48 protein-coding genes and 1 riboswitch are annotated in these 53,449 nt (G+C 59.7%); of the genes, 23 read left to right on the forward strand and 25 right to left on the reverse strand.

Features of this window, described 5'->3' with window-relative positions; genetic code table 11:
• The 6 genes from D8U61_RS16640 to D8U61_RS16665 all read left to right on the forward strand — a co-directional run.
• Positions 1-1,787 (forward strand): DUF637 domain-containing protein (locus D8U61_RS16640; RefSeq protein ID WP_177433341.1); only part of this gene is annotated, 1,787 nt, incomplete at its 5' end.
• Between the two features lie 9 nt (positions 1,788-1,796).
• Entirely contained in the window at positions 1,797-2,423 is a 627-nt protein-coding gene (locus D8U61_RS16645; RefSeq protein ID WP_016775043.1) for a hypothetical protein, read from the forward strand.
• Between the two features lie 876 nt (positions 2,424-3,299).
• Positions 3,300-3,884, forward strand: a complete 585-nt coding sequence (locus D8U61_RS16650) for a hypothetical protein (RefSeq protein ID WP_130927325.1) — start codon at positions 3,300-3,302, stop codon at positions 3,882-3,884.
• Positions 3,885-4,041: 157 nt separating this feature from the next.
• Entirely contained in the window at positions 4,042-4,497 is a 456-nt protein-coding gene (locus D8U61_RS16655; RefSeq protein ID WP_130927326.1) for an Imm42 family immunity protein, read from the forward strand.
• Between the two features lie 146 nt (positions 4,498-4,643).
• Positions 4,644-5,186 carry a hypothetical protein gene (locus D8U61_RS16660; RefSeq protein WP_130927344.1) on the forward strand — a complete coding sequence of 181 codons (543 nt, stop codon included), beginning with the start codon at positions 4,644-4,646 and terminating at the stop codon, positions 5,184-5,186.
• A gap of 5 nt (positions 5,187-5,191) precedes the next feature.
• Positions 5,192-5,554 carry a hypothetical protein gene (locus tag D8U61_RS16665; RefSeq protein WP_024013210.1) on the forward strand — a complete coding sequence of 121 codons (363 nt, stop codon included), beginning with the start codon at positions 5,192-5,194 and terminating at the stop codon, positions 5,552-5,554.
• Between the two features lie 61 nt (positions 5,555-5,615).
• Here the strand turns inward: D8U61_RS16665 and D8U61_RS16670 are convergent, their stop codons facing one another.
• Positions 5,616-6,659 (reverse strand): LLM class flavin-dependent oxidoreductase, encoded by a 1,044-nt coding sequence (locus D8U61_RS16670; protein WP_122746050.1) that lies wholly within the window; start codon positions 6,657-6,659, stop codon positions 5,616-5,618.
• Positions 6,660-6,862: 203 nt separating this feature from the next.
• On the opposite strand from D8U61_RS16670, the gene D8U61_RS16675 reads away from it, so the two are divergent.
• Complete coding sequence (locus tag D8U61_RS16675) at positions 6,863-8,809, forward strand: methyl-accepting chemotaxis protein (protein WP_122602395.1); 1,947 nt, start codon at positions 6,863-6,865, stop codon at positions 8,807-8,809.
• Between the two features lie 140 nt (positions 8,810-8,949).
• Here D8U61_RS16675 and D8U61_RS16680 read toward each other — a convergent pair whose 3' ends face one another.
• Positions 8,950-9,435, reverse strand: coding sequence for a flavin reductase family protein (locus D8U61_RS16680; protein WP_123442263.1), 486 nt, complete (start codon positions 9,433-9,435; stop codon positions 8,950-8,952).
• Between the two features lie 323 nt (positions 9,436-9,758).
• Between D8U61_RS16680 and D8U61_RS16685 the strand changes: the two genes are divergently transcribed.
• Entirely contained in the window at positions 9,759-11,165 is a 1,407-nt protein-coding gene (locus tag D8U61_RS16685) for a cytosine permease (RefSeq protein WP_130927327.1), read from the forward strand.
• A 249-nt stretch (positions 11,166-11,414) separates the two neighbouring features.
• Positions 11,415-12,515 (forward strand): polyamine ABC transporter substrate-binding protein, encoded by a 1,101-nt coding sequence (locus D8U61_RS16690; RefSeq protein ID WP_041480044.1) that lies wholly within the window; start codon positions 11,415-11,417, stop codon positions 12,513-12,515.
• A 123-nt stretch (positions 12,516-12,638) separates the two neighbouring features.
• On the opposite strand, the gene D8U61_RS16695 is transcribed toward D8U61_RS16690, so the two are convergent.
• Both D8U61_RS16695 and D8U61_RS16700 read right to left on the reverse strand, forming a co-directional pair.
• Entirely contained in the window at positions 12,639-13,613 is a 975-nt protein-coding gene (locus tag D8U61_RS16695) for a TerC family protein (protein WP_123442265.1), read from the reverse strand.
• A 239-nt stretch (positions 13,614-13,852) separates the two neighbouring features.
• Positions 13,853-14,641, reverse strand: coding sequence for a helix-turn-helix transcriptional regulator (locus tag D8U61_RS16700; RefSeq protein WP_071172719.1), 789 nt, complete (start codon positions 14,639-14,641; stop codon positions 13,853-13,855).
• Between the two features lie 82 nt (positions 14,642-14,723).
• On the opposite strand from D8U61_RS16700, the gene D8U61_RS16705 reads away from it, so the two are divergent.
• Positions 14,724-15,722, forward strand: a complete 999-nt coding sequence (locus D8U61_RS16705; protein WP_130927328.1) for a bile acid:sodium symporter family protein — start codon at positions 14,724-14,726, stop codon at positions 15,720-15,722.
• Between the two features lie 7 nt (positions 15,723-15,729).
• Here D8U61_RS16705 and D8U61_RS16710 read toward each other — a convergent pair whose 3' ends face one another.
• A complete protein-coding gene (locus tag D8U61_RS16710) occupies positions 15,730-16,332 on the reverse strand; it encodes a response regulator transcription factor (protein ID WP_130927329.1) in 603 nt (200 codons plus the stop codon).
• 113 nt (positions 16,333-16,445) lie between these two features.
• Here D8U61_RS16710 and D8U61_RS16715 point away from each other — a divergent pair, with 113 nt between their 5' ends.
• A complete protein-coding gene (locus tag D8U61_RS16715; protein ID WP_130927330.1) occupies positions 16,446-18,074 on the forward strand; it encodes a HAMP domain-containing sensor histidine kinase in 1,629 nt (542 codons plus the stop codon).
• Between the two features lie 91 nt (positions 18,075-18,165).
• Here the strand turns inward: D8U61_RS16715 and D8U61_RS27830 are convergent, their stop codons facing one another.
• The 3 genes from D8U61_RS27830 to D8U61_RS16730 form a co-directional block, all read right to left on the reverse strand.
• Entirely contained in the window at positions 18,166-18,675 is a 510-nt protein-coding gene (locus D8U61_RS27830) for a hypothetical protein (protein ID WP_177433342.1), read from the reverse strand.
• A gap of 352 nt (positions 18,676-19,027) precedes the next feature.
• Entirely contained in the window at positions 19,028-20,200 is a 1,173-nt protein-coding gene (locus D8U61_RS16725) for a cystathionine gamma-synthase (RefSeq protein WP_125927334.1), read from the reverse strand.
• The gene (locus D8U61_RS16730; RefSeq protein ID WP_125927335.1) at positions 20,197-21,573 is read right to left on the reverse strand and encodes a pyridoxal-phosphate dependent enzyme; all 1,377 of its coding nucleotides are present in this window, start codon (positions 21,571-21,573) and stop codon (positions 20,197-20,199) included. The genes D8U61_RS16725 and D8U61_RS16730 overlap by 4 nt, the downstream gene beginning before the upstream one ends.
• Before the next feature lie 364 nt (positions 21,574-21,937).
• Between D8U61_RS16730 and metE the strand changes: the two genes are divergently transcribed.
• Positions 21,938-24,226, forward strand: coding sequence for a 5-methyltetrahydropteroyltriglutamate--homocysteine S-methyltransferase (gene metE, locus D8U61_RS16735; RefSeq protein WP_125927336.1), 2,289 nt, complete (start codon positions 21,938-21,940; stop codon positions 24,224-24,226).
• Positions 24,227-24,434: 208 nt separating this feature from the next.
• Here metE and D8U61_RS16740 read toward each other — a convergent pair whose 3' ends face one another.
• Genes D8U61_RS16740 through D8U61_RS16750 form a run of 3 tightly spaced genes read right to left on the reverse strand, consistent with a single transcriptional unit; the run spans position 24,435 to position 27,222 of the window.
• The gene (locus D8U61_RS16740; RefSeq protein ID WP_125927337.1) at positions 24,435-25,199 is read right to left on the reverse strand and encodes an ABC transporter ATP-binding protein; all 765 of its coding nucleotides are present in this window, start codon (positions 25,197-25,199) and stop codon (positions 24,435-24,437) included.
• A complete protein-coding gene (locus D8U61_RS16745; protein WP_073471135.1) occupies positions 25,196-26,212 on the reverse strand; it encodes an iron ABC transporter permease in 1,017 nt (338 codons plus the stop codon). Before D8U61_RS16745 ends, D8U61_RS16740 begins: the two co-directional genes overlap by 4 nt.
• The gene (locus tag D8U61_RS16750; RefSeq protein ID WP_125927338.1) at positions 26,209-27,222 is read right to left on the reverse strand and encodes an ABC transporter substrate-binding protein; all 1,014 of its coding nucleotides are present in this window, start codon (positions 27,220-27,222) and stop codon (positions 26,209-26,211) included. The genes D8U61_RS16745 and D8U61_RS16750 overlap by 4 nt, the downstream gene beginning before the upstream one ends.
• 138 nt (positions 27,223-27,360) lie before the next feature.
• A riboswitch (cobalamin riboswitch) is annotated at positions 27,361-27,555 on the reverse strand.
• Between the two features lie 120 nt (positions 27,556-27,675).
• Between D8U61_RS16750 and D8U61_RS16755 the strand changes: the two genes are divergently transcribed.
• Together D8U61_RS16755 and map are read left to right on the forward strand one after the other, a co-directional pair.
• Positions 27,676-27,903: a ParD-like family protein gene (locus tag D8U61_RS16755; RefSeq protein WP_122698096.1), complete on the forward strand. Its 228-nt coding sequence runs from the start codon at positions 27,676-27,678 to the stop codon at positions 27,901-27,903.
• Complete coding sequence (map, locus tag D8U61_RS16760) at positions 27,900-28,691, forward strand: type I methionyl aminopeptidase (protein WP_130927331.1); 792 nt, start codon at positions 27,900-27,902, stop codon at positions 28,689-28,691. Before D8U61_RS16755 ends, map begins: the two co-directional genes overlap by 4 nt.
• Positions 28,692-28,892: 201 nt before the next feature.
• Here map and D8U61_RS16765 read toward each other — a convergent pair whose 3' ends face one another.
• From D8U61_RS16765 to ribBA, 5 genes are all read right to left on the reverse strand, one after another.
• A complete protein-coding gene (locus D8U61_RS16765) occupies positions 28,893-30,047 on the reverse strand; it encodes an ABC transporter ATP-binding protein (RefSeq protein ID WP_130927332.1) in 1,155 nt (384 codons plus the stop codon).
• Between the two features lie 17 nt (positions 30,048-30,064).
• Positions 30,065-30,874 carry an ABC transporter permease gene (locus tag D8U61_RS16770; RefSeq protein WP_007918021.1) on the reverse strand — a complete coding sequence of 270 codons (810 nt, stop codon included), beginning with the start codon at positions 30,872-30,874 and terminating at the stop codon, positions 30,065-30,067.
• Positions 30,875-30,880: 6 nt separating this feature from the next.
• Positions 30,881-31,789, reverse strand: coding sequence for an ABC transporter permease (locus D8U61_RS16775; protein WP_130927333.1), 909 nt, complete (start codon positions 31,787-31,789; stop codon positions 30,881-30,883).
• The gene (locus D8U61_RS16780) at positions 31,786-32,811 is read right to left on the reverse strand and encodes an ABC transporter substrate-binding protein (protein WP_130927334.1); all 1,026 of its coding nucleotides are present in this window, start codon (positions 32,809-32,811) and stop codon (positions 31,786-31,788) included. Before D8U61_RS16780 ends, D8U61_RS16775 begins: the two co-directional genes overlap by 4 nt.
• A gap of 428 nt (positions 32,812-33,239) precedes the next feature.
• Complete coding sequence (ribBA, locus tag D8U61_RS16785; protein ID WP_130927335.1) at positions 33,240-34,349, reverse strand: bifunctional 3,4-dihydroxy-2-butanone-4-phosphate synthase/GTP cyclohydrolase II; 1,110 nt, start codon at positions 34,347-34,349, stop codon at positions 33,240-33,242.
• 68 nt (positions 34,350-34,417) lie between these two features.
• Between ribBA and D8U61_RS16790 the strand changes: the two genes are divergently transcribed.
• Positions 34,418-34,714 (forward strand): DUF1330 domain-containing protein, encoded by a 297-nt coding sequence (locus D8U61_RS16790; protein ID WP_016775016.1) that lies wholly within the window; start codon positions 34,418-34,420, stop codon positions 34,712-34,714.
• Positions 34,715-34,852: 138 nt separating this feature from the next.
• Here D8U61_RS16790 and D8U61_RS16795 read toward each other — a convergent pair whose 3' ends face one another.
• The 7 genes from D8U61_RS16795 to D8U61_RS16825 all read right to left on the reverse strand — a co-directional run bounded on the left by D8U61_RS16795 (position 34,853) and on the right by D8U61_RS16825 (position 40,189).
• Complete coding sequence (locus D8U61_RS16795) at positions 34,853-35,416, reverse strand: NUDIX hydrolase (protein WP_130927336.1); 564 nt, start codon at positions 35,414-35,416, stop codon at positions 34,853-34,855.
• Between the two features lies 1 nt (position 35,417).
• Complete coding sequence (locus tag D8U61_RS16800; RefSeq protein ID WP_016775014.1) at positions 35,418-36,182, reverse strand: GntR family transcriptional regulator; 765 nt, start codon at positions 36,180-36,182, stop codon at positions 35,418-35,420.
• Between the two features lie 57 nt (positions 36,183-36,239).
• Positions 36,240-36,629, reverse strand: a complete 390-nt coding sequence (locus D8U61_RS16805; protein WP_024013190.1) for a carboxymuconolactone decarboxylase family protein — start codon at positions 36,627-36,629, stop codon at positions 36,240-36,242.
• Between the two features lie 128 nt (positions 36,630-36,757).
• Complete coding sequence (locus tag D8U61_RS16810) at positions 36,758-37,243, reverse strand: flavin reductase family protein (RefSeq protein ID WP_130927337.1); 486 nt, start codon at positions 37,241-37,243, stop codon at positions 36,758-36,760.
• A 12-nt stretch (positions 37,244-37,255) separates the two neighbouring features.
• Positions 37,256-38,737, reverse strand: coding sequence for an aldehyde dehydrogenase (locus tag D8U61_RS16815; RefSeq protein ID WP_042606772.1), 1,482 nt, complete (start codon positions 38,735-38,737; stop codon positions 37,256-37,258).
• Entirely contained in the window at positions 38,734-39,567 is an 834-nt protein-coding gene (locus tag D8U61_RS16820; protein ID WP_130927338.1) for an alpha/beta fold hydrolase, read from the reverse strand. Before D8U61_RS16820 ends, D8U61_RS16815 begins: the two co-directional genes overlap by 4 nt.
• A gap of 31 nt (positions 39,568-39,598) precedes the next feature.
• Positions 39,599-40,189: an amino acid synthesis family protein gene (locus tag D8U61_RS16825; RefSeq protein ID WP_007968626.1), complete on the reverse strand. Its 591-nt coding sequence runs from the start codon at positions 40,187-40,189 to the stop codon at positions 39,599-39,601.
• 461 nt (positions 40,190-40,650) lie between these two features.
• Here D8U61_RS16825 and D8U61_RS16830 point away from each other — a divergent pair, with 461 nt between their 5' ends.
• Positions 40,651-41,694: a YCF48-related protein gene (locus tag D8U61_RS16830; RefSeq protein ID WP_122507913.1), complete on the forward strand. Its 1,044-nt coding sequence runs from the start codon at positions 40,651-40,653 to the stop codon at positions 41,692-41,694.
• Positions 41,691-44,075: an RND family transporter gene (locus tag D8U61_RS16835; protein ID WP_024013186.1), complete on the forward strand. Its 2,385-nt coding sequence runs from the start codon at positions 41,691-41,693 to the stop codon at positions 44,073-44,075. The genes D8U61_RS16830 and D8U61_RS16835 overlap by 4 nt, the downstream gene beginning before the upstream one ends.
• 307 nt (positions 44,076-44,382) lie before the next feature.
• Here the strand turns inward: D8U61_RS16835 and D8U61_RS16840 are convergent, their stop codons facing one another.
• Positions 44,383-45,102 (reverse strand): FadR/GntR family transcriptional regulator, encoded by a 720-nt coding sequence (locus D8U61_RS16840; protein ID WP_024013185.1) that lies wholly within the window; start codon positions 45,100-45,102, stop codon positions 44,383-44,385.
• A gap of 196 nt (positions 45,103-45,298) precedes the next feature.
• Entirely contained in the window at positions 45,299-47,035 is a 1,737-nt protein-coding gene (locus tag D8U61_RS16845; protein ID WP_024013184.1) for an IlvD/Edd family dehydratase, read from the reverse strand.
• A gap of 192 nt (positions 47,036-47,227) precedes the next feature.
• On the opposite strand from D8U61_RS16845, the gene D8U61_RS16850 reads away from it, so the two are divergent.
• From D8U61_RS16850 to D8U61_RS16880, 6 genes are all read left to right on the forward strand, one after another.
• Positions 47,228-48,550 carry an MFS transporter gene (locus D8U61_RS16850; protein WP_071172697.1) on the forward strand — a complete coding sequence of 441 codons (1,323 nt, stop codon included), beginning with the start codon at positions 47,228-47,230 and terminating at the stop codon, positions 48,548-48,550.
• A 146-nt stretch (positions 48,551-48,696) separates the two neighbouring features.
• Positions 48,697-49,689, forward strand: a complete 993-nt coding sequence (gene araD1, locus D8U61_RS16860) for an AraD1 family protein (RefSeq protein WP_130927339.1) — start codon at positions 48,697-48,699, stop codon at positions 49,687-49,689.
• 9 nt (positions 49,690-49,698) lie between these two features.
• A complete protein-coding gene (locus D8U61_RS16865) occupies positions 49,699-51,279 on the forward strand; it encodes an aldehyde dehydrogenase (NADP(+)) (RefSeq protein WP_130927340.1) in 1,581 nt (526 codons plus the stop codon).
• 247 nt (positions 51,280-51,526) lie between these two features.
• Entirely contained in the window at positions 51,527-51,838 is a 312-nt protein-coding gene (locus tag D8U61_RS16870) for a DUF5629 family protein (protein WP_130927341.1), read from the forward strand.
• Positions 51,825-53,000 carry a lactonase family protein gene (locus D8U61_RS16875; protein WP_130927342.1) on the forward strand — a complete coding sequence of 392 codons (1,176 nt, stop codon included), beginning with the start codon at positions 51,825-51,827 and terminating at the stop codon, positions 52,998-53,000. The genes D8U61_RS16870 and D8U61_RS16875 overlap by 14 nt, the downstream gene beginning before the upstream one ends.
• A 155-nt stretch (positions 53,001-53,155) precedes the next feature.
• Entirely contained in the window at positions 53,156-53,335 is a 180-nt protein-coding gene (locus D8U61_RS16880) for a hypothetical protein (RefSeq protein ID WP_130927343.1), read from the forward strand.
• The last annotated feature ends 114 nt before the right edge of the window (positions 53,336-53,449 follow it).

Raw genomic sequence — 53,449 nt, forward strand, 5'->3', positions numbered from 1 at the left:
GCGTGAAGGAGATTCACGAGTCGTTTAAATACAGCAACTCGGGGCTTGGCCCGGCGTCCCAAATGATCATTGCGATCGTGATGGCTGCGGTTGTTGGACCGGCAGCTTTGACGGCGATGAGTGGGATGGGCACGTTCTGGGCGGCATCTTATGCTGCTGTAGCTACCGGAGCAGCGACAAATGCCGCCACCAGTTTTATCAATAACGGTGGCAACCTTGGCGCTGTATTCAAAGATGTAACGTCTTCTGATGCGCTGGCTGGCTATGTTATTTCAGGAGTAACTGCTGGCCTGACGGCGGGCTACTTCGACAGCATTCTCAAGACCACAACAAATCCGATAACCGGCCAAGTCATGACTGACTTGAGCAGTCTGGAAGGCATTGGCCGTTTCGCCGGTAACCAGCTGCTGCAGAACATGACTTCCACTGTTTTGGGCGCGACTTTCGGTCAGTACGCGGATTTCGGTAATGCGTTGACGGGCGCTCTGTTGAGTACTCTGAACGCGGCGGCATTCAATGCTGTAGGCGATTTTGCTGCTAAACAGGGCTGGAAAGACGGCAGTCTCGAAAAAATCGCATTGCACGCGGTTGTTGGAGGGTTGCTGACTGAAGCTGCGGGTGGCGATTTCAAAACGGGTGCATTGGCGGCGGGTGCAAATGAGGCTCTGGTTACACAGTTGGCGACGCTGGTCAAGAACGACAGCAACCTGTTGTCGATGTCCTCCCAACTAGTGGGTATCGCTGCGGCAGCCGTAAGCGACGGTAACCTTCAAGAGGGCGCGACTATTGCGAAGGACGCTACTAACTACAACTACCTTATGCACCACGAAATCGTGGAAATGCTGGATGAGCAGGCAAAATGCGCATCCGAGACGTGCAAAGCAGAAGTGCGAGAGCGTTATGCCAATCTGGATGAGCAGCGAAATGCGGAGTTGGGTAGCCTCTGTCAGAAAAACTTGAGTGCCTGCAAGCAGCTTTCGGATCAGCTCCTAGCCGATCAGCCAAAAATTCGCGAACTGGCAGAGCAGCTGAGGCTCAGTGGGGATATATGTGCAGCTGCAAACGTAGGCTGGATCATTACGGAGAATAACCAAACTGCGCAAAACACGATCATCAGAGAGATTGTAGTTCAGCGTGATGGTGAAAGCGCCGCGTTTTGGGCAGATGCCGCAGGCGTAGCCGCAGATGTCGCGGGCGGTGGTAAACCGGGCGGTAGCAAAGGAACGACCAAAAACAGCGCTTCTCATTCACCAGATGTCGACGGTAATCTTGGTGGGTCTGGAGGCGTAAAGGGCGCGGGTGATATTGTTGTGCGCAGCGATGACGATTTCAGTGCCACCGTGAATGGAAACGGAAAACCGAAAGCGCATCTTAACGAAAATGGCGATTTAGTTCCGCCAAATATAGACGGGACCGGTAGCGTTCAATCACATGTACGCGGTGGTAACGCTGAAAACTCGCCGTATATTTCTGTTACCGACCCGAGCACAACGTCAAACCCAAAAGATTACGGTACGAACAAAATTGAGATTGACGTAAAAAGATTGCAACAGGACATTGATTCCGGTGTATTGCCAAACACTAAATTTTTGACAAATCAGGAAGTGACAACGGAGTTGCAGACGAAAGTCGATGCGGCGCGTGATAAATTTACGAACAATCCCACGCCAAAAAATCAAACCTCATTAGACAGAGCAGAGACAGATTTGGCAAGCGCTGCGAGGGATGGGGAATGTTTGATCAAAGGTTGTGTTCCGGCTGACTACATTAAACCGGTGAAAAAATAGGTGAAGGCGATGGATCCCAAAACATACGAACTGCTCAATGGTATTCCGGAACACGCCGATTACGCTGTGGAGGCGGGTGACCTTGACCGAGAAGACATTTCAGAAGAAAGAATGGCCGCAGTGAGGCAACTGCTCAACAGTGGGAATGAAATGGAGCGTTTTCAGGCTTCTAAACTTCTCACCAGCTGGGGCGTCCATAACGGCTTGATAGTGCTGGAAGAATATATGCGTCGCCCAGAGATTATTGAGGGTATTTATACCCATAGACTCCATGGGTACGATGATACATATCGGCATATATTGATGGCAGTGACGATGTATTTCGCAAATGCCGCTGAGGTCAGTGGAAAGGAATTAGCGAGGCGTCAGGTATATGATGTGCTTTCAAAAATAATCGCTCTGGCCAACGAGAGGCCTTTTGAAATATCGGAAATATATTCTTTCGTGCATCGTGAAAAGTATTCAGAGTACCTACCGCTGCTGAAGCAGCATTTGATCGCAATGGTTGAACATCCGGAACTTCATCGGTGGAAAATCAAGGATGCCATTGGTTTGATAATGGAATTTGACGCTGATTTTGTCAGAGCCTTATTGTCTGAGAAAAATAAAATTCTGGAAAATTTTGTGAAAAAATAAAAAATCAAATTTTCTGTGAAAAAGAATAGGTGGGGGTAGGTCACGTTTAGAAAACACTCTAAAAACTTGGTCTGTCCCCATTTCTCACTATTGAAGGCGGGTCTGACATTTATAATCATTTTTTTGGGGCGGTAGCCCGTCTAATTACAACCCGGTGAAGGACGCATTTTCCTACATTCCCGGAGGGTATGGCCCTGCAGTATATAGTGGCGGGGATCTTGTGTTTTCAGTTAGAGCAGGTTTTGTAAAAGTATCTTTGAAAGTCATCGCTGCGGATGGCCTCAGGTGAACTTCCTTGTTTGGTGTGACTGTGGTGCGAAATAAAAAATATTGTGCTTTAGCTGATTATGTACTTAAGTCTGGCAGGGTTCGTTTGGACTGTATTCATGACGATTACTTTAGTTATGGTTTTCTTGTTGATGGCTGTTATGTATTTGTTTTTTGAACCGGATTTTGAAATGGTGTTTAAATAGTTGTGCCTGCCGTTGTCTATTCTCATGTCTGTATATTGGGCTTCCAGCAAACTTTCAAAAATCAAAGATTATGTTGAAGGGGCGTAAAGGGGCGGAACACGAGGCTGATCGAGCATTGGTTAGCTCGCTCCCTGGTTACTTGTCTCGATGACTTACGTTAGATAAAATGATTGATGATTTTTCATGAGTGTCTTTAAGACTTAGAGTCAGAAGTGGTTGACCAGATTAGTGCCGCGACCAATGGAAGTAATGTTTTTGGCGGCCCAAAGTTTGCTGTTGAAGTCGAGGCAATGATCGGTCGTCGTGTGCAGCGAGGGAGCCCGGGACGGCCGAAAAAATCTACCATTTAGTAAAAGGTGGGCTGTCCCCCTTTTTCCCAAGAAGAATTTTTAGAGTTTAAGAAATGACCATTGATCAAGAAGTTTTTGATGACCTGTGGGACGGCAAAAAAAGTATCGGTTTTTTTGTTCAGTCAGCTCAGTGCTACTGGGTTGTTGATGAAAAACGTAATTTTACGCTTGACGTTGACAAGAGTCTTAGAGCGTCATTGAGTAACGGAACTATGACGCAAGAGCAATACGAACGATCCTGCCTGAAATTCAGGAATGGAATCTTGAAGATGACAGCTGAGAACTTTCCTTCGTATCTTCAAGGGCCGAGTGTGAAGATTTTGTTGTCTTCCGAATTGCAAGGCTTTATTGGGGCTGAGTCGGATGTTTTCGAAAGAATTGAAAACTACTATCTCACAGGCGAAGGTCTGGATTCGGAATTGTTCAAAAATGCAAATGTCATACGCTCGCGGCTTCCTCTGTTTTACGTGAATTTTGATCGAAAGATTTTCATGCATGTGGATGACGGTCGATTTCATGAGGAGTATGTGCATCCGGGTTGGATTGCTGAATCTGGCGATTTCAGCTACTTGATTCCGTCACGAGAAAAGTATTGGGTGGATGCAGGTAAAGATTTTTGGAAAGTCCGTTTTTTATAAACTAAATGCTGATATTTAATATATTGGAGGGTAAATTGGCGCAGGCCACCTTTGAATCACCTTTCAATTCGTGTCGAACGTAAAAAAAGCGAAAAAAAGGGGACCGTCCCCTTTTGTCACCGGCGGCGGTACAAAAGGCGCTAGGAGTAACATTGAAATGATTTACGGCGATCCGTTTATATTCTCAATTCAGTTTGATGTAGTGAGGGATTGGACTGATTCAAGTTGTTTCTGGGTAAACGGCTTGTTTTCGTTGTTTGTTGGTGGGGAAAGGCTCCTTGATGTCGTGGATGTCGTCGAACTTAAAACTGCCGTGAACTTCTACGCAAAAATGGAATTTGAAAATATAGAGGAGGGCGATTCAGCGATTTCTGCAAAAGAATTATTTGCTTCCGCGCATCGTTATTTCTTCAAAGGGGAGTCCGCCATTTTAGAAGGCGTGCAAGATATGACGTGCACCTTCTTGGGGGACGCCGGTCTGTTTATTTATTTTCAAAAAACGGAGCATGCGGACAGGCTGGTCTGGAGTAAAGACTTTGGCAACCTTGTCCATGAGGCGTCGCTGCCTCGGGGGGCAGTGAATGGCGTAATTGAAGGTATTGATGAATTTTAGAGTTCGCAGCGGCATGGATGGGCAGAATGTCCTGATGTTCAAGTCCATTACTGTCTTTTGACTTTATTTAATGGTGGTTGTAGCGGGGCAGGTTTGTTGAGCCCGACAAATCTGGCCGCTACTCTTTGAAAGGGTAATAAAAATTGATTAAACCCGGACTTTTGCTGCCTTTTGTTTTCCTGATTGCAGGCTGCCATTCCAACGTCAGAGACTCTTCCCCCAGTCTTTTAAAGGAGGGTGTCCAACTTCAGCAAAAAACGGTAACACCAGATGCACAACACGCCAAAATCATCATGAAAGCGACAGGTTACACATACCCTGTCGAGTTCTCGGTTCGCCAGGCTTCAGATCCCGATCGGCGAATGGAAGTGCTGGGTACTGTGGTGGATTCCGGGCGGGGCGAGGTATTCGGCTGGATCGCCAAAGTCAGCGAAGCGGCCAATAGCGCCACGTTCAAGCACTTCCCTCAGTTGGAAACGCAAGCCAATGCCGACGAACCTTTCGAGGTGTCGGGGCGTTCCAACGGCATGGGCACTGGCAATACTTATAGCTGCGGGCCGCTGAACAGTACTTTTACCCCGGAGCGAAGCAAGGTCTACCTGGTGGAGTTTCAGTTTGTTGGGCAGGCTTGCGAGCAGCATGTTTACGATGTCACCCGGCCGGGTCAGCGTAGCCTCATCGGAACCTGAGCCATTTGAAATTAAATATTCATTTCCCTGACAACCTGATCTCCGATGACTTGCTCAGACAGCAACGGATTCCGTGTATTTGCAAGGTTTCAACGCAATTCGAAATTTCCTTCTCGGATACAGTCCCTGAATCATCCGGGATCGTATCGGGCTTGAGTCGTGAGGAACTGGAACGACGTGCGGTCGCCGGGGCGGGTGGTCAATACACCCACTATGCCAATGGTCTGATTACCTTGGGTAAAATTAGCGAAGGCTTGTACCAGATCATTGATCTTGAAATGTTCTACCGAAGTTTTGGTTGGTGCGCCGTTTTCCGAGATGGCCAATACGCACCCGCTGGCAATTTTTGGGACGACGAGCCGACGTAAAACTAAAACGCCCCGAACTCTGCCGGGGCGTTTTCATTTACCGGGCCGAGCCAGTAGGGGGTTACCGAAACGCCGGCACCACATCCCTGATAAACAACTCCAGCGATTTCTTCTTCTCTTCATGCGGCAAGCTGTTGTCACACCAGAAACTGAACTCATCCACCCCCAGTTCCTGGTAGTACTTGATCCGCGGAATGATCTCTTCCGGCGTGCCGATCATCGCGGTCTTGTGCAGGCTCTCCAGCTCAAACTCCGGACGTCCGGCAAACTTCTCTTCCGGGCTCGGCGCGAGGAAGCCATTGACTGGTGTTTGCTTGTTGCCGAACCAGGCATCGAACGTGCGATAGAAACGTGAGATGGCTTTCGCGCCGACCTTCCAGCCGTCCGGGTTATCAGCGGTGTGCACGTGGGTGTGGCGCAGCACCATCAATTGTGGGCGCGGTACGTCTGGGTTGTTGTCCAGTGCGGTCTGGAATTTGTTCTTCAGGTCGAGGACTTCTTCGTCGCCTTTCATCAATGGCGTGACCATGACGTTGCAGCCGTTGGCGACGGCGAAGTTGTGCGAATCCGGGTCGCGGGCGGCGATCCACATGGGTGGGTTGGGCTTCTGGATCGGCTTCGGCACGCTGGTGGAGGTGGGGAATTTCCAGATGTCGCCGTCGTGGGCGTAGTCGCCTTGCCACAGGGCGCGGACCACCGGGACCATTTCGCGCAGGGCCTGGCCGCCGCTGGAGGCGGGCATGCCGCCGGCCATGCGGTCAAATTCAACCTGATAGGCGCCGCGCGCGAGGCCGACTTCCATGCGGCCGTTGCTGATGACGTCGAGCAGGGCGCATTCGCCGGCGACGCGTAGCGGGTGCCAGAACGGCGCGATGATGGTGCCGGCGCCGAGGTGGATGGTGGTGGTTTTTGCTGCGAGGTAGGCCAGCAGCGGCATCGGGCTTGGGGAAATGGTGTATTCCATGGCGTGGTGTTCGCCGATCCACACGGTGCTGAAACCGCCGGCCTCGGCCATCAGGGTCAGTTCGGTCAGGTCTTCGAACAATTGGCGGTGGCTGATGCTTTCGTCCCAGCGTTCCATGTGTACGAACAGGGAAAATTTCATGACGCTACCTCGAGTCTTTTGTAATTGGCCGGTCGTGTGCGGGCCTGTCGAACTGACGTGAACGCGTTGCGCTCGCGAGTCTTCTCACCATTCAAGCACGCCTTCGAGGACGGCTGTTCGGTTGATTGAATATTGGTATACCATAATACGGAATATCCGCAAAATATTTCTGACCGACACTTCGAACAAGGAAGGCGCAAGCAATGAACATAAAACAAAAACTGACTCTGGCGTTTGCGGTAATCGCCAGCCTGCCGGTGTTACTGGTGGCAGCGCTGATCATCCTCAATGTCCGCGAGGGCGCGCGCGACACCTTTACCGACAGCACCGGGCGCGAGGTGCGTCAGGTGGAAAACGCGATGCAGCTGTTTTTCGAGGGCATCAGCCAAAACGTTGCCTATCTGGCCGAGCATCCGCAACTGCAGAGCATCGACACCAGCCTCAAACGCTACCTGAGCAGCGACGCCGCGCAAGTGCCGATGGGGCCGCAGGATCAACAGCTGTTCAAGCTGTTCGACGGTCTGGCCAAGGCGCACCCGGCTTACACTTATCTATCTGTCGGCACCGAGCAGGGCGGTTACCTGTTCTGGCCGGGCGATGCGAAGTTGGCGAACTACGATCCGCGCACCCGGCCCTGGTACAAAACGGCGATGGCCAACCCCGGCAAAACCCTGCGCACCGAGGCCTATTACTGGGCGGCGGATGACGTGGTGCTGGTGAGCACCGTGCGCAGCTTCAACAACCAGTTGGGCAGCAATGCCGGCGTGGTCAACATCGATGTGTCGCTCAAGCAATTGACCGACCTGGTCAAGCAGATCCGCCTCGGCGAGAGCGGTTATCTGATGCTGATGGAAGCCAACAACACCGTGCTGGTCGACCCGAGCGATCCGGCGCACAACTTCAAGAAACTCAGCGATCTCGGCGACGGTTATCAGCAACTGGCCGAGGCGGGCAAAGGGCTGGTCGAGGTGCAACTGGCCGGCGAGGATTACATGGCGCTGGTCTGGCCGTCGCAGGCGTTGGGCTGGCGGTTTGTCGGCTTGGTCAAGGCGAGCGAAGTGATGGCCGGGGCGACGCATTTGACCTGGCTGATCGGCGCGATCGCTGTGGTTTGCGCACTGTTGTTTGCAATGGCCGGCGCGTGGTTTGCCGGGTTGATGGTCAAGCCGATTCGTGGTGTCGCCAGCGGACTCGAAGGCATTGCCCAGGGCGAGGGCGATCTGACTGCGCGACTGGAAGTGCGCGGGCAGGATGAAACCGCGCAACTGGCCGGCTGGTTCAATCAGTTTCTGGAAGCGATTCGTACGTTGATTCAGCGCATCGGCCAGGCAGCGGGGCAGATTCACAGCAGCTCTGGCAGCGCCACCGAGGTCTCGGCGGAAATGGCCGACGTCGCTTCACGTCAGCGCGAGGCGGTGGACATGGTGTCGACCGCGTTTCACGAAATGGTCGCCACGTCCAACGAGGTCGCGCGTTCGTGCAGTCAAGCGGCTGATTCAGCAGACAACGGTCAGCGTCAGGCACACACCGGGCAGCAGCAGATCGATGCGGCGGTGAGCAACGTCGGGCGCTTGAGTCAGGAGATCGGCCACAGTGCCGAGTCGATGCAGCAACTGGAGCAGGACAGCAACGACATCCAGTCGATCCTCGGCACGATTCGCTCGATTGCCGAGCAGACCAATCTGCTCGCGCTGAACGCCGCCATCGAAGCCGCGCGCGCCGGTGAACAGGGCAGGGGCTTTGCCGTGGTCGCCGATGAAGTCCGGGCGCTGGCCAAACGCACCTCGGATTCCACCGGTGAGATTGACGCACTGCTCGGCAATCTGGCGCGGCGTACCCACCAGATGGGCAAGCAGATGCACGCCAGCCTCGAGGTCTCGCAGGAAACCGTGGTGTCGATCAACGAGGCGCGGGCGAGTTTTGAATTGATCCGTGAATCGGTTGACGTGATCCGCGACATGAACACGCAGATCGCCACGGCGGCGGAGGAACAGCATCAAGTGGCGGAAGACATCAATCGGCACATCAGCCAGATTCATGGCGATGCGCAGTTGGTGGCGAGCCTGGCGGATTCGACTCGGCAGGATGCGCAGAACCTCACGGCGTTGTCGCAGACGTTGAATCAGTTGGTGAGCCGGTTTAGGACCTGACACGGTCGCCCAGGCAACACCAAGACCTGCGGGAGCGAGCCTGCTCGCGAAGGCGTCGGGTCAGTCAAAAATGTAACAACTGACCCATCGCTTTCGCGAGCTGGCTCGCTCCCACATGGGATATCCGAGATCTGGTGAAATCACGCCACAACCGGCAACGCGCCCATCTTGCCGTGGCAATACACCAGCGGTCCGGCGACTTGCTCGGGGACGATCAGGTTCTTCACCGCACCGACCATGATCGCGTGGTCGCCACCTTCGTATTCACGCCACAACTCGCACTCGATCACCGCCGTCGCATTGGCGAGGATCGGGTTGCCCAGTTCGCTCAACGTCCACTCGATGCCCTGCGCCTTGTCCTTGCCTTTGCGCGCGAAGGCATAGGCCTCGCTTTGCTGCACGCTGGACAACAGGTGAATCGCAAAGTGTTTGTTCTTGATCAGCACGGGATAGGAGTCGGAGCTGTAGTTGGGGCAGAACAGCACCAGCGCCGGGTCCATCGACAGCGAGCTGAACGCGCTGGCGGTCAGGCCGACGATCTGACCGTCGTCGTCCAGCGTGGTGATGACGGTGACGCCGGACGGGAACGAGCCCATGACTTGTTTGTAAATGGCAGCATCGATCATTGGGTGGTCCTCGGGTGGTGTGACGCGGTTTTTATGGATTGTAGGTCTGATGGTATACCGTAATACATATCTTGCAAGAGCTTTTCTGGTGAACCGATAAACGTGCCACTTTCGTCGGAAACTCAGTTTTTACGGGGCGTTCAGCTAGCCGGTCAGGGGTGGGATCAGCGAGGATAGCGGATCAGACAGCGACAGAATCAGCGGATCAGGCTTGTGCAAAGTTTGGAATACCATAATATGGTCTGCATCTGAGGGGCGACCCAAGAGTCCTCCCGGTTTGGCTTCATACAAAGATAAAAACAGACAAACTCGAGTTCATGCATATGTCCCAGATGTCCCGGCAAGATCCGTTGATCGAGAATCATACGGTCGATTACGTCCCACTCGCGGAACGCCACGGGAAGGCCCGCGATCTGTTCACTCTTTGGTTCAGCACCAACATCGCGCCACTGCCCATCGTCACCGGCGCCATGGTGGTTCAGGTGTTCCATCTGAATCTGTTCTGGGGGCTGCTGGCGATTGCGCTGGGGCATATGATCGGCGGCGTGGTGATTGCGCTGGCCTCGGCGCAGGGTCCGCGCATGGGCATTCCGCAAATGGTCCAGAGTCGCGGTCAGTTCGGTCGTTATGGCGCACTGCTGATCGTGTTCTTCGCGGCTCTCATCTACATCGGTTTCTTCATTTCCAACATCGTGCTAGCCGGCAAATCCATCGTCGGCATTGCGCCGTCAGTGCCAGCGCCGCTGAGCATTCTGATCGGCGCGCTGGCCGCCACCGCGATCGGTGTGATCGGCTACAACTTCATCCATACGCTCAACCGCATCGGCACCTGGGTGATGGGCGGCGCATTGCTCGCAGGCTTCATCTACATCTTCGCCCATGACTTGCCGGCGGACTTCCTGACGCGCGGCAGTTTCAACCTCTCCGGCTGGCTGGCGACGGTGTCGCTGGGGATCATCTGGCAGACCAGCTTCTCGCCATACGTCTCCGACTATTCGCGTTATCTGCCAGCAGACATCGGTATCGCCAAACCCTTCTGGGCGACGTATCTGGGCGCGACGCTGGGCACGATTCTGTCGTTCAGTTTTGGCGCGGTGGCAGTGCTGGCGACGCCGGAAGGCACTGAAGCGATGGCGGCGGTCAAGCAGTCCACCGGCTGGCTGGGGCCGATTCTGATGGTGCTGTTTCTGCTCAACATCATCAGCCACAACGCGCTCAATCTGTATGGCGCGGTGTTGTCGATCATCACCTCGATTCAGACCTTCGCCAGCCAGTGGACGCCGAGCATCAAGGTGCGCGTGGTGCTGTCGAGCGTGATCCTTGCCGGATGCTGCGTGGTCGCCCTCGGTGCTTCGGCGGATTTCATTTCCGAGTTCATTGGACTGATTCTCGCGCTGTTGCTGGTGCTGGTGCCATGGGCGTCGATCAACCTGATCGACTTCTACCTGATCAAGCGCGGCAACTACGACATCGCCTCGATCTTCCGCGCCGACGGTGGCATCTACGGGCGCTTCAACCTGCACGCGATCATTGCCTACTTCATCGGCATCATCGTGCAACTGCCGTTTGCCAACACCTCGCTGTACGTCGGGCCATACGCCAATCTGGTGGAAGGTGCTGACCTGTCGTGGCTGGTTGGCCTGGTGGTAACGGTGCCGCTGTATTACTGCCTGGCAACTCGCGGTCAGGCGCAGCAGAGCAGGGCGGCCAGACTCGGCTATACCGACTGATCCCAACGGCAACACAGCAATGCCCGGCCCAGCGCCGGGCATTTTTGTTTGCGCATTTCAGCGGTCAAGCAAATTGGCCATATCGATCCCCTTTTGGCCTGCCGCCTACTGTCATCGCGCTACGCTGTCAGCAAGAATCGAAACCATAACAACAGGCTCGACCTTTTTTGCCCTTGGCTATCGTTACAGCCACTGCCGTGTACAGAACATAAAAACCATCGATCTCACGTCGCATTCGGGGAAACAACCATGGTCACGATCAAACGCATTCTGGGCGCCACCGTGTGTGGCCTGACGCTGCTGGCCAGCGCCGTCCAGGCCGAGCAGCGCGAACTGCGGGTGTACAACTGGGCGGATTACATTCTGCCGTCAGTGCCCAAGGACTTCGCCGAGCAAAGCAAGATCAAAGTGACCTGGGACACCTTTGACACCAACGAATCCCTGGAAGCCAAACTGCTCACCGGCAACTCCGGTTACGACCTGGTGGTGCCGTCCAACCAGTTCATCGAAACCCAGATCAAGGCCGGCGTGTTCCAGAAACTCGACAAGTCGAAATTGCCGAACTGGCAGCACCAGGATCCGGCGTTGCTCAAGTTGCTCGACGCCAACGACCCCGGCAACCAGTACGGCGTGCCGTACATGTATGGCACCGTGCTGATCGGCTTCAACCCGGCCAAGGTCAAGGCCGCCCTGGGCGAAAATGCGCCGGTGGACAGTTGGGATCTGGTGTTCAAGCCCGAGAACATGGAAAAGCTCAAGGCCTGTGGCGTGGCGATGCTCGATTCGCCGTCGGAAATTCTGCCACTGGCCCTGCATTACCTCGGCCTCGACCCGAACAGCCAGAACCCGGCGGACTATGAAAAGGCCAAGGCCTTGATGATGAAGATTCGCCCGTATGTGACCTATTTCAACTCGGCCAAATACATGACCGACATCGCCAACGGCGACATCTGCGTGGCGATCGGTTATTCCGGCAGCTTCTACCAATTCGGCAATCGCGCCAAAGAGGCGGGCAACGGCGTGGTGGTCGACTGGCGTCTGCCGAAGGAGGGCGCGCCGATCTGGTTCGACACCTTCGCCATTCCGAAGAGCGCTAAGAACGTCGCCGAGGCCCACGAATTCCTCAACCACTTGCTCGACCCGAAAGTGATCGCACCGATCAGTGATTTCCTCGGTTACCCGAATGCCAACAAGGACTCGATGCCGCTGGTCAACAAGGACATCACCGACAACCCCAACCTGACCCCGACCAGCGAGGCGCTGAAAACCCTGTACGTGGTGCAACCGTTGCCGCAGAAAATGGAGCGGGTGCGCACGCGGGTGTGGACCAGTATCAAGTCCGATAAATAAGAGCACCGCACTTCAAATGTGGGAGCGAGCCTGCTCGCGAAAGCGGTGTGTCATTCAACTCCTACGTTGAATGATCCGGCGTATTCGCGAGCAGGCTCGCTCCCACAGGTGGGTTGGGTTGTGTCATTCGGTGCGGCGTTCTGCCTCGCGGCTGGTCACCAGGCTCAACAGCACCGACCCGAGAATCACCGTCCCGACGATTGCCAGCGACCATTCCACCGGCATGTGGAACCACGGCATCAGCACCATCTTGCCGCCGATGAACACCAGCACGATCGCCAGCCCGTATTTGAGCAGGTGAAAGCGATCAGCCATGTCCGCCAGCAGGAAGTACAACGCACGCAGGCCCATGATCGCGAAGATGTTCGAGGTGAAGACAATGAACGGGTCGGTGGTGACGGCGAAGATCGCTGGAATGCTGTCGACGGCGAACATCAAGTCGCTGGCCTCGATCAGCACCAGCACCAGGAACATCGGCGTTGCCCAGCGCACGCCGTTTTGCAGGATGAAAAACTTCTCGCCGTGAAAGCCACTGGTGATGCGCATATGCCCGCGCACCCAGCGCAGTAACGGATTCTTTTCCAGATCCGGTTGATGATCAGCGAACACCAGCATCTTGATCCCGGTGATGATCAGGAATACACCGAAGGCATACAGCAGCCATTCGAACTGCGACACCAGCCACACCCCGGCAAAAATCATGATCGCGCGCATGACGATCGCGCCGAGCACGCCGTACAGCAGCACTCGTCGCTGCAATTCCGGTGGCACGGCGAAGTAGCTGAAGATCATTACGAAGACGAACATGTTGTCGATCGACAGCGACTGCTCGATCAGATAGCCGGTGAGAAATTCCAGGGTTTTCTGTCGGGCGATTTCACCACCGAATTCACCGTGCAGATACCACCAGAGCAACCCGGCGAAGCTCAGCGCCAACAGGCACCAGGCAATCACCCAGGCCGACGCTTCCCGCACCGACACCCGGTGCGCCTTGCGCCCACCGAAGACAAACAAGTCCAGGGCCAGCATGGCCAGAACGAAGACGATGAAGGCGCCCCACATCCAGGGTTCGCCGATATTGATGTTCGTGGCAGGCATGGCACGCTCCCCTGTCTTTTTATTTGCAGCAAGCACATCTCCTGTGGGAGCGAGCCTGCTCGCGAATGCGGTGGAACAGTGAAGTTGAGGTTGCTGACCCACCGCGTTCGCGAGCAGGCTCGCTCCCACAGGGATCATCTTCTCTTCTCGATCAAAGTCAGACGGGGCCATGCTAGCGACGGATCAGGAGCAAAGAAAAATCGTTTATTTCTGACTGACAGTTCGGCAAAAACGAAGTGTTAGCGGAAAAACTCCCCCGGCGTCTCACCAAACTGCTGACGAAACGCGGCGATAAACGCCGAGGTCGAGTCGTATCCACAAGCCAGTGCAACGTCGGTGACACGCTCGCCTTTTTCCAGCGGGGTCAGGGCCCCGAGCAAGCGCAGGCGCTGGCGCCAGGCGCGGAAGGTCAGGCCGGTGTCGCGCAAAAACAGGCGCGTCAGAGTCTTTTCGGTGACACCGAATTTTTCGCTCCAGTGGCTCAGGGTGGTCTGCTGCTCCGGGTGTTGCTCCAGGCTCTGATAGATCTGCTTCAAGCGCGGGTCTTGCGGCAGCGGCAGCATCAAGTCGATGGTCGGCGCGTCGGCCAATTGATCAAGGATCACCTGGGCCAAGCGTCCGTCAGGGCCGCTTTCGTCGTATTCCACTGGCACCTGACTGAAGGCGCGAATCAACTCCCTGAGCAGATCGCTGACGCCGAGCACATGGCAATGCTCGGCGGCCCAACCGGTGACGCTGCTGTCGATGTACAGGCTGCGCATTTCCGTATGCGGTGCGCTGAAAACCCGGTGCGGCACGCCGGCCGGAATCCACACCGCACGCTCCGGCGGCGCGACGAATCGGCCGGCGCTGGTCTGCACTTCGAGCACGCCCTGAATCGCGTAGGACAACTGCACCCACGGATGACTGTGGCGGCGGGTGAGGGCGCGATTGGGCAGCGATTCGGTGCGTCCGTACACGGGGCGCGGCAGGCTGGGCAACCCGGGAACACTGCGGCGGACGCTTTTGCTATGTCCTTTAGGCGGCATCTTGCGGCTCTTCGGCGTTAGTCGGTAATTGCCAGTCACGTTAGAGTCGTCGGCACGCACTGGCAACCCCCGGATGAATCTCATGACGCGCCCACGTTTTCTGCCCGATAACTTCACGCTGACCTTGATCGGCGTTGTGCTGCTGGCGAGCTTCCTGCCGGCCAGCGGCCAAGTCGCGGTCGGCTTCGGCTGGCTGACCAACATCGCCATCGCCCTGCTGTTTTTCCTGCACGGCGCCAAGCTGTCGCGCGAATCGATCATCGCCGGCGCTGGCCACTGGCGTCTGCATCTGCTGGTGTTCGGGCTTACCTTCGTGCTCTTCCCGATTCTCGGTCTGGCGCTCAAGCCGCTGTTGTCACCGCTGATCGGTGATCAGCTGTACATGGGCATGCTCTACCTCTGCGCATTACCGGCGACCGTGCAGTCGGCCATCGCGTTCACTTCGCTGGCGCGAGGCAATATTCCGGCGGCGATCTGCAGTGCGGCGGCGTCCAGTCTGTTCGGGATTTTCCTTACACCGCTGCTGGTGACGTTGCTGCTCAACGTCCACGGCGACGGCGGCTCGACCCTCGATGCGATCGTCAAGATCAGTGTGCAATTGCTCCTGCCATTCATTGCCGGGCAGATCGCCCGCCGCTGGATCGGCGCGTGGGTAGGGCGCAACAAGAACTGGCTGAAATTCGTTGATCAGGGTTCGATTCTGCTGGTGGTCTACGGCGCATTCAGCGAGGCGGTCAACGAAGGGATCTGGCAGCAGATTCCGTTGTTCGAGTTGCTCGGCCTGGTGGTGGTCTGCTGCATCCTGCTGACGTTGGTTCTGGTGGCATCAACTCTGTTGAGCAAAGCGTTCGGCTTCAATCAGGAAGACCGCATCACCATTCTGTTCTGCGGTTCGAAAAAGAGCCTGGCCACCGGCGTGCCGATGGCGCAGGTACTGTTTGCCGGCAGCACTATCGGCGTGCTGATCCTGCCGCTGATGCTGTTCCACCAGATTCAACTGATGGTCTGCGCGGTGTTGGCCCAGCGTTATGCGCGCCGGCCGGAGTCGGTGCCGGAGCTGATGGCGCAGGTTGATCCGTAAAAGCGCTTCACAGCCCCGAATACTTGACCGCCGCTGCCGCCCGCGTCGGCACATCCAGCGTGCGCAGCAACGAAGACACATGGATGCGTACCGTGAACGGGGAGATATCCAGTTCACGGGCAATTTCCTTGTTGGTCTTGCCTTGCGCGATCAAACGCAGCACGTCCTGCTGACGCGGCGTCAGCGTCGTCGCGGTTTCCAGCGGCAACAAGCCGGACGGCGCCGACTTTACCAACACCTCGCCTTCACGAATGGCCAGAATCGCCTGGCCGATTTCATCCGGCGCAATGTTTTTGCCGATAAAACCGTCAATGCCCGCCGCCATGACTTCACTGATCAGCGCCTGATCGTCAACCATCGACACCACGATCAGCGTGGTGCGCGGCAATCGTTGGCGCAAGTCGGCGAGTTGAGTGATGCAGGTCAGTCCGGGAAAGCGCAGATCGAGCATCAGCGTGTCCGGCTCGTTGTCCTGTGACAGCAGCTCGAGCACCGCGTTGAAGTCGCCGGCCTCGCAGATATTCGCTTCGGGCAGCAAGCGCTGCACGGTGCGCAGCATTGCCTCGCGAAAGAGCGGGTGATCGTCGGCTATGATGATCCGGCACGTCATGATGCGACCCTCCCTGGGTCAGGCGTGATTCAAGGCCTGCACCTTAGCACTGGACGCGAAGGTTGCCTGTAGGCTGCTTCCGAAACTGCAATCGCTGCACAAGGACGTTTCCCATGAAGTTCGAGAAAAACACCGAACTCGACCAAGCCAATCTGCGCATCATCATCGCCGCCATCGCGGTGGTTTACATGGTCGTACTGGTCTTTTTGCCGGGCCATCGCTTCGAGACCTACCTGCCGGTCATCACCTACATCAGTCTGTTCCTGCTGGCGTCGATCGTGTTTCGGCAAGCCATTGCGCGTTGGCCCGGGCATTATCCGGCGCGGCGGATTTTTGCCATGGTCCACGATCACACCGGTACCTGTTTTGGTTTGGTGATTGGCGGCGAGGCCGCGCTGCCGCTGTATGCGGTGATGGTCTGGGTCAACCTCGGCAACGGCATGCGCTACGGCTCGCGCTATCTGGCGATTGCCACCGGGCTGGCGCTGGTGGCGCTGCTGGTGGTCTATCGCCTGACGCCGTATTGGCAGGGGCAGCCGTTCATGGTGCTGATGCTGCTGATCACCAGCACGGTGATTCCGTTTTATGCGCACTTGCTGCTTGAGCGCACGCGCAAGGCGTCGGAAGAAGCGCTGGCGGCTAATCTGGAAAAGTCGCGGTTTCTGGCGCAGGCCAGTCATGACTTGCGTCAGCCGATTCATTCCATCGGACTGTTTACCGCGTGTCTGCGGGAGTCGCGCCTGGGCGACGACGAGCGGCGGCTGGTCGATAACATCGACCGCTCACTGCTCAACGTCTCGCAATTGTTCCGCTCGATTCTCGACCTCTACACCCTCGATAACGGTCGGATCGAAGCGAAAATGCAAACGCTGAATCTTGGTGAATGGCTTGCGGATCTGATACGCCAACACCAGGAAGCGGCCCGTTGGGCGGGCGTCGAACTGCGGCTGCGACCGTGCAACTACTGGGTCAGAACCGATCCGGCACTGCTGGCGACCATGGTGCAGAACGTGCTCTCCAACTGCTTCAAATACGGCGCGCAACGACCCGTGCTGATCGGCGTGCGTAAACGTGGGGCAGGGCTGGCCATCGTCATCCATGACCGTGGCAACGGCATTGCCGAAGAGCATTTGCACAAGGTTTTCGAGGAGTTTTATCGCGTGCGGCAAGTGCGCGACAAAGACGTCGAAGGCGTGGGGCTGGGCCTGTCGATCATCAAGCGTCTTGGTGAACTGATCGATGTGCACGTTGCTCTGCGTTCACAGTTGGGGCGCGGCACAGCTGTGACGCTTGCGGGGTTGCCGATCGTGGCGGCGCCGCAGTCACCGGTGGTTCGCAGTGAAGCGCGGCAGGTGGGTTTGTTGACGGGGCTGAAGGTCTGCCTGGTAGAGGATGATCGCAACGTGCTGCTGGCGACTTCAGCTTTGCTTGAACGCTGGGGCTGCGTGGTGCAGGGCGAGTGGTCGGCTGAAGATCTGGTCACCGACTGCGACATCATCGTCGCCGACTTTGACCTGGGCACTCACGCCACTGGCATCGAATGCATTGATGAAGTGCGCAGGCAGCGCGGTTGGGCGGTGCCGGCAATGATCATCACCGGGCACGACGTCGAGAAGATTCAAGCAGCCTTGCACGATCGACAGATTGCGATTCTGTCGAAGCCTGTGCGGCCGGCCGAGTTACGCGCGACGTTGCGCGCCCTGCGTGATCGACAAGGCGCAGCGGTTGAACAGATGCTGTAAAGGCCAATGTAAACGGGCGGCTCAGGAGCTCGCCCGTTATTTCGCGGCGATTATTGTGGGCTGTTGAACTGGTCGGAATAGCTGCCGGTCATCAGCGCCGATGCCACGCGATCAGAACCGACTCCGACCCGGGAGTAGGCCTCTCGGTTGACGCCGGTGCGGTCGGCCCCATCCGCTGCCAATGCTCCGGCACCGACACGATCAGCGCCATCGGCAGCCACAGCGCCGGCACCGACGCGATCAGCACCATCGGCAGCCACTGCGCCAGCACCGACACGATCAGCGCCATCTGCAGCCACCGCGCCAGCACCGACACGATCAGCGCCATCGGCAGCCACAGCGCCTGCACCGACGCGATCAGCACCATCGGCAGCCACAGCGCCGGCACCGACGCGATCAGCACCATCGGCAGCCACCGCGCCGGCACCGACACGATCAGCGCCATCGGCAGCCACCGCGCCGGCACCGACACGATCAGCACCATCGGCAGCCACTGCCCCGGCACCGACACGATCAGCACCATCGGCAGCGACTGCACCTGCGCCGACACGATCGGCGCCATCGGCAGCCACTGTCCCAGCACCAACACGATCACCCCCATCCGAAGCCAACGCCTGCGGTTCCGCCGCCAAGACATTCGGCACCACAACGCTGGCCGCTACCGCAAGAAGCACGCCTGACAACAACTTGTATTTCATGGTTTTCTCCACGACCCAGCAGCCAGAATGCGATGAGATGTCGTCCGTTGCGTATGCCCGGCGCAGTTACTCATTGGCTTGGGTTTTACCTGGTTGGCGAAAGGCACGGGCACACCGAGCGGCGTGCGGGTGTCGAGATAATCCTGATCGAGCCGATTGAGTATAGGATCGGCCTCGGGAACTGCCACGGCGGGGAGATCGACGGACAAAAAAAGACGAAGCCCGCATTGCGCGGGCTTCTTCGTGCGGAGCTGTTTACATTCTTGCCAGTGCCTGAGCCAGATCGGCGCGCAGGTCTTCAACGTCTTCAACTCCGACCGACAACCGCACCAAGCCATCGCCAATACCAAGCTTGGCGCGGGTTTCCGGCGGAATCGTCGCGTGGGTCATTATCGCTGGATGCTCGATCAGGCTCTCCACGCCACCCAGACTTTCCGCCAGTGCAAAGATCTGCACGTTCTCGAGAAAGCGCCGCGCACCGGCCAGGTCGCTGTTCAGGTCAACAGAAATCATCCCGCCAAAACCGCGCATCTGCCGCTTGGCCAGTTCGTGCTGTGGGTGCGAGGTCAGGCCCGGATAGTAGACGCGTTTGACCTGCGGTTGCTTTTCGAGCCACTGCGCCAGGTCCAGGGCGTTGCTGCAATGGCGCTCCATACGCAGCGCCAAAGTCTTCACCCCGCGCAGGGTGAGGAATGCATCGAACGGCCCGGAAATCGCGCCGACGGCGTTTTGCAGGAAACCGAGTTTTTCCGCCAACTCGGCGTTCTGCCCGACCACGGCAATGCCGCCGATCACGTCGGAGTGGCCGTTGAGGTATTTGGTGGTCGAGTGCAGGACGATGTCGAAACCCAGCTCCAGTGGGCGCTGGATGTACGGGCTGGCGAACGTGTTGTCGGCCACGCAGATGATCCCGCGCGCGCGGCAGATGCGCGCGATTGCGGCCAGGTCCGACAGGCTCAGCAGCGGATTGGTCGGGGTTTCGACCATGACCATGCGCGTGTCGTCCTGCAGCGAGGCTTCGAACGCCGACAGATCGGTCAGGTCGACGAAGCTGAAACGGTGCCCGGCACTGCGCTGGCGGACCTTGTCGAACAGGCGGAACGTGCCGCCGTACAAGTCATTGCCGGAAACGATGTGCGAGCCGGCGTCGAGCAGTTCCAGCACCGTGGAAATCGCCGCCAGCCCTGAGGCGAAGGCAAAGGCGCGGGTGCCGCCTTCCAGATCCGCGACGCAGCGCTCCAGAGCAAAACGCGTCGGGTTGTGCGAGCGGCCGTAGTCGAACCCCTTGTGCACGCCGGGGCTGTCTTGCAGGTAGGTGGAGTTGGCGTAGATCGGCGGCATCAGCGCGCCGGTGGTCGGGTCCGGCTCTTGCCCGGCGTGGATCACCCGGGTGGCGAAGCCTTGGGATTTATCGTCGTGCTGACTCATGCAAGGGATCTCCGTAATTGGTTGAGCATGTCGGTGCGGGTGATCAGGCCATGGAAGCCGGAGGCGTCGGCGATGATCGCGACGAGGCCACGGCTGAGCACCGCTTCCAGCTCGGCCAGGCTCGCAGCCGGGGCGAGGGTTTGCAGTTTGTCGGTCATCACACTCGACACCGACTGGCTGAAACGTGCGGCATCTTCGTGGACGCCGAGGAGGATGTCGGACTCGTCGATCACGCCCACTAGTTGCTTGCCTTCGACCAGCACCGGCAGTTGCGAAACGTCCGCCAGACGCATGCGTTGGAAGGCCGTGAGCAGGGTGTCGTCCGGGCCGACGCTGATCACCCGGCCGTCCTCGAAACGCCGTGCGATCAAGTCGCGCAGATCGCCGTAGCCCTTGCGTTGCAACAGGCCCTGATCGGTCATCCACTGGTCGTTGTAGACCTTCGAAAGGTAACGCGTGCCGGTGTCGCAGACAAAGCTGACCACGCGTTTCGGCTCGGTCTGCTCGCGGCAATAACGCAGCGCGGCAGCGAACAGGGTGCCGGTCGATGAGCCACCGAGAATGCCCTCGGCCTTGAGCAACTGGCGCGCATGATCGAAGCTTTCCGCGTCGCTGATCGAGTAGGCGTGACGCACGCTGGACAGGTCGGTGATCGACGGAATGAAGTCTTCGCCGATACCCTCGACCGCCCACGAACCGGGAGTCGGCAAGGTGCCGTCGCGGCTGTATTGCGCCATCACCGAGCCGATCGGATCGGCGAGGACCATTTCCAGATCCGGTTGCACGCGCTTGAAGAAACGACTCAGCCCGGTCAGCGTGCCGGCCGATCCGACGCCGACGACGATGGCGTCCAGATCATGTTCGGTCTGCGCCCAGATTTCCGGCGCGGTGCTGCATTCATGGGCCAGCGGGTTGGCGGGATTGTTGAATTGGTCGGCGAAAAACGCGCCGGGAATGTCCTTGGCCAAACGCGCGGCGACGTCCTGGTAATACTCGGGATGGCCCTTGCCGACGTCAGAACGAGTGATGTGCACTTCGGCGCCCATGGCCTTCAAGTGCAGGACCTTCTCGGTGGACATCTTGTCCGGTACCACCAGCACTACGCGATAGCCTTTGGCGCGACCGACCAGCGCCAGGCCCAGACCGGTATTGCCGGCAGTGGCCTCGACAATCGTCCCGCCCGGTTGCAGGCGGCCGTCACGTTCCGCAGCGTCGATCATCGCCAGACCGATACGGTCCTTGATCGAGCCGCCGGGGTTCTGCGATTCAAGTTTGAGAAACAGCGTGCACGGTCCGGTATCGAAGCGGGTGACCTGCACCAGCGGAGTATTGCCTATCAGCCCAAGCACGGCAGGGCGTGATTCCTTCGACATTTCTTCACCTCTTTATGGTGTTGATCGCGTTCCAATCGCGGGGAAAAGACTCGCGTGCAACTTAGGCGCTGACAACCTCTCTCGCAACCTCTCATCCTTGGAAAATCCAGCCATTTGGATCTAACGATAGAACGAAAACTGGCATGTTGCCCTGAGGTTTCTGATCGTTCCCACGCTCCGCGTGGGACTGCAGCCGGGGACGCTCTGCGTCCCTACGGTCTGAAGATCGCAGCCTTCGGCAGCTCCTGCAGGGGCTTCTGTGCATGAGTAGAACTTGTGATGATCTGGAATTTATTGAGTTTGTTTCATCAAGTCCGGTTCCCGACAATACCCGCCATCGAATAAGCATCTGGAGTTGTTTGTCATGGCACTGGCCCATTCCCTTGGATTTCCGCGCATCGGTCGCGACCGCGAACTGAAGAAAGCGCAAGAGGCGTTCTGGAAAGGAGAGCTGCACGAGGCGGGCCTGCGTGACGTCGGGCGTGAGCTGCGCAAGGTCCATTGGAACTTGCAGAAAAACGCTGGCATCGACTTGCTGCCGGTTGGCGATTTCGCCTGGTACGACCAGGTGCTGACCCACTCGCTGATGTTCGGCGTGATCCCCGAGCGTTTCCGTCCGCACGACGGCAAAGCCACGCTGCAGACCCTGTTCAGCATGGCCCGAGGCGTCAGCAATACTTGCTGCAGCGAAGGCCACGCTCAGGAAATGACCAAGTGGTTCGACACCAACTATCACTACCTGGTACCGGAATTCAGCGCCGATCAGCAATTTCAGTTGGGTTGGGAGCAGCTGTTTGAGGAAACCGAAGAGGCCCGTGCGCTGGGGCACAACGTCAAACCGGTGATCCTCGGCCCGCTGACCTATCTGTGGCTGGGCAAAACCAAAGGCGCCGACTTCGACAAGCTCGACTTGCTTGATCGACTGCTGCCGCTGTACGGCCAGATCTTCGCACGGCTGGCGGCATTGGGTGTGGAGTGGGTGCAGATCGATGAGCCGATTCTGGTGCTCAATCTGCCGCAGGACTGGAAGAATGCCTTCGAGCGCGCCTACAACCAGATCCAGCGCGATCCGCTGAAAAAACTGCTCGCCACGTACTTCGGGGGCCTGGAAGAAAACCTCGGTCTGGCGGCGAACCTGCCGGTCGATGGATTGCACATCGATCTGGTGCGCGCGCCGGATCAGTACCCGACCATTCTGGATCGTCTGCCGGCCTATAAAGTGCTGTCGCTGGGTGTGGTCAACGGTCGGAACGTCTGGCGCTGCGATCTGCAAAACGCGCTGGCGACACTGCGCCATGCCCATGAGCGTCTGGGTGATCGTTTGTGGGTGGCGCCGTCCTGCTCGTTGCTGCACAGCCCGGTTGATCTGGGCCGCGAAGACCAGCTCGATGCCGAACTGAAAAGCTGGCTGGCGTTTGCCGTGCAGAAGTGCGAAGAGGTCGCCGTGCTCGCCCAAGCGGTCAGCGAGCCGGAAGCGCCACAGGTACTGCGCGCCCTGGCGCAAAGTCGTTCGGTACAAACCAGCCGCGCCGCCTCGCCGCGCATTCACAAACCTGAGGTGCAGACGCGGGTCGCGGCGATCACTGCCAAGGATGCGCAACGCCAATCGCCGTTTGCTCAGCGTATTGCCAAACAGCGCGGCAAGTTCGACCTGCCGTTATTCCCGACCACCACCATTGGCTCGTTTCCGCAAACGGCGGCGATTCGTCTGGCGCGTCAGGCTTACAAGCAAGGCAAGCTCAGCGCGGCCGATTACACCGATGCGATGCACACGGAGATTCGCCACGCGGTGGAAATTCAAGAACGCCTCGGCCTGGATGTGCTGGTGCACGGTGAGGCAGAGCGCAACGACATGGTCGAATACTTCGCCGAACAGCTCGACGGCTATGCCTTCACCCGCTTTGGCTGGGTGCAGAGCTACGGTTCGCGCTGCGTCAAGCCAGCGGTGATCTTCGGTGACCTGAGCCGCCCGCAGGCGATGACGGTCGAGTGGATCCGCTACGCCCAGGGCCTTACCGACAAGGTCATAAAAGGCATGCTGACCGGCCCGGTGACCATGCTGATGTGGTCCTTCGCCCGCGAAGACGTCAGCCGCGAAGTGCAGGCTCGACAACTGGCGCTGGCCATTCGTGACGAAGTGAATGATCTGGAAGCGGCAGGAATCAAAATCGTGCAGGTCGACGAAGCGGCGTTCCGTGAAGGCTTGCCGTTACGCCGGGCGCAGTGGCCGGCGTATCTGGAATGGGCAAGCGAAGCGTTCCGCCTGTGCGCCTCCGGCGTGCGCGACGAAACCCAGATCCACACGCACATGTGCTACAGCGAATTCAACGATGTGATCGAGTCGATCGCGTCGATGGACGCCGATGTCATCACTATCGAAACCTCACGGTCGGACATGGAACTGCTCGAAGCGTTTGAAGCGTTCGCCTACCCGAACGACATTGGCCCGGGCGTGTACGATATTCACTCGCCACGGATTCCCGATGTGTCGGAAATGGTTGGCTTGCTGCGCAAGGCGGCGCAGCGTATTCCGGTTGAGCGGCTGTGGGTCAATCCGGATTGCGGGCTGAAAACCCGAGGCTGGCCAGAGACCGAAGCGGCGTTGGTGCACATGGTCAGCGCCGCGCGGCAACTGCGTAAAGAGTGGACCTGACCCTTTATCGCCCTGGAATACATAACCCTGTGGGAGCGAGCCTGCTCGCGAAAGCGGTGTGTCAATCGACACCATGTTGGATGACCTGACGCCTTCGCGAGCAGGCTCGCTCCCACAGAATTCACATTCCCCCGTCACTCACGGCGACACACAAATCCTTTGTGGGAGCGAGCCTGCTCGCGAAAGCGGTGTGTCAGCTACACATGCATCAAGCGACGAAGCGCAATATCGGTGCACCATCGAACGGGTCCGTCAGATAGTGCGCCCTGACCCCGAAAGTCGTCTGTAAACGCTCCGGCGTCAGCACGTGCAGCGGCTCGCCAAGCGCGACCAGACGCCCGCGCTCCAGCACCGCCAGGCGATCGCACTTGAGCGCCTGATTGAGATCGTGCAGGGCGATCAGCGTAGTCACCGGCAGTGCGCGCACCACTTGCAGAATGCTCAACTGATGCTGGATGTCGAGGTGATTCGCCGGCTCGTCGAGCAGCAGGATCTGCGGGCGCTGCGCCAGTGCGCGGGCGATGTGCACGCGTTGGCGTTCACCGCCGGAGAGGCTGCGCCAGAGGCGGTTGCGCAGGTGCACGGCGTCGACGTCGACCAGCGCTTGCTCGACGATGGCTTCATCGGCCGGCGACCACGGTTGCAGCGCCGACAACCACGGCGTGCGCCCCAGCGCCACCGCGTCGAACACGCGAATGCCATCGTCGGTATCGGCCTGTTGCTCAACCACCGCGAGTGTCTGCGCGATGCTGCGCCGCGACATTTTGCCCAGCGCCTGACCTCCGAGCTGCACATGGCCCGCGCTCGGTTCACGCAAGCCGGCGAGCAGCTTCAGCAAAGTGGATTTCCCCGAACCGTTCGGCCCGACAATGCCCAGGGTCTCGCCGCGCTGAACATCGAGACTGACACCATTGAGCAACTCGGCACCGCGCACTTTGAAGCCCACACCCGCACAACTCAGAACCGTGTTCATCGCGCCGATCTCCGGCCCACCAGAATCAGCGCGAATACCGGCGCGCCGACCAACGCAGTGATCACGCCGACCGGGATCACCTGACCCTTGATCAGGGTGCGCGACAGCACATCGGCGGCGATCAGAAACACTGCGCCGCCCAACGCACTGGCGGGCAACAGACGCGCATGCCCCGTGCCGAGCAACAACCGCGCGGCATGGGGAATCACCAGGCCGACAAAACCGATCGAGCCGACAATCGACACCATCACCGCCGTCACCAGCGCGGCGCAGCCGATCAACAGAATCTGCACGCGGCGCACGGCAATGCCGAGGGAGGCTGCCGAGTCCGCGCCAAAGGTGAACGCATCCAAGGCTCGGCGATGCCACAGACAAACAACCAAGCCCAACACCGCCACCGGCACCGCCAGCCACACCGACGGCCAGCGCACGCCGCCGAGATTGCCCAACAACCAGAACATGATTCCGCGCGCTTGTTCGGAGCTGGCCGAGCGGGTGATCAGAAAAGCCGTGAGGGCGTTGAACAGCTGCGAACCGGCAATCCCGGCCAGAATGATCTGTCCGGTGCCGCTGGCCGAGCCGCTGACCCGTGCCAACAGGATCACCAGCACGAACGCCGTCACCGCGCCGGCAAAGGCACCGACCGACAGTGAAATCGCCCCGGCGCCGACGCCAAGCAGGGCGACCATCACCGCGCCAGTCGAGGCGCCAGCAGAAATACCCAGCAGATACGGATCGGCCAGCGGATTGCGCAGCAGCGACTGCAGGATTACGCCACAGGTCGCCAGACCGGCGCCGCAGGCCGCCGCGACCAGCGCGCGGGTCAGGCGATAGTTCCAGACAATGCCTTCGTCGATCGGGTCGAGCACATAACCTGCGCCCCACAGCTTGTTGGCCAGCACCTGCAACACCACGCTCGGCTCGATCGAAGTCTCACCAATGGCCACGCCGCCAATCAGCGCGACCGACAGCGTCAACAGCACCAGCAGCAAACGTATCAGGCGTCTGCTCATGGCGACAGGTCGTAGCCGTTGATGGCGCTGGCCAGTTGTGCGAGGCCGTCGAAGGTGCGCAGGCTGGCCTGCATGGCCATGGCGTCAAGGATGATGATGCGGTTGTGCTTGACCGCGTCCATGTTGCGCGTCACCGGATCACTGCGCAGGAAGGCGAGTTTTTTCTGATAGTCGTCCGCCGGGAAACGTCGACGATCCATGCGCGCGATCACCAGAAATGTCGGGTTGGCCTTGGCGATGGTTTCCCAGCCGACGGTCGGCCATTCTTCATCCGACTCGACCACGTTGCGCACGCCGAGGGTGCTGAGCATGAAATCGGGAACGCCTTTGTGCCCGGCCACGAAAGGCTCGATGTCCATCTCGGCGCTGGAGAACCACACCAGGGCGCTGACGTCTTTGCGCTGCTGCTTTTTCGCCGTGGCGATCGACTGCGCGAGGCTGGCTTTGAGCTGCTCATTGAGCTGCTCGCCACGCGCCTGCACATCGAAAATCGCTGCGAGCTGGCTCACGGCTTTGTAGATGCTGTCGATGCGAAACGGCGCCAGCCGCGTGCCGTCCGAGCCGACGAGGTTGTCCTTGGCTTCGCAATCGGAGGGCAGCAGATAGGTCGGAATCTTCAGTTCATGAAACTGCTCGCGGGTGCCGACCGCGCCTTGCGGGCCGACCATCCATTCCAGCTCGACGGCTACCAGTTCCGGGCGTTTGGCGATCACCGCTTCGAAACTCGGCTCGTTGTCGGCGAGGCGCTCGATCCTGTCGTTCTGCGCTTTGTATGTGCCCAGCACGTCGTTGAACCACAACGAGGTGCCGACGACTTTGTCGCCCAGGCCCAAGGCATAAAGCATTTCCGTACCGGCCTGGCCGATGGTCACCGTGCGCGCGGGCGCGTGCTGAAAGGTCAGGCTGCTGCCGCAGTTCTCCACGGTCAGCGGATACGCAGTCGGCGTCGCTTGCGCCAGGGCGCAAAGGCTCAAAGCGGTGAGCAGGGTGGCAACGCGGGGCAGCAGCATGGGGCAGTCTCCAGGAGAACCGTACGGGAGCAGGCGGGTACGGTTGGAAACACACCTCGGGCGCGGTCGTGGAAACTGCGCAAGGCCGGCACAGGGAAAATGCGCACGGCACGATGTCCTTCCCGGACACCCCGCCGGTTAGTCAGTCACTGTGCCGGCAGGTCTCCTGACTGATGCGTCATCGCCACGCTCCGGCCTTCCCGGGATTCACCCAGTGGCAGTCGAGGAGCAGGCTCGGCACCTACAGTTGCGGGGGCAGTTCCGATTGATGCTGTGCAAGCATTTCGGATTCCCTATTAATTCCGTGTGGAAACCGGCGGCGGCATGGTAGTCGATTTGCGCGGTGGAGGGGGAGGCGAATCTGCCACAGCGTCGATTTTGCCGTTGGCATTGCAATCGGCCGTATGCACTGATTAATATACGTTCCATATACACATCGTATCGGATTCATATATGGGCATCGTAAAAATTTCAGAGGACATGCACGAGAACCTGCGCATCTCCAGCAACGCCCTCAGCCGCTCGATCAACGCGCAGGCCGAGCACTGGATGCGCATCGGCATGCTCGCCGAGCTGCATCCCAACCTCGATCACAGCGCCATTTGCCGCCTGCTGATCCGCGCCGAACAGAATGGTGGCCTGGATCTGCAACAACTGACTCAGGAAACCGTCAGCGCATGAGAAACCAGATCAAGATCAACACGCCGGCCGACATCGAAAAATCCCGCGCTGCCGGCAAACTCGCCGCCGAAGTACTGGCGATGCTGGTGCCGCATGTGAAGGCCGGTGTGACCACCGATGAGCTGGACCGGTTGTGCAACGACTACATCGTCAATGTGCAGAGAGCCGTTCCGGCCAACGTCGGTTATCACGGCTTTCCGAAAACCGTCTGCGCGTCGGTCAACGACGTGGTGTGTCACGGGATTCCATCGGGCACGCCATTGAAGGATGGCGACATCGTCAATCTCGACATCGCCGTGATCAAGGATGGCTGGTTCGGTGATACCAGCCGCATGTACGTCGTGGGTGAGGCGAGCCCCGAGGCGCAGCACCTGATCAAGGCCACTTACGACGCGATGTGCGCGGGCATTCGCGCAGTGAAACCGGGTGCAACGCTGGGCGATATCGGTTACGCGATCCAGAGCCTGGCGGAGGCGGAGGGCTTCAGCGTGGTGCGCGAGTACTGCGGCCATGGCATCGGCAAGGTCTATCACGACGAACCGCAAATCCTGCATTACGGCTTTCCCAATCAAGGGCTGAAGCTCAAGGCCGGGATGATTTTCACCGTGGAACCGATGCTCAATGCCGGCAAACGCCATGTGAAGAACATGCCGGATGGCTGGACCGTATTGACCAAGGATGGCTCGTTGTCGGCGCAGTGGGAGCATATGGTCGCGGTGACGGAGAGCGGGTTTGAAGTGCTGACGGCGTGGCCGGATGAGATTGAAGGGTACCGGGCCATTGGCTAATACCGTGTCGCCTGCTTGCCCTCACCCTAGCCCTCTCCCAATGGGAGAGGGGACTGACCGAGGTGTTGTTGCGAGATACGCCGACGTGCGATACCGAGTCGAACTTACATTTTGAACAGCATGAAGATCGGCTCCCTTTCCCCCTCGCCCCCCGTGGGGGAGAGGGCTGGGGTGAGGGGTAGACCAACTGACTCAGCGCAATCAGTGAGCACCGGCAGCCTTGTTCAAATCGCTCTCGGTCCACTCGGTATAAACACAAGCATCCGCCGTCGCCCAGCGCACCCGGACCTGATCGCCGGCCTTGAGTGGCATGCCCGCTGCCGACAGCGCTTTCACCGTCATCGACGTCCCGCCCGCAGTGACCACGCTGCACGTCTGGCTCTCACCGAGAAACAGCACCTCCACAACATTCGCCGATACCTCATTCCAGCCTGCCGCCAGCGGCTCATCCAGCGCCTGCTGCGTGCTCAGCGCCAAGGCCTTTTCCGGACGCACCATCAGCAGCACATCCTGATCAGTGTGCAACCCGGACGTCAGCCGAATCGACAACAACTGACCCTCGAAACTCGCTGCCGCATTGCCTTGCGCCTTGAGCTTGAGGAAGTTCGAATTGCCCAGGAACGACGCGACAAATGCATTCGGCGGATTCTGGTAAAGGTCATAACCACTGCCCAGACCGACGATCTTGCCGTGGCTGAAAATCGCGATGCGTTGCGACAGCCGCATGGCTTCTTCCTGGTCGTGGGTCACGTACACGATGGTGATGCCCAGGCGCCGGTGCAGTTGGCGCAGTTCATCCTGCAAGTCCTCGCGCAGCTTCTTGTCCAGCGCGCCCAGCGGTTCGTCCATCAGCAGGATGCGTGGCTCGTAAACCAGCGCCCTGGCGATGGCGACACGTTGTTGCTGACCGCCGGACAGTTGCGAAGGGCGGCGATGGGCGAACTGTTCGAGCTGCACCAGTTTGAGCATCGCATCGACGCGCTTTTCGCGCTCGGCCGCAGCCAGTTTGCGAATCGCCAGAGGGAAGGCGATGTTGTCGCGTACCGACAGATGCGGGAACAGCGAGTAACGCTGAAAGACCATGCCGATGTCGCGCTTGTGCGGCGGCACATTGACCAGCGACTGGCCGTTGACGAGGATCTCGCCGCTGCTCGGTGTTTCGAACCCGGCGAGCATCGACAGCGTCGTACTCTTGCCCGAGCCGCTGGAGCCGAGAAAGGTCAGGAATTCGCCGTCCTTGATGTCCAGCGAGATATTGTCGACGGCAGCGAAATCGCCGTAGTGCTTGTTCAGGTTGCGCAGGCTGACCAGGGGTTTGTCGTTCTGCTGGGATGCGTCTTTGATAACGGCACTCATGTCGTACTCCTGGGCGCTCAGGCGCTGATTTCGTTGCGCCGGCGCAGGGCGGCGGCGATCACCATGACCAATACCGACAGGCCGATCAGCAGCGTCGAAGCGACGGCGATCACCGGGGTCAGGTCCTGGCGCAGGGTGGTCCACATTTTCACGGGAAGGGTTTGCAGAGTCGGGCTTGCCATCATCACGCTGAGCACCACTTCGTCCCACGAAACGAGAAAGGCGAAGAGGGCGCCGGCGACCATGCCCGGACGGATCGCCGGGAACGTCACCTTGAACACCGCTTGCAGGCGCGAGGCACCGCAGATCACCGCCGCGTCTTCAATCGACTGATCGAACAGCTTCAGCGAGTTGATGATCGAGATGATGGTGAACGGCAGCGCGACGATCACATGGCTGACGACGAAGGCGAACATCGTCCCGGTGTAGCCGAGCTTGAGAAACAGCGCGTACACCGCCACGGCAATGATCACCAGCGGCACGATCATCGGCAGGGTGAACAGGCCGTAGAGCATCTCGCGGCCGGGGAAGCGCCCGCGCACCAGCGCAAACGCGGTCGGCAAACCGAGCGCCACAGCGCAGATCGTGGTCAGCACGGCGACCTTGAGGCTGGCGGCAGCGGCGTTCATCCAGTCGGGATTGGAGAAGAACTGGCCGTACCATTTCAGCGTCCAGCCCGGTGGCGGGAACACCAGCCACTGCGAGGAGCCGAACGACAGCAGCACGATGAACACGATCGGCAACAGCAGGAACAGACCGATCAGCCCGGTAGTGGCGTAGAGGCCGAAACGCATGCGCCGGCTCATGGCATTGGGGGTCAGGAGCATGTCGGCTTACCTCGCGTTACTGGCGCCAACCGGGGATTCCGGTTGAAGCTTCAGGTAGAAGTAGAACAGCACCAGGGTGATTGCGATCAGCAACGCGGCGCCGGCACTGGCCAGGCCCCAGTTGAGGAACGATTGCACCTGCTGAATGATGAACTCCGGCAGCATCATGTTCTGCGCCCCGCCGAGCAGCGCCGGGGTGACGTAGTAACCGAGCGACATCACGAACACCATCAAACCGCCGGAGGCCAGACCCGGCCGGCACAGCGGCAGGAACACCCGGAAGAAGTTGGTCCACGGGCTGGCGCCACAGATCGAGCCGGCCTGCAGGATCATCGGGTCGATGGCCTGCATGGTCGCCTGCAACGGCAGCACGATGAACGGGATCATGATGTAGCTCATGCCGATCACCACGCCCGTGAGGTTGTGCACCATCTCCAGCGGTTGATCGATGATGCCCAGCGCCATCAGCGCCTTGTTGATCACGCCCGAGGCTTGCAGCAACACCAGCCACGAATAGGTGCGGGCGAGCAGGCTGGTCCACATCGACAGCAGCACGATGTTGAGGATCCAGCGCCCCCAGCCGCGCGGCACCAGGGTGATCGCCCAGGCCAGCGGAAAGCCCAAGAGCAGGCTGAACAGCGTCACCAGCCCGGCCACCGAAAAGGTGTTGAGCAGCACTCGCGCATAGGCCGAGTTGGCGAACAACTGTTCGTAGTTGCCGAGACCCGGCACAGGTTCGAGCACACCGCGCAGCAGCAGGCCAATCAACGGCGCCAGAAAGAACAGGCCGAGGAACAGCAGCGCCGGGACGAGGTTGCCGGCGCCGCGCCAGCGTTGCTTGAAAGCCGAACCGGCAGCGCCGGCGGCGCTCCCGGTGGCAGTGGAAGAACGGGGCGCAGTGGCCGCGATTTTCATTTGACAAGCCATTCGTTCCACCGTGTCGCGATAGCCGGACCGTTCTTGGCCCAGTAAGCGAAATCAAGGGTGATCTGATCCTTGGCGTAAGCCGTCGGCAGGTTGGGGGCCAGCGTCGAATCCAGACGCTCCACACTGTCGAGGTTGACCGGCGCGTAGGCGGTCAGGTTGGAGAAGTCGGCCTGGCCTTTGGCGCTGCTGGCATTGGCGAGGAACTTCATCGCCGCATCTCTGTTTTTCGAGCCTTTGGGGATGACCAGAATGTCGGCCATGACCAGGTTCTGTTTCCAGCTCACGCCGACCGGTGCGCCGTCTTCCTGCAAGGCGTGCACACGGCCATTCCAGAACTGGCCCATGCTCGCTTCGCCGGACGCGAGCAGTTGCTGCGACTGCGCGCCGCCGCCCCACCAGACGATGTCTTTCTTGATGGTGTCGAGTTTCTTGAAGGCGCGATCCAGATCCAGCGGGTAGAGCTTGTCGGCAGGTACGCCATCGGCCAGCAGCGCCAGTTCGAGCACGCCGGGGCTTGGCCATTTGTACAGGGCGCGTTTGCCGGGCCACGTCTTGGTGTCGAACAGCGCGCTCCAGTCCTGCGGCTTGTTGGCGCCGAGCTTGCCCTCGTTGTAGCCGAGGACAAAGGAGAAGAAGAACGAGCCGACGCCGTGATCGCTGACGAAGCGCGGGTCGATCCTGTCGCGCTGGATCACTTTGAAGTCGAGGGGTTCAAGCAGGCCTTCGGCAGCGGCGCGCAGGGCGAAATCGGCTTCGACATCGACCACGTCCCACTGCACGTTGCCGCTTTCGACCATGGCCTTGAGTTTGCCGTAGTCGGTGGGGCCGTCCTGGACGACGGTGATGCCGCTGGCCTTGCTGAACGGATCGGCCCAGGCCTGTTTCTGCGCATCCTGGGTGCTACCGCCCCAGCTGACAAAATTCACGCTTTCGGCAGCCATTGCAGCCTGGCCGGTAACGCTGAGCAGTCCCGCGAAAAAGATCGCGGTTGCAGCTTTGTTCAACACCATGTTCACGCCCTCATTGTTGTGTTTTTTGAGCGGGCCTTGCGTTGTTGCCCGCCTGTCGGGAGCAGTAGCTGGACGGTTTTTCGGTTCGTCCGGTCTATGGAATATCATATTATGGTATTCCAAACTTTGTGCAAGCACTTTGCCTTACCGGTTATCTGGCCGGTTGGTTTTTTTGCGCCGTTCGGCCTGAGATATTTTGTGAATGTGAGATCCAGCCCCTCACCCCAGCCCTCTCCCAAGGGGAGAGGGGGAAAGGGAGCCGATCTTCATGCTGTTCAAAACCGAGCCCGATTCGGTAATGGGAAAAGGAGTGGATCCGTATGCTGCTCAAAGCTGAGTTCGACTCGGTATCCCAGGTCGATGTATAGCGACCGGTCAACTCGGTCGGCTCCCTCTCCCTTTGGGAGAGGGCTGGGGTGAGGGCGGCGTCATTCAGTGAACGGAATGCTCTCAACCACCTCAAGGTCATACCCGGTCAACCCCGCATACTTCAGCGGTGGGCCAAGGTGGCGCAGCTTGCCAACCCCAAGGTTCTGCAGAATCTGCGCCCCAGTCCCGACCTCGGAATAAATCCGCGATTGCGAACGGCTGAACTGCCGTGGCGGTTGGGTCAGCTGCGGCACGCGTTCGAGCAACGCCTGCGACGATTCATGATTGGCCAGCACCACCACAACCCCATGACCTTCCGCCGCGACCCGTTGCAGCGCCGCCCACAGCGTCCAGTTCGTCGGCCCGCTGTACTCGGCGCCGACCAGATCGCGCAGCGGATCGATCACGTGCACGCGCACCAGCGTCGGCTCTTCGCGGCGCAGATCGCCCATGACCATTGCCATGTGCACGCCGCCTTCGATGCGATCTTCGAAGGTGATCAAACGGAAGGTGCCATGCACCGTCGGCAGCTCACGTTCACCGATGCGTTCGATGGTGTGCTCGGTGCTCAGGCGGTAGTGGATGAGGTCGGCAATGGTGCCGATCTTGATCCCGTGCTTGCGTGCGAACTGCTCCAGATCCGGGCGGCGGGCCATGGTGCCGTCGTCGTTCATCACTTCGACGATCACCGAGGCGGGGGTGAAACCGGCCAGACGCGCCAGGTCGCAGCCGGCCTCGGTGTGCCCGGCGCGGGTCAGCACGCCACCTTCCTTGGCGCGCAACGGGAAGATGTGGCCTGGCTGCACCAGATCTTCGGCGCGGGCATTTGGCGCCGCGGCGGCGGCAACAGTGCAGGCCCGATCTGCTGCGGAAATGCCGGTAGTCACGCCGACCGCCGCTTCGATCGACACGGTAAATGCAGTGCTGAACACACTGCCGTTGGCGGGTACCATTTGCTCCAGGCCCAAGCGCTGGCAATGTTCGTCGGTCAGGGTCAGGCAGATCAGCCCGCGTGCTTCGCGGGCCATGAAGCTGATAGCCTCCGGCGTGCAACGGTCGGCGGCCAGCAGCAGGTCGCCTTCGTTCTCGCGGTCTTCGTCATCGACCAGCAGGACCATTTTGCCGAGGCGATAATCTTCGATGATTTCTTCGATGCTGTTGAAGGCCATGCTGGACTCTCAGGGTTCGTTGGAAATATATTGGTATACCATAATACAAAATCAACAAAGAGGTCACTATGAAGGCGTACTGGATTGCACATGTGGATATAGCCGATGCCGAGCACTACAGCCAATACACCCAGCGCACCCCGCAGGCGATTGCCGCATTCGGCGGCAAGTTTCTCGCCAGAGGCGGGCGCAGTGAAGCGCTGGAAGGGCGGCAGACGCCACAGCGCACGGTGATCATCGAGTTTGAAAGCTACGAAACAGCCGTGGCGTGCTACCGCTCGGCGGCGTATCAGGAGGCGAAAAGTTATCGCGAAGAATGGGCGAGGGCGGAGATCATCATCGTTGAAGGCATCAACCCAATTTAAGCCACACTGATGATCGTTCCCACGCTCCGCGTGGGAATGCAGCCCGGGACGCTCTGCGTCCCATCCAGAGCCGAACGCGGAGCGTCCGTAGAGACATTCCCACGCGGAGCGTGGGAACGATCAGGGGACTGGTGATTTTTAGCGCATGAAATGGATCTTGCCGCTGTCATCATTACCCATGTAAATCCCGTAAACCCCCGCTTGGCGCTCTTCGATATAGCGCTCGAGAATCTGCCGGATCGCCGGGTAGTAGATCTGCTCCCACGGAATCTCTTCCGGGGCGAAGAACTTGTAATCCATGGTCTCCGGCCCGTACTGCCCGGTGATTTCCAGGGCGATGGCGCGGAAGATGATGTACACCTCGCTGATCTTCGGCACGCTGAAGATCGAATACGGCGAGACGATTTCCGCGCGCACGCCGCTTTCTTCCCAGACTTCGCGCAGCGCCGCCTGCTCGGTGGTCTCACCGCTTTCCATGAAACCGGCCGGCAGGGTCCAGGTGCCCGGGCGCGGGGGGATCGCCCGTTGGCACAAGAGGTATTTGCCGTCCTGCTCGATGATGCAGCCGGCAATGATCTTCGGATTGACGTAGTGGATGTAGCCGCAGCCGCAGCACATCAGGCGCTCGTGCGTATCACCCGGCGGCGTCTGCTGACCGAGGTCAGGGCCACCGCATTTCGGGCAAAAGCTCGGGCTGAACATGTCATTGACCTATGCGGGGTTCTTTCAGCGCGATCGGCAGGGTGATCGCCGGGGTGCCTTTGACGGCGACGCCGGTTTCTTCCTGTTTGCGCTTGAGGTAATCGAGGGCCACGGCGGCGGCCGCGCGGACGTGATCGACACACGCCTGATGCGCCGCCAGCGGATCGCCGCTCTTGATCGCCTCGACCATTTTTTCCATCTCGTGATTACTTGCGCCGCGCCGGTTTTCCTGGGACACCGAGGTCGCGCGCAGATAGCTGATGCGTGCCTGCAACTGACGCAATTGGGTGGCGGCGACATGGTTGCCCGAGCCTTCGAGCAGCACGTCGTAGAAGCCCTGCACCGAGTCGATGACCTGTTGCAGCTCGCCGTCCTTGAGCGCCTTGCGGTTGTCATCGAGGGCTTTTTCCAGGGCTTTGATGTCCTTGGCTTTGGCGCGCAGGGTGAACAGCTGCACGATCAGGCCTTCGAGCACGCAACGCAATTCGTAGATATCGACGGCGTCGTCGAGGGTGATGATGGCTACGCGCGGGCCTTTGGCATCGGCGAATTCGACGAGACCTTCGGATTCAAGGTGACGCAAGGCTTCGCGCACCGAAGTGCGGCTGACACCGAGGCGATCGCACAGGTCGCGTTCGACCAGGCGATCACCTGGCATGAGCTGGAAATTCATGATCGCGCTACGCAGTTTGTCCAGCACGATTTCGCGCAGGGTAACGGGGTTGCGATTGACCTTGAAGCTGTCGTCGAGTGGCTGGCGTTTCATGGGGTCCGCTCTTGAGCTTGGCTGTCCATGCCAGACGGGCATCAAAACAGCCGAGGGTTAACTGGAGGCCTCGGCGTCGGCTTCGGCAAAGGCTTCACGGGCCAGCCGGAAACTGTCCACGGCCGCCGGAACGCCGCAATAAATGCCGACCTGAAGCAGAATTTCGCGTATTTGCTCACGACTCAGGCCGTTACGCAAGGCGCCACGCACATGCAGCTTGAGTTCATGCGGGCGGTTGAGCGCCGAGATCATTGCCAGGTTGATCATGCTGCGCTCCTTGAGCGACAGACCCTCACGCCCCCATACATGGCCCCAGCAGTATTCGGTGACCATTTCCTGCAGCGGACGGGTGAAATCGTCGGCGTTCTCGATCGAGCGCTGAACATAGGCTTCGCCGAGTACCTGCGTGCGGATTTGCAGGCCTTTTTCATACTTTTCGTTACTCATTTCTTTCGCCTCACCTCAATCCTGTGGGAGCTGGCTTGCCAGCGATAGCGGTAGTTCAGTCAGCATTGATGTTGAATGTCCCGTCGCCATCGCTGGCAAGCCAGCTCCCACAGGGTTTTGCATTGTTCTCAAACAAGGGTTGGCAACGCGCCCAGCTTGCCCTTGTGGTAAATCATCGGCGTCACCGGTTGCTCGGGCAGGATCAGGTTCTTCACTGCGCCGACAATGATCGCGTGATCGCCGCCGTCGTATTCACGCCACAACTCGCACTCGATGATCGCTGTGGCCTTGGCCAGGATCGGGTTGCCCAGGTCGCTCAGGTGCCAGTCGATGCCCTTGGCCTTTTCCTTGCCCTTGCCGGCGAACGCGTAGGCTTCGGCGGTCTGCTCGGCGGAGAGCAAATGGATGGCGAATTTCTTGCTGTCGCGCAGTACCGGGTAGGTGTCGGACGCATAGTTGGGGCAGAACAGCACCAGCGCCGGGTCGATCGACAGCGCGCTGAACGCGCTGGCGGTGATGCCGACGATGCCGCCGTCCGGGTCGAGGGTGGTGACCACCGTAACGCCGGACGGAAATGAGCTCATGACGTCTTTGTAAATGCCGGGTTCGATCATTTCGCAGGACTCCTAGCGCATCACAAACGGATCAGGCATTGGCGCCTGGGAGAGGTTGATCCACACCGTTTTCAGTTCGGTGTAGGCCAGCACCGAATCGATGCCGCTTTCGCGTCCATAGCCACTGTTCTTGAAGCCGCCGATCGGCGCCATCGCCGACACCGCACGGTAGGTGTTGACCCAGATGATCCCCGAGCGCACATCGCGCGCCAGACGATGGGCGCGACCCAGGTCACGGGTCCAGATGCCGGCAGCGAGGCCGAACTGCGAGTCGTTGGCGATCGCCAGCGCTTCGGCTTCGTCCTTGAAACGAATCACCGAAGCCACCGGGCCGAAGACTTCTTCCTGCATGATCTTCATCGAATTGCGGTCGCACTCGAACAGCGTCGGCTCGTAGAACCAGCCTTCGCCGAGATCCGCCGGACGCTTGCCACCGGTGCGCAAACGCGCGCCTTCGGCGATGGCGTCAGCGACCAGACCTTCGACCACCGCCAGTTGCTGCGCGGTGGCCATTGGACCCATTTCACTGTGGTCTTCCTGCGGGTTGCCGATGCGGATGCGCTGGGCGCGCTCGACCAGGCGATTGACGAACTCGTCGTAGATTTCGTCCTGCACCAGCAAGCGCGAACCGGACACGCAACTCTGCCCGGACGCCGCGTAGATGCCGGCAATCGCACCGTTGATCGCGCTGTCGAGATCGGCGTCGGCGAAGATGATATTCGGCGACTTGCCGCCCAGCTCCAGCGATAGCTTGGCGAAATTCTCGGCGCTGCTGCGCACTACATGCCGAGCCGTGGCCGCGCCGCCGGTGAAGGCGATCTTGCGGATCAGCGGATGACGGGTGAGGGCGGCGCCGGTGCTCGGGCCGTATCCGGTGACGACGTTGACCACGCCCGGCGGAATCCCGGCTTCGAGGGCCAGGCGTGCCAGCTCGAGAATGGTCGCCGAGGCGTGCTCGGACGGCTTGATCACAATCGTGTTGCCGGCGGCGAGGGCCGGGGCCAGTTTGATCGCGGTCAGGTACAGCGGGCTGTTCCATGGAATGATCGCGGCGACCACACCCATGGCTTCGTGCACGGTGTAGGCAAACAGATCCGGTTTATCCAGCGGCAGGGTGCCGCCTTCCAGTTTGTCAGCGAGGCCTGCGGTGTAGTGGAAGAACTCCGGCAGATAGCTGACCTGGCCACGGGTTTCGCGGATCAGCTTGCCGTTGTCGCGGCTTTCCAGCTGCGCCAGGTGTTCCTTGTTTTCTGCGATCAGATCACCGAGGCGGCGCAGCAGTTTGCCGCGCGCAGTGGCGGTCAGACCGCGCCAAGCCGGGCTGTCAAAAGCAGTTTGCGCTGCTTGCACGGCGCGTTCGACGTCCGCTTCATCGGCGTCGGGCAGTTCCGCCCAGGCTTGCGCGGAGGCCGGGTTGAGGCTTTCGAAGGTCTTGCCGGAGAGGGCGTCGACCCAGTCTCCGCCGATGCACATCTGGAAGCGTGCGAGTGTCATGCAACGATCCCCTTTATATGGTTTTGTCGGGAGTGTGCGAATTGGAGAAATTCCAGCAGCATCTGGTTGACCAGACGCGGCGACTCTACCGGCATCATATGCCGTTGCTCGGGCAGCACGGCAACCTTCGCAGCGGGGATGCGTCGGGCCAGTTGCTCGGCCATTTCCGGGGTTGAACCGGGGTCGAGTTCGCCGGTGGCGATCAGCGTCGGCGCCTGAATGCTGCTCAGATCGTCGGCGCGGTACATGTCCTGGGTGGCAAACAATTCATAAGTGGTCAGATAGCCCTGCGGATCGTTGTTGGCCAAGGTCTGGCGCAACGCGGCGATCTGCGCCGGGTTGGCCGCCTGATATTCACGGCTGAACCAGCGCGACAACGCCGCTTCGGCATTGGCGTCCGGGCCATGTTCGGCAGCCTGGGCAGTGCGGGCAATCACGCCGGCACGCTGTTCTTCGCTGCGGTTGAACACGCTGTTCAGCACCACCAGGCTTTGCAGGCGCTCCGGGTAGTGCAGGGCGAAGGCCCGCGCGACCAGACCGCCCATGGAGAAACCGATCACCGCTGCCTGGGGCAGATTCAGGTGATCGAGCAGCTCGAGCAACTGATCGGCGTAACCGAGCAGGTCGGTGCCGCTGGCCGGGCGCGGGCTGGCGCCGTGGCCGAGCATGTCGTAGGCGATCACCTGGTACTGGCTGGCGAGGCCGACAATCTGCCCGCCCCACATTTCTTTGTTCAGGCCCACGCCGTGGATCAATACCACGGGCTGGCCTTGGCCGGTCGCCAGGTAACTGGTGCCAGCCGGGGTGAGTTCAGCGGTGAGCCGAATCATGGAGCGCTCCTGCAATGCCTTTTTATTGTGATTACTGGGCTTTTTCGGCAGCCAGTTCTTCCAGATCGATGTAGCGGTTGCCGATGCGCGGGTGCAGGCGGCCACCGTCGGCGCAACCGAGCACGACGACGATTTCGTCAGCACGCGGCGCGTCTTCGATCTGCATTTCCAGGGTGATGTAGTGCGAACGCAGGCCTTCGTCGTCCTTGTGCATCATCGGGATCTGAATCGACGTGCCCGGGCCGCCGCGCTTGTTGGTAAAGCTCAGGTAGCTCTTGGCTTTTACCGCTTCGCGATAGTGGTTACCGAAGCGCAGGGTGTGGATCACCGCCGACGCGTGCTCGATCTCGCCATCAGCGCCGACGACCGCCGCTTTGCCGTACGCCTCGATCTTCTCGGCACCGCCGATGATGCCGACCAGGCGTTCGACCATCATTGCGCCGAGGTCGGAGCAGTTGGCGCGGATCTGCGGCTTGAGGTCTTCGACAAAACCGTTGCCCACCCACGGGTTCTTCATCACCACGGCGAGGCCGACCATGGTCACCGGCTTGTCAGTAGCCTTGCCGCCTTCGATGAAGGTTTCTTCGACATAGCTGACGATCTTGCGAATTTCGAAACTCATGAGCTGCTCCGTTGGGGGATTGAGAGTGTCTGTGCGTCTGATGGTATACCATAATACCGATCCTGCAAGTCCCCGCAGCGACAATTGCGTCATCCATCCTACGAATGGCTGCGCATTCAGCCTTTGGCGCGAAACCACCCATCACCACAAACCCTGTGGGAGCGAGCCTGCTCGCGAAAGCGGTGGGTCAGCCAATAAACAGGGTGACTGATACACCGCATTCGCGAGCAGGCTCGCTCCCACAGGGAAAATGATGGGTTACAGAGAGCCGCTTTCGGTTAACAAAAGATAACGCGGCGCCGATTGTCAGACATTTGCAAAGCCCGATAGGATGAGCCAGCTTCCGAAGGGGCTCTGGATTGCGGGTTTCAGGACTATGCTTCTGATCTGCCACTAGCCGAGCACCCTTGCGGCGCCCTTGAAGGCCCGATGGCCCAACAATAATAAATAGGGGAAGGTCTATGAGTCGTTGCCGCCCGCCGGCGTTACGCAACACCGCGTTGCTGGCCACAGCACTCTCGCTGCTGGGCTTTGCCACGTTATCGGCACCTGTGATTGCCGCCGAGGCCCCGGCTGACGTGGTCTATGCCACCGAATCGGCCAAGGCCGCGAAAAGCCTGATTCTTGATGTCGTCCACGCTGGCGCGCGTCTGGTCGCGGTCGGCGATCGCGGGCACATCGTCTATTCCGATGACCAGGGCAAAACCTGGACCCAGGCCAAGGTGCCAACCCGGCAACTGCTCACTGCCGTGTATTTCGTCGATGACAAAAACGGTTGGGCCGTGGGCCACGATGCACAGATTCTCGCCAGCGCAGACGGCGGTCTGACCTGGACCAAACAATTCGAAGACCTCGCACGCGAATCGCCGCTGCTCGACGTCTGGTTCAAGGACGCCAGCAGCGGCTTTGCCGTGGGCGCCTACGGCACGCTGCTGGAAACCTCCGATGGCGGCAAGCACTGGGAAGACGTCAGCGATCGCCTCGACAACGAAGACCAGTTCCACCTCAACGCCATCGCCGCCGTGAAAGACGCCGGGCTGTTTATCGTCGGCGAGTCCGGCAGCATGTTCCGCTCCGCCGATGACGGCCAGACCTGGGAAAAGCTTGAAGGCCCGTACGAAGGTTCACTGTTCGGCGTGATCGGCACGGCGCAGCCGCAGACCCTGCTGGCTTACGGCTTGCGCGGCAATCTTTATCGCTCCACTGATTTCGGCAGCAACTGGGAGCAAGTCGAACTCAAAGCTGCACGCGGTGCGCTGGAGTTCGGCCTGTCCGGCGGCACGCTGCTGGAAGACGGCTCGATCGTCATCGTCGGTAACGGCGGCTCGGTGATCAGCAGCAGCGACAACGGCGAAACCTTCAGCGTGTTCAACCGCCCGGATCGCATTTCGCTGTCGTCGGTCACCGCCGCCGGCAACGGCAACCTGATTCTGACCGGGCAGGGTGGCTTGCACATCACCCAGCCAAACGGTGCCGAGACCAATAACAAGAAGGCGGGGCTATGACTTCCTTGATCACTCCTCAGCAGGAAAAGGCGACGGTTCTCGAGCGCCTGATCTTCAATAACCGTCCGGCCGTGATCCTGATCTGCCTGGTGGTGAGCATTTTCCTGTTCTGGCAGGCCACGCTGATTCGGCCGTCGACCAGTTTTGAAAAAATGATCCCGCTGCAGCATCCCTTCATCGAAAAGATGATGGAGCACCGCAACGATCTGGCGAACCTGGGCAACACGGTGCGTATTTCGGTGGAAGCCACCGACGGCGACATCTTCTCCAAGGAGTACATGGAGACCCTGCGCCAGATCAACGACGAAGTGTTCTACATTTCCGGCGTCGACCGTTCCGGGCTCAAATCGCTGTGGAGCCCGAGCGTACGCTGGACCGAAGTGACCGAAGAGGGTTTCGCCGGCGGTGAAGTGATTCCGCAGAGCTACAACGGCTCGCAGGACAGCCTCGATCTGCTGCGCAACAACGTGCTCAAGTCCGGCCAGGTCGGGCGTCTGGTGGCCAACGACTTCAAGTCGAGCATTGTCGACATCCCGCTGCTCGAGGCCTATCCGGACCCGCAGGATCAGGGCAAGTTGCTGGCGCTGGACTATCGCCAGTTCTCCCATGAGCTCGAAGACAAGATCCGCAACAAGTTCGAAGCGCAGAACCCCAACATCAAGATCCACATCGTCGGTTTCGCCAAGAAGGTCGGTGACCTGATCGACGGTCTGGTGATGGTGGTGCTGTTCTTCGGTGTCGCCTTCGTCATCACCCTGATTCTGCTGCTGTGGTTCACCAACTGCCTGCGCAGCACCATCGCGGTGTTGAGCACAACGCTGGTGGCGGTGGTCTGGCAGCTCGGCTTGATGCACTTCTTCGGCTTCGGGCTCGACCCGTATTCGATGCTGGTGCCGTTCCTGATTTTCGCCATCGGCATTTCCCACGGCGTGCAGAAGATCAACGGTATCGCCCTGCAATCCAGCGAGGCCGATAACGCCCTGACCGCGGCACGACGCACCTTCCGCCAGTTGTTCCTGCCGGGGATGATCGCGATTCTGGCCGATGCGGTGGGCTTCATCACCCTGCTGATCATCGACATCGGGGTGATCCGTGAACTGGCCATCGGCGCGTCTATCGGCGTTGCGGTGATCGTGTTCACCAACCTGATCCTGCTGCCGGTGGCGATTTCCTATGTCGGCATCAGCAAGCGCGCGATTGCCAAGAGCAAGAAGGACGCCAACCGCGAGCACCCGTTCTGGCGCCTGCTGTCGAACTTCGCCAGCCCGAAAGTCGCACCGATTTCGGTAGCCTTGGCTCTGATCGCCTTCGGTGGCGGCCTCTGGTACAGCCAGAACCTGAAGATCGGCGACCTCGACCAGGGCGCGCCGGAACTGCGTCCGGACTCGCGCTACAACAAGGACAACAACTTCATTATCAGCAATTACTCGACCAGCTCCGACGTGCTGGTGGTGATGGTCAAGACCAAGGCCGAAGGCTGCTCGCGCTACGAAGCCATGGCGCCGATCGATCAGCTGATGTGGAAGATGCAGAACACCGAGGGCGTGCAGTCGGCGATCTCGCTGGTGACCGTGTCCAAGCAGATGATCAAGGGCATGAACGAGGGCAACCTGAAATGGGAAACCCTGTCGCGCAACCCGGACGTGCTGAACAACTCGATCGCCCGCGCTGATGGCCTGTACAACAACAGCTGCTCGCTGGCGCCAGTGCTGGTGTTCCTCAACGATCACAAAGCTGAGACCCTCGATCGTGCGGTCAACGCGGTGCAGGAGTTCGCCAAGGAAAACAACAAGGACGGCCTGGAATTCATCCTCGCCGCCGGTAACGCCGGGATCGAAGCGGCCACCAACGAAGTCATCAAACAGGCTGAGCTGACCATCCTGATCCTGGTGTACATCTGCGTGGCAGTGATGTGCATGATCACCTTCCGCTCATGGGCAGCGACCCTGTGCATCGTCCTGCCGCTGGTGCTGACCTCGGTACTCGGCAACGCGCTGATGGCGTTCATGGGCATCGGCGTGAAAGTCGCGACGCTGCCAGTGGTGGCGTTGGGCGTGGGGATTGGCGTGGATTACGGCATCTACATCTACAGCCGCCTGGAAAGTTTCCTGCGTGCCGGGCTGCCGTTGCAGGAAGCCTATTACCAGACGCTGAAGTCGACCGGTAAAGCGGTGCTGTTCACCGGCCTGTGCCTGGCGATCGGCGTGTGCACCTGGATCTTCTCGGCGATCAAGTTCCAGGCCGACATGGGCCTGATGCTGACCTTCATGTTGCTGTGGAACATGTTCGGCGCGCTGTGGCTGCTGCCGGCGCTGGCGAAGTTCCTGATCAAGCCGGAGAAGCTGGCGGGGCAGAAGGGCAATTCGCTGTTTGCCCACTGATCTGACAGGCTGAAACGACAAAGCCGCAACCTTTGGGGGTTGCGGCTTTTTTTGTGCTTCAAGATCAAGCGCCCCTCACCCTAGCCCTCTCCCGGAGGGAGAGGGGACTGACCGCGGCGTCTTTCGCCATACACCGACCTGAAAGATCGAGTCGATTATGGATTCAAAGCAAATCACTGGACCTGCAATACCAAGCGATGTTGGATTCAGCGCAAATCGTTCAAGTCGGCGTAAATCTCAAATATCCCCCAATCGGTCCCCTCTACCTCTGGGAGAGGGCTAGGGTGAGGGCAAGCGATCTCAAGCCCTAAGAAAGCTCTGCGCCAAGCACAACACTCAACGCACTACGCGCATCATCCAACTGCACCAGCGTCGCATGCCGGGCGCCCAGGGCATCGCGGTTCTCGATGGCGGTCAGAATCGCCTTGTGCCTGGGCAACGCCAGTTCATGCAGATTCGGCCGCTGATTGGAATGCTTCAACGCCTCGGCAATTGCTACCGCCAACATGTTGCACAGGTTCGCCAGCAGGTCGTTGTGCGTCGCATCGGCGATGCGGCTGTGGAAGTCCAGGTCCGGTTGCAAAAGCGCTTCCGGGGTCGGCGCGGCTTCCATGCGTTGGTAGGCTTCGTTGATCGCAGCGATGTCGGCATCGGTCGCATGCTGAGCGGCGAGGGCGGCGGCTGCCGGTTCGATGATGCTGCGCACGCTGGTGAGCACGTTGAAGAATTCATTCTGCGGGCTGCTCTGCATCAGCCAGTGCAGCACGTCCGGGTCGAGCATGTGCCACTCACGGCGGGCCTTGACCACGGTGCCGACGCGCGGTTTGGAATACACCAGACCCTTGGCCACCAGCACCCGCGTGGCTTCGCGCAACACCGGCCGACTGACCGCGTACTCCTCGCACAGCAGGGCTTCGGCGGGCAGTTTGTCGTCGGGCAAAAAGCGTCCGGAGACGATCTGCATGCCCAGTTCCTGGACGATGCGCGAGTGCATGCTTTTACGGTCGGAAGGTTTGCGGTAATCCATGGGGAGTGGCGCGATCCTGAGCGATGGAGATGCCGCGCATCATAGCAGGCACGGCACAATCTTGAGGTAGGCAATGATCGTTCCCACGCTCTGCGTGGGAATGCCTCAAGGGACGCTCCGCGTTCCAGCTCTGAAAGGGACGCGGAGCGTCCCGGGCTGCATTCCCACGCGGAGCGTGGGAACGATCAGTGGGGTGTCAATGAGAGTGGCGCGGAACCTCGGCACCACGGCAGCCAACCAGGAAGTCAAAGTCGCAACCCTGATCCGCCTGCAGCACGTGGTCGATGTACAGCTGACGATAACCGCCCACCAGCAACTGTTGCGGTGCTTGCAGATCGGCCATTCGCGCGGCCAGTTCAGCATCCGGAATGTCCAGATGCAAACGGCCGCTGGCGCAATCGAGCTCGATCCAGTCGCCTTCCTTTACTGCCGCCAAAGGCCCGCCGGCTGCGGCTTCCGGGGCGACGTGCAAAACCACCGTGCCGTACGCGGTGCCGCTCATGCGTGCATCGGAAATACGCACCATGTCGGTCACGCCTTCTGCCAACAGCTTGGCTGGCAAACCCATGTTGCCGACTTCGGCCATGCCTGGATAACCCTTCGGCCCGCAGTTTTTCATCACCAGAATCGAATCCTTATCGACGTCCAGCTCCGGATCGTTGATCCGGGCCTTGTACATGTCGAAGTTCTCGAACACCACCGCACGCCCGCGATGCTGCATCAGTTCAGCAGTGGCGGCGGACGGCTTGAGCACCGCGCCCAGCGGCGCCAGATTGCCACGCAACACGCAGATGCCACCGTCGGCGCGAATCGGATTGTCGAGGGTGCGGATCACTTGGTCTTCGCCGTAGATCGGCGCGTCCTTGGTGTTCTCGCCGATGGACTTGCCGTTGACCGTCAGTGCGTTCGGGTTGGGGATCAGATTGGCTTCACCGAGGCGGCGCAGCACCGCTGGCAAACCACCGGCGTAGTAGAACTCTTCCATCAGGAAACGCCCGGACGGTTGCAGGTCGACGATGGTCGGCATGCCGCGACCGATGCGGGTCCAGTCGTCCAGATCGAGCTCGACGCCGATGCGCCCGGCGATGGCTTTCAAGTGGATCACGGCGTTGGTCGAACCGCCGATGGCAGCGTTGACACGAATAGCGTTTTCGAAGGCTTCTTTGGTGAGGATCTTCGACAGTTTCAGGTCTTCACGCACCATCTCCACCGCACGCATGCCGGACATGTGCGCCAGCACATAACGGCGCGCATCTACGGCCGGAATCGCGGCGTTGTGCGGCAGCGAAGTGCCCAGCGCTTCAGCCATGCACGCCATGGTCGACGCGGTGCCCATGGTGTTGCAGGTGCCCGCCGAACGCGACATGCCGCCCTCGGCCGCGAGGAAGTCATCGATGGTGATGGTGCCGGCCTTGACCTGTTCGCTGAGCTGCCAGACCACGGTCCCAGAGCCGATATCCTTGCCTTTGTGCTTGCCGTTGAGCATCGGCCCGCCGGTGACGACGATGGCCGGCACGTCGCAACTGGCCGCGCCCATCAGCAGTGCTGGAGTGGTTTTGTCGCAACCGGTGAGCAGCACGACGCCGTCGATCGGGTTGCCGCGAATCGCTTCTTCAACGTCCATGCTCGCCAGGTTGCGGGTGAGCATGGCAGTCGGGCGCAGGTTCGATTCGCCATTGGAGAACACCGGAAACTCCACCGGAAAACCACCGGCCTCGATCACCCCGCGTTTGACGTGCTCCGCGATCTGGCGGAAGTGCGCGTTGCACGGAGTCAGTTCCGACCAGGTGTTGCAGATGCCGATGATCGGCTTGCCGTGGAACTGATGGTCGGCGATGCCCTGATTCTTCATCCAGCTGCGGTACATGAAGCCGTTCTTGTCGGCCGTGCCAAACCATTGGGCGGAGCGCAGGGTGGGTTTCTTATCAGACATGATCGATTCTCTTATTGTAAGACTATTGTTTGCGAGCTGACGCTTAATCTAAGCTCAAAATCCGCGCTTTGGAAGTGTTGTTGGGTAATTAGTATTACTATATAGTCGTTTTCGACGGAGGGATGGCCCTGGCTGTTTTGGCGAGAGGCGTCCCCCGAGGTTCTATAAAAACAACAATCGGAGACCGATCTCATGAGCCAGGAATTGCGGCTTGTCCGGCGCATCACACTGAAACTGATTCCCTTCCTGATCCTGCTGTACCTGATCGCCTATGTGGATCGCTCCGCCGTCGGCTTCGCCAAGCTGCACATGGGCGCCGACATCGGCATCGGCGATGCCGCCTACGGCCTCGGTGCCGGGTTGTTTTTCATTGGTTACTTTCTTTTAGAGATTCCCAGCAACCTGATGCTCGAACGCTTCGGCGCGCGGCGCTGGTTCGCGCGGATCATGATCACCTGGGGCGCGATCACCATCGGCATGGCCTTCGTGCAAGGGCCGCACAGCTTCTATGTGATGCGCTTTCTGCTCGGCGCGGCCGAGGCGGGCTTCTTCCCCGGCGTGCTGTACTACATCACCCAATGGTTCCCGGTGCGCCATCGCGGCAAGATCCTCGGCCTGTTCATCCTTTCGCAACCCATTGCGATGATGATCACCGGTCCCGTGTCCGGCGGTTTGCTCGGCATGGACGGTATCCTCGGCCTGCACGGCTGGCAGTGGCTGTTCATCGTCATCGGCACGCCGGCGATCCTGCTGACCTGGCCGGTCCTGCGCTGGCTGCCGGACGGCCCGCAGCAAGTGAAGTGGATGGATCAGGCGGAAAAAGACTGGCTGACCGGCGAGCTGAAAAAGGACTTGCAGGAGTACGGCCAGACCCGTCACGGCAACCCTCTGCATGCGTTGAAAGACAAACGCGTGTTGTTGCTGGCGCTGTTCTATCTGCCGGTGACCCTGAGCATTTATGGCCTCGGCCTGTGGCTGCCAACGTTGATCAAACAGTTCGGCGGCAGCGATCTGGTCACCGGTTTCGTCTCTTCGGTGCCATACATTTTCGGGATCATCGGCCTGCTGATTATTCCGCGTAGCTCCGACCGTTTGAACGATCGCTACGGCCATTTGGCGGTGTTGTATGTGCTCGGTGCGCTGGGCCTGTTCCTCAGTGCCTGGCTGTCGCTGCCGGTGGCGCAACTGGCGGCGCTGTGTCTGGTGGCGTTTGCCTTGTTCTCATGCACCGCGGTGTTCTGGACCTTGCCGGGGCGTTTCTTTGCTGGCGCCAGTGCCGCGGCGGGGATTGCCTTGATCAACTCGGTGGGCAACCTCGGCGGTTACATCGGGCCGTTCGTGATCGGCGCGTTGAAGGAATACACCGGCAATCTGGCTTCGGGGTTGTACTTCCTCTCGGGCGTGATGGTGTTCGGGCTGATTCTGACCGGCGTCGTTTACCGCGTGCTGGAGCGCAAGCATGTGCTGCCCGTCGACCAGTTCGCCGCCAGCGCCCGTGGCGCGACCCGAACCTGACTGACCAACACTGGCCCCTGTGGGAGCGAGCCTGCTCGCGAAGAGGCCATCACATTCAACACTGTTGGTGACTGATACACCGCTTTCGCGAGCAGGCTCGCTCCCACAGGGGGATAGCGGCGTTTTTGATGGAACAGGAGAAAATCATGCATCTGGTTCAATTCGAATTACCCAACGGCGAGCGCCGTGTCGGCGTGGTCGACAACGGTCAGGTCCGCGAAGTCGAGGACGCCCGCAGTGTCCGTGATCTGGCCCTGGCGGCAATCGAGGCCGGCGGCTCGCTTGAGCAGCAAGTGCAAAGCCTCGGCCTCGGCGCCAGTCACGACTATGGGCAGTTGCTCAAAGACCTGCGCATCCTGCCGCCACTCGATCACCCGGATCCGGCGCACATGCTGGTCAGCGGTACTGGTCTGACCCATCTGGGCAGTGCTTCGGCCCGGGACAAGATGCACCAGCAGGCCGGCGATGAAGCGGCGATGACCGACACCATGCGCATTTTCAAGTGGGGCGTGGAGGGTGGCAAACCGGCGGCGGGGCAGGCCGGTGTGCAACCAGAGTGGTTCTACAAGGGCGACGGCAGCATTGTCGTGCGTCCGGGGCAGCCGTTCCCGCTGCCGCCGTTCGCCGAGGACGCCGGCGAAGAGCCGGAGATGGCCGGCCTGTATGTCATCGGCAACGATGGCAAGCCGTATCGCCTCGGTTTCGCCGTCGGTAACGAGTTCTCCGACCACGTCATGGAGCGCAAGAATTACCTGTACCTCGCGCACTCGAAATTGCGCAGTTGCAGTTATGGCCCGGAACTTCGTACCGGTGAATTGCCTCAACACCTTGCCGGCACCAGCCGAATCCTGCGTGACGGCGAAGTGTTCTGGCAGAACGAGTTCCTCAGCGGCGAGGCCAACATGTGCCACAGCCTGGCGAACCTCGAGTACCACCACTTCAAATACAGTCAGTTCCTGCGTCCGGGCGACGTGCACATTCATTTTTTCGGCACAGCGACCCTGTCGTTTGCCGACGGCATCCGCACTCAGCCGGGCGACACGTTCGAGATCAGCCAGGCCGACTTCGGCGCACCGCTGGTCAACGGTATCGCACCGGTTCAGGCGGCTTTTGAACCGGACAGCATCGGCACCCTTTAAGGAGATCCCATGACTCAGATTCTCGGTCACAACTACATCGGCGGTCAGCGTAGCGCCGCTGGCAGCGTCAAACTGCACTCGGTCGACGCCAGCACTGGCGAGGCCCTGCCGCACGATTTCATTCAGGCCACGGCCGAAGAAGTCGACGCCGCTGCCAAGGCCGCCGCTGCGGCTTACCCGACCTATCGCAGCCTTAGCGCCGAACGTCGCGCGCAGTTCCTCGATGCGGTCGCGGATGAGCTGGATGCGCTTGGCGACGATTTCGTCGCCGTGGTCTGCCGCGAAACCGCGCTGCCAGCCGGGCGCATTCAGGGCGAGCGCGGTCGCACCAGCGGGCAGATGCGTCTGTTCGCCAAAGTCCTGCGTCGCGGTGATTTCTACGGCGCGCGGATCGATCTGGCACTGCCGGATCGTCAGCCGCTGCCACGTCCGGATCTTCGCCAATACCGCATCGGCCTCGGCCCGGTCGCCGTGTTTGGTGCGAGCAACTTCCCGCTGGCGTTCTCCACTGCCGGTGGCGATACCGCAGCAGCGCTGGCCGCCGGTTGCCCGGTAGTGTTCAAGGCCCACAGCGGCCACATGGCCACGGCTGAACTGGTCGCCGACGCGATCATTCGTGCCGCAGAAAAAACCGGTATGCCCGCTGGCGTGTTCAACATGATCTACGGTGGCGGCGTCGGCGAATGGCTGGTCAAGCATCCGGCGATTCAGGCCGTTGGTTTCACCGGTTCACTGAAAGGCGGTCGCGCCCTGTGCGACATGGCAGCCGCACGTCCGCAACCGATCCCGGTGTTCGCCGAGATGTCGAGCATCAACCCGGTGATCGTTTTGCCGCAAGCACTGGCCACGCGTTCGGAAACCGTCGCGCGCGACCTCACCGCTTCGGTGGTTCAGGGTTGCGGTCAGTTCTGCACCAACCCGGGTCTGGTCATCGGTATTCGCTCGCCGCAGTTCAGCGCGTTTGTACAGCAAGTCGCCGCTGCAATCGGTGATCAACCGGCGCAAACCATGCTCAACGCCGGCACCCTCGGCAGCTATGGCAAAGGCCTGGAAAAGCTTCTGGCGCACAGCGGCATCGAGCATCTGGCCGGTAATCCGCAGCAGGGCAATCAGGCGCAGCCGCAGTTGTTCAAGGCCGATGTCAGCCTGTTGATCAACGGTGACGAAGTGCTGCAGGAAGAAGTGTTCGGCCCCATCACAGTAATCGTCGAAGTGGCCGATCAGGCACAACTGAGCGCGGCGCTGCACGGCCTGCACGGTCAGTTGACCGCGACGATCATCGGCGAGCCGTCTGATTTCGAGCAATTCGCCGAACTGACGCCGCTGCTGGAACAGAAGGTCGGGCGCATCCTGCTCAACGGTTATCCGACCGGTGTCGAAGTGTGCGATTCGATGGTGCACGGCGGGCCGTACCCGGCGACGTCCGATGCGCGCGGCACGTCAGTGGGCACGCTGGCGATCGATCGCTTCCTGCGCCCGGTGTGCTTCCAAAACTACCCGGACAGCTTGCTGCCCGAACCACTGAAAAACGCCAACCCGCTGCGGATTCAGCGTTTGGTGGATGGCAAGCCATCGCGTGAGGCGATCTAGCCAGCACCGTAATTTCCTGTGTCTTTGATTGATCGTTCCCACGCTCCGCGTGGGAATGCAGCCCGGGACGCTCTGCGTCCCATTGGAACGCGGAGCGTCCCTAGAGGCATTCCCACGCAGAGCGTGGGAACGATCAGCTGGCACACCGCCTTCGCGAGCAGGCTCGCTCCCACAGAGGTTCCAGCAGGGGCCTCTGGATCACATTGGGCTATCATTGGCCCTTTCCCCCCTTGAAAGACTGTTTGCCATGACTGCCCAAACCCTTCTCATCGCCCTCGAACACTGCGGTATGGTCGAAATCGATGGCCTGCACGCCTTCGAATTCGCCCTCGACGAGGACGATAACCTGCACATCGAATGCATCGATGGCCGCGAAGCCAAGCACTGGCAATTCACCCCGGCGCAGGTCGCGCAAGCGACGTTCGATGAGACGCTGCAGAGCTGGCTGATCGTCGGTTACGCCAGCGACACCAAGACCACGGGCGAGCATCGTCTGGTGTGCGTCGGCGACGTAGTCAGCAGCAGCGACGATGAGGATGACAATAATGAAGATGCGTAATTTCTGGCCTTTGCTGATGGCCGGCAGCGTCGGCGCGATGGGGCTTTCCAGCGCCTCTGCCGAAACCTTGCAATTGCTGGTCGGCTCCTACACCGCCGGTTCCAGCCAGGGCATCTACCGCATGCAGTTCGACAGCGCCACCGGCCAGATCGACGCCAAGCCGCTGCAAGTGGTCAAGACCGAAAACCCGTCCTGGCTGACCCTCTCGAAAGACCAGAAGCGCTTGTTCGTGGTCAACGAAAACGGCCCGGGCCAGACCGATCCGGTCGGCCGCGTCAGCAGCTTCGCCATCGACCCGAAAACCCATGCGCTGAGCCTGATCAATCAAGTGCAGAGCCTCGGTAACGAGCCGACCCATTCCAGCCTCAGCGCTGATGCCAGACACCTGTTCGTCAGCAACTACTCGGTGATGGAAGATCCGGGCGGTACCCTGGCGGTATTGCCGGTCGATGCCGACGGCCAGCTGAAACCGGTGGTGCAGATGAGCGGCCACCCGGCTAGTCGGGTCAACCCCGAGCGCCAGGCTTCCAATCACGTGCACTCGACGGTGTCGTCGCCGGACGGGCGCTATGTGTTCTCCAATGATTTGGGCGCGGACAAGGTTTTCATCTATCAATACGACCCGAAGGCCAACCCGCACTTGCCGCTGACCCCGGCGAAAACCGCCTCGGTAGCCTTGCCGGCCGGCAGTGGCCCGCGTCATCTGCTGTTCAGCGCTGACGGCAAACACGCTTGGCTGACCATGGAGATGAGCGCGCAGGTTGCGGTGTTCGACTACAAGGACGGCGTACTGACCCAGACGCAACTGGTCGATCTGGCAGCGGGCCAGCCAACCTCGGACAAGGCCGGCGCGGCGCTGCATGCCTCGGCTGATGGCAAGTTTCTCTACGTGAGCAATCGCGGCACGGCCAATCAGCTCGTAGTGTTCGGCATTGATCCTGCGACCGGTCAGCTCAAAGAGCTGCAAAAGCGCTCGGTCGAAGGCGATCACCCGCGCGAGTTTGCCCTCGATCCGAGCGGTAAATTCGTCTTGATTGCCAACCAGAAGAGCAACCAGATTGTCGTCGTCGAGCGCGATGCCAAGACCGGTCTGCTGGGCAAAACCGTGCAAAAACTGCCGATGGACGCGCCAAGCGACCTGAAATTCCTGGTGCGACAATAAGCCACAGGCCCCGGACTACGGGGCCTGCATCGTTGTATTAATTGCACTGATAACGGCTAATGCTACAAAAGATTTCAAGCGAGTAACCCTCGAGCGTTACGTTTGTTTCACAGCCCGCCGGGCAAACCAAGCAAACGAACACGAGGGTTACCGCCATGAATTTCAATCTCTTCTCCGTCATCGCCGCTTCCGCCATTTCTGCCACCGTGGTATTGCCAGCCGGTGCCAACGTCGAAATCACCAGCAAAAAATCCCACACCCAGAGCTACACCCAGAAATACCTGCAACAAAGCGCCAACTTCTACGCCGCGCTGGATCACAAAACCCAAGCCTGAGCGCACCGTTCTCCTGTAGGAGCTGCCGAAGGCTGCGATCTCTTGATCTTCATCGTCAAAAGATCGCAGCCTTCGGCAGCTCCTACGCGCGCGCGTAACCTGATCGTTCCCACG

This window comes from Pseudomonas sp. Sample_14 (assembly GCF_004307515.1).
In the GTDB taxonomy this organism is placed as follows: Bacteria; Pseudomonadota; Gammaproteobacteria; order Pseudomonadales; family Pseudomonadaceae; genus Aquipseudomonas; species Aquipseudomonas atacamensis.

Excerpts from the sequence above, each read along its gene's own strand:
- D8U61_RS16645 (WP_016775043.1), top strand. The coding sequence starts at position 1,797 with ATGGATCCCAAAACATACGAACTGCTCAATGGTATTCCGGAACACGCC.
- D8U61_RS16650 (WP_130927325.1), top strand. The coding sequence starts at position 3,300 with ATGACCATTGATCAAGAAGTTTTTGATGACCTGTGGGACGGCAAAAAA.
- D8U61_RS16655 (WP_130927326.1), top strand. The coding sequence starts at position 4,042 with ATGATTTACGGCGATCCGTTTATATTCTCAATTCAGTTTGATGTAGTG.
- D8U61_RS16670 (WP_122746050.1), bottom strand. The coding sequence starts at position 6,659 with ATGAAATTTTCCCTGTTCGTACACATGGAACGCTGGGACGAAAGCATC.
- D8U61_RS16675 (WP_122602395.1), top strand. The coding sequence starts at position 6,863 with ATGAACATAAAACAAAAACTGACTCTGGCGTTTGCGGTAATCGCCAGC.
- D8U61_RS16680 (WP_123442263.1), bottom strand. The coding sequence starts at position 9,435 with ATGATCGATGCTGCCATTTACAAACAAGTCATGGGCTCGTTCCCGTCC.
- D8U61_RS16685 (WP_130927327.1), top strand. The coding sequence starts at position 9,759 with ATGTCCCAGATGTCCCGGCAAGATCCGTTGATCGAGAATCATACGGTC.
- D8U61_RS16690 (WP_041480044.1), top strand. The coding sequence starts at position 11,415 with ATGGTCACGATCAAACGCATTCTGGGCGCCACCGTGTGTGGCCTGACG.
- D8U61_RS16695 (WP_123442265.1), bottom strand. The coding sequence starts at position 13,613 with ATGCCTGCCACGAACATCAATATCGGCGAACCCTGGATGTGGGGCGCC.
- D8U61_RS16700 (WP_071172719.1), bottom strand. The coding sequence starts at position 14,641 with ATGCCGCCTAAAGGACATAGCAAAAGCGTCCGCCGCAGTGTTCCCGGG.
- D8U61_RS16705 (WP_130927328.1), top strand. The coding sequence starts at position 14,724 with ATGACGCGCCCACGTTTTCTGCCCGATAACTTCACGCTGACCTTGATC.
- D8U61_RS16710 (WP_130927329.1), bottom strand. The coding sequence starts at position 16,332 with ATGACGTGCCGGATCATCATAGCCGACGATCACCCGCTCTTTCGCGAG.
- D8U61_RS16715 (WP_130927330.1), top strand. The coding sequence starts at position 16,446 with ATGAAGTTCGAGAAAAACACCGAACTCGACCAAGCCAATCTGCGCATC.
- D8U61_RS27830 (WP_177433342.1), bottom strand. The coding sequence starts at position 18,675 with ATGGGGGTGATCGTGTTGGTGCTGGGACAGTGGCTGCCGATGGCGCCG.
- D8U61_RS16725 (WP_125927334.1), bottom strand. The coding sequence starts at position 20,200 with ATGAGTCAGCACGACGATAAATCCCAAGGCTTCGCCACCCGGGTGATC.
- D8U61_RS16730 (WP_125927335.1), bottom strand. The coding sequence starts at position 21,573 with ATGTCGAAGGAATCACGCCCTGCCGTGCTTGGGCTGATAGGCAATACT.
- metE (WP_125927336.1), top strand. The coding sequence starts at position 21,938 with ATGGCACTGGCCCATTCCCTTGGATTTCCGCGCATCGGTCGCGACCGC.
- D8U61_RS16740 (WP_125927337.1), bottom strand. The coding sequence starts at position 25,199 with ATGAACACGGTTCTGAGTTGTGCGGGTGTGGGCTTCAAAGTGCGCGGT.
- D8U61_RS16745 (WP_073471135.1), bottom strand. The coding sequence starts at position 26,212 with ATGAGCAGACGCCTGATACGTTTGCTGCTGGTGCTGTTGACGCTGTCG.
- D8U61_RS16750 (WP_125927338.1), bottom strand. The coding sequence starts at position 27,222 with ATGCTGCTGCCCCGCGTTGCCACCCTGCTCACCGCTTTGAGCCTTTGC.
- D8U61_RS16755 (WP_122698096.1), top strand. The coding sequence starts at position 27,676 with ATGGGCATCGTAAAAATTTCAGAGGACATGCACGAGAACCTGCGCATC.
- map (WP_130927331.1), top strand. The coding sequence starts at position 27,900 with ATGAGAAACCAGATCAAGATCAACACGCCGGCCGACATCGAAAAATCC.
- D8U61_RS16765 (WP_130927332.1), bottom strand. The coding sequence starts at position 30,047 with ATGAGTGCCGTTATCAAAGACGCATCCCAGCAGAACGACAAACCCCTG.
- D8U61_RS16770 (WP_007918021.1), bottom strand. The coding sequence starts at position 30,874 with ATGCTCCTGACCCCCAATGCCATGAGCCGGCGCATGCGTTTCGGCCTC.
- D8U61_RS16775 (WP_130927333.1), bottom strand. The coding sequence starts at position 31,789 with ATGAAAATCGCGGCCACTGCGCCCCGTTCTTCCACTGCCACCGGGAGC.
- D8U61_RS16780 (WP_130927334.1), bottom strand. The coding sequence starts at position 32,811 with ATGGTGTTGAACAAAGCTGCAACCGCGATCTTTTTCGCGGGACTGCTC.
- ribBA (WP_130927335.1), bottom strand. The coding sequence starts at position 34,349 with ATGGCCTTCAACAGCATCGAAGAAATCATCGAAGATTATCGCCTCGGC.
- D8U61_RS16790 (WP_016775016.1), top strand. The coding sequence starts at position 34,418 with ATGAAGGCGTACTGGATTGCACATGTGGATATAGCCGATGCCGAGCAC.
- D8U61_RS16795 (WP_130927336.1), bottom strand. The coding sequence starts at position 35,416 with ATGTTCAGCCCGAGCTTTTGCCCGAAATGCGGTGGCCCTGACCTCGGT.
- D8U61_RS16800 (WP_016775014.1), bottom strand. The coding sequence starts at position 36,182 with ATGAAACGCCAGCCACTCGACGACAGCTTCAAGGTCAATCGCAACCCC.
- D8U61_RS16805 (WP_024013190.1), bottom strand. The coding sequence starts at position 36,629 with ATGAGTAACGAAAAGTATGAAAAAGGCCTGCAAATCCGCACGCAGGTA.
- D8U61_RS16810 (WP_130927337.1), bottom strand. The coding sequence starts at position 37,243 with ATGATCGAACCCGGCATTTACAAAGACGTCATGAGCTCATTTCCGTCC.
- D8U61_RS16815 (WP_042606772.1), bottom strand. The coding sequence starts at position 38,737 with ATGACACTCGCACGCTTCCAGATGTGCATCGGCGGAGACTGGGTCGAC.
- D8U61_RS16820 (WP_130927338.1), bottom strand. The coding sequence starts at position 39,567 with ATGATTCGGCTCACCGCTGAACTCACCCCGGCTGGCACCAGTTACCTG.
- D8U61_RS16825 (WP_007968626.1), bottom strand. The coding sequence starts at position 40,189 with ATGAGTTTCGAAATTCGCAAGATCGTCAGCTATGTCGAAGAAACCTTC.
- D8U61_RS16830 (WP_122507913.1), top strand. The coding sequence starts at position 40,651 with ATGAGTCGTTGCCGCCCGCCGGCGTTACGCAACACCGCGTTGCTGGCC.
- D8U61_RS16835 (WP_024013186.1), top strand. The coding sequence starts at position 41,691 with ATGACTTCCTTGATCACTCCTCAGCAGGAAAAGGCGACGGTTCTCGAG.
- D8U61_RS16840 (WP_024013185.1), bottom strand. The coding sequence starts at position 45,102 with ATGGATTACCGCAAACCTTCCGACCGTAAAAGCATGCACTCGCGCATC.
- D8U61_RS16845 (WP_024013184.1), bottom strand. The coding sequence starts at position 47,035 with ATGTCTGATAAGAAACCCACCCTGCGCTCCGCCCAATGGTTTGGCACG.
- D8U61_RS16850 (WP_071172697.1), top strand. The coding sequence starts at position 47,228 with ATGAGCCAGGAATTGCGGCTTGTCCGGCGCATCACACTGAAACTGATT.
- araD1 (WP_130927339.1), top strand. The coding sequence starts at position 48,697 with ATGCATCTGGTTCAATTCGAATTACCCAACGGCGAGCGCCGTGTCGGC.
- D8U61_RS16865 (WP_130927340.1), top strand. The coding sequence starts at position 49,699 with ATGACTCAGATTCTCGGTCACAACTACATCGGCGGTCAGCGTAGCGCC.
- D8U61_RS16870 (WP_130927341.1), top strand. The coding sequence starts at position 51,527 with ATGACTGCCCAAACCCTTCTCATCGCCCTCGAACACTGCGGTATGGTC.
- D8U61_RS16875 (WP_130927342.1), top strand. The coding sequence starts at position 51,825 with ATGAAGATGCGTAATTTCTGGCCTTTGCTGATGGCCGGCAGCGTCGGC.
- D8U61_RS16880 (WP_130927343.1), top strand. The coding sequence starts at position 53,156 with ATGAATTTCAATCTCTTCTCCGTCATCGCCGCTTCCGCCATTTCTGCC.